The sequence below is a fragment of the Marinifilum sp. D737 genome, from assembly GCF_026672275.1.
GTDB lineage: Bacteria > Bacteroidota > Bacteroidia > Bacteroidales > Marinifilaceae > Marinifilum.
In genome coordinates this window covers 1-57,671 of the sequence record NZ_JANQCD010000026.1, presented here as the reverse complement: position 1 = coordinate 57,671, position 57,671 = coordinate 1, and the positions used below count along the sequence as shown (strand labels likewise).

Annotated in this window: 47 protein-coding genes and 1 riboswitch (1 of these 48 running past the window's edge); of the genes, 21 read left to right on the top strand and 26 right to left on the bottom strand. The window is 35.9% G+C overall.

Annotated elements, in window-relative coordinates:
* From NQ163_RS15030 to NQ163_RS15015, 4 genes are all read right to left on the bottom strand, one after another.
* Nucleotides 1-245, bottom strand: partial view of a homoserine dehydrogenase gene (locus tag NQ163_RS15030; protein WP_268191142.1) — the 5' portion only. 946 nt of this gene lie to the left of the window's left edge; 245 of the gene's 1,191 nt are visible here — the first part of the coding sequence; the start codon lies at nucleotides 243-245; the stop codon falls past the left edge of the window.
* Entirely contained in the window at nucleotides 235-1,269 is a 1,035-nt protein-coding gene (gene metX, locus NQ163_RS15025) for a homoserine O-acetyltransferase MetX (RefSeq protein WP_268191141.1), read from the bottom strand. Before metX ends, NQ163_RS15030 begins: the two co-directional genes overlap by 11 nt.
* 121 nt (nucleotides 1,270-1,390) lie before the next feature.
* Nucleotides 1,391-2,710 (bottom strand): O-acetylhomoserine aminocarboxypropyltransferase/cysteine synthase family protein, encoded by a 1,320-nt coding sequence (locus tag NQ163_RS15020; RefSeq protein WP_268191140.1) that lies wholly within the window; start codon nucleotides 2,708-2,710, stop codon nucleotides 1,391-1,393.
* A gap of 457 nt (nucleotides 2,711-3,167) precedes the next feature.
* Nucleotides 3,168-3,280: riboswitch (SAM riboswitch) on the bottom strand.
* A 217-nt stretch (nucleotides 3,281-3,497) separates the two neighbouring features.
* Nucleotides 3,498-4,754, bottom strand: coding sequence for an aspartate kinase (locus NQ163_RS15015; protein WP_268191139.1), 1,257 nt, complete (start codon nucleotides 4,752-4,754; stop codon nucleotides 3,498-3,500).
* A 289-nt stretch (nucleotides 4,755-5,043) separates the two neighbouring features.
* On the opposite strand from NQ163_RS15015, the gene fbp reads away from it, so the two are divergent.
* Together fbp and NQ163_RS15005 are read left to right on the top strand one after the other, a co-directional pair.
* The gene (fbp, locus tag NQ163_RS15010; protein ID WP_268191138.1) at nucleotides 5,044-6,066 is read left to right on the top strand and encodes a class 1 fructose-bisphosphatase; all 1,023 of its coding nucleotides are present in this window, start codon (nucleotides 5,044-5,046) and stop codon (nucleotides 6,064-6,066) included.
* A 189-nt stretch (nucleotides 6,067-6,255) separates the two neighbouring features.
* Complete coding sequence (locus tag NQ163_RS15005) at nucleotides 6,256-6,828, top strand: hypothetical protein (RefSeq protein ID WP_268191137.1); 573 nt, start codon at nucleotides 6,256-6,258, stop codon at nucleotides 6,826-6,828.
* Nucleotides 6,829-6,867: 39 nt separating this feature from the next.
* Here the strand turns inward: NQ163_RS15005 and NQ163_RS15000 are convergent, their stop codons facing one another.
* Nucleotides 6,868-8,025: a transglutaminase domain-containing protein gene (locus NQ163_RS15000; protein WP_268191135.1), complete on the bottom strand. Its 1,158-nt coding sequence runs from the start codon at nucleotides 8,023-8,025 to the stop codon at nucleotides 6,868-6,870.
* 381 nt (nucleotides 8,026-8,406) lie between these two features.
* Between NQ163_RS15000 and mfd the strand changes: the two genes are divergently transcribed.
* Nucleotides 8,407-11,757 (top strand): transcription-repair coupling factor, encoded by a 3,351-nt coding sequence (gene mfd, locus NQ163_RS14995; RefSeq protein WP_268191134.1) that lies wholly within the window; start codon nucleotides 8,407-8,409, stop codon nucleotides 11,755-11,757.
* A 64-nt stretch (nucleotides 11,758-11,821) separates the two neighbouring features.
* Here the strand turns inward: mfd and NQ163_RS14990 are convergent, their stop codons facing one another.
* The gene (locus NQ163_RS14990) at nucleotides 11,822-13,288 is read right to left on the bottom strand and encodes a PAS domain S-box protein (protein ID WP_268191133.1); all 1,467 of its coding nucleotides are present in this window, start codon (nucleotides 13,286-13,288) and stop codon (nucleotides 11,822-11,824) included.
* 205 nt (nucleotides 13,289-13,493) lie between these two features.
* On the opposite strand from NQ163_RS14990, the gene NQ163_RS14985 reads away from it, so the two are divergent.
* The 6 genes from NQ163_RS14985 (at nucleotide 13,494) to NQ163_RS14960 (ending at nucleotide 20,272) form a co-directional block, all read left to right on the top strand.
* Entirely contained in the window at nucleotides 13,494-14,237 is a 744-nt protein-coding gene (locus NQ163_RS14985; RefSeq protein WP_268191132.1) for a type III pantothenate kinase, read from the top strand.
* Between the two features lie 254 nt (nucleotides 14,238-14,491).
* Nucleotides 14,492-15,829 (top strand): tetratricopeptide repeat protein, encoded by a 1,338-nt coding sequence (locus NQ163_RS14980; RefSeq protein WP_268191131.1) that lies wholly within the window; start codon nucleotides 14,492-14,494, stop codon nucleotides 15,827-15,829.
* Nucleotides 15,822-16,406 (top strand): LPS export ABC transporter periplasmic protein LptC, encoded by a 585-nt coding sequence (lptC, locus tag NQ163_RS14975; RefSeq protein ID WP_268191130.1) that lies wholly within the window; start codon nucleotides 15,822-15,824, stop codon nucleotides 16,404-16,406. Before NQ163_RS14980 ends, lptC begins: the two co-directional genes overlap by 8 nt.
* 43 nt (nucleotides 16,407-16,449) lie before the next feature.
* Nucleotides 16,450-16,653, top strand: coding sequence for a hypothetical protein (locus NQ163_RS14970; protein WP_268191129.1), 204 nt, complete (start codon nucleotides 16,450-16,452; stop codon nucleotides 16,651-16,653).
* The gene (locus tag NQ163_RS14965) at nucleotides 16,654-17,913 is read left to right on the top strand and encodes a hemolysin family protein (RefSeq protein WP_268191128.1); all 1,260 of its coding nucleotides are present in this window, start codon (nucleotides 16,654-16,656) and stop codon (nucleotides 17,911-17,913) included. It abuts the gene before it with no gap.
* Between the two features lie 235 nt (nucleotides 17,914-18,148).
* The gene (locus NQ163_RS14960; RefSeq protein WP_268191127.1) at nucleotides 18,149-20,272 is read left to right on the top strand and encodes a peptidylprolyl isomerase; all 2,124 of its coding nucleotides are present in this window, start codon (nucleotides 18,149-18,151) and stop codon (nucleotides 20,270-20,272) included.
* 330 nt (nucleotides 20,273-20,602) lie between these two features.
* Here NQ163_RS14960 and NQ163_RS14955 read toward each other — a convergent pair whose 3' ends face one another.
* From NQ163_RS14955 to mraZ, 16 genes are all read right to left on the bottom strand, one after another.
* The gene (locus NQ163_RS14955; protein ID WP_268191126.1) at nucleotides 20,603-21,049 is read right to left on the bottom strand and encodes a GatB/YqeY domain-containing protein; all 447 of its coding nucleotides are present in this window, start codon (nucleotides 21,047-21,049) and stop codon (nucleotides 20,603-20,605) included.
* 62 nt (nucleotides 21,050-21,111) lie between these two features.
* Entirely contained in the window at nucleotides 21,112-22,335 is a 1,224-nt protein-coding gene (ftsZ, locus tag NQ163_RS14950; protein WP_268191125.1) for a cell division protein FtsZ, read from the bottom strand.
* Between the two features lie 54 nt (nucleotides 22,336-22,389).
* Nucleotides 22,390-23,709 (bottom strand): cell division protein FtsZ, encoded by a 1,320-nt coding sequence (gene ftsZ / locus NQ163_RS14945; RefSeq protein ID WP_268191124.1) that lies wholly within the window; start codon nucleotides 23,707-23,709, stop codon nucleotides 22,390-22,392.
* A gap of 33 nt (nucleotides 23,710-23,742) precedes the next feature.
* Nucleotides 23,743-25,005, bottom strand: coding sequence for a cell division protein FtsA (gene ftsA, locus NQ163_RS14940; protein WP_268191123.1), 1,263 nt, complete (start codon nucleotides 25,003-25,005; stop codon nucleotides 23,743-23,745).
* A gap of 1 nt (nucleotide 25,006) precedes the next feature.
* Nucleotides 25,007-25,738, bottom strand: coding sequence for a cell division protein FtsQ/DivIB (locus NQ163_RS14935; protein ID WP_268191122.1), 732 nt, complete (start codon nucleotides 25,736-25,738; stop codon nucleotides 25,007-25,009).
* 4 nt (nucleotides 25,739-25,742) lie between these two features.
* Nucleotides 25,743-27,107: a UDP-N-acetylmuramate--L-alanine ligase gene (murC, locus tag NQ163_RS14930; RefSeq protein WP_268191121.1), complete on the bottom strand. Its 1,365-nt coding sequence runs from the start codon at nucleotides 27,105-27,107 to the stop codon at nucleotides 25,743-25,745.
* 1 nt (nucleotide 27,108) lies between these two features.
* On the bottom strand, nucleotides 27,109-28,209 hold the full coding sequence (gene murG / locus NQ163_RS14925) for an undecaprenyldiphospho-muramoylpentapeptide beta-N-acetylglucosaminyltransferase (protein WP_268191120.1): 1,101 nt from the start codon (nucleotides 28,207-28,209) through the stop codon (nucleotides 27,109-27,111).
* Entirely contained in the window at nucleotides 28,193-29,383 is a 1,191-nt protein-coding gene (locus NQ163_RS14920; RefSeq protein WP_268191119.1) for an FtsW/RodA/SpoVE family cell cycle protein, read from the bottom strand. Before NQ163_RS14920 ends, murG begins: the two co-directional genes overlap by 17 nt.
* Before the next feature lie 15 nt (nucleotides 29,384-29,398).
* On the bottom strand, nucleotides 29,399-30,736 hold the full coding sequence (gene murD, locus NQ163_RS14915) for a UDP-N-acetylmuramoyl-L-alanine--D-glutamate ligase (protein ID WP_268191118.1): 1,338 nt from the start codon (nucleotides 30,734-30,736) through the stop codon (nucleotides 29,399-29,401).
* Between the two features lie 10 nt (nucleotides 30,737-30,746).
* A complete protein-coding gene (locus NQ163_RS14910; protein ID WP_268191153.1) occupies nucleotides 30,747-31,097 on the bottom strand; it encodes a four helix bundle protein in 351 nt (116 codons plus the stop codon).
* Between the two features lie 44 nt (nucleotides 31,098-31,141).
* A complete protein-coding gene (gene mraY / locus NQ163_RS14905; protein WP_268191117.1) occupies nucleotides 31,142-32,395 on the bottom strand; it encodes a phospho-N-acetylmuramoyl-pentapeptide-transferase in 1,254 nt (417 codons plus the stop codon).
* 2 nt (nucleotides 32,396-32,397) lie between these two features.
* The gene (locus tag NQ163_RS14900; RefSeq protein ID WP_268191115.1) at nucleotides 32,398-33,855 is read right to left on the bottom strand and encodes a UDP-N-acetylmuramoyl-L-alanyl-D-glutamate--2,6-diaminopimelate ligase; all 1,458 of its coding nucleotides are present in this window, start codon (nucleotides 33,853-33,855) and stop codon (nucleotides 32,398-32,400) included.
* Between the two features lie 10 nt (nucleotides 33,856-33,865).
* Complete coding sequence (locus NQ163_RS14895) at nucleotides 33,866-35,983, bottom strand: penicillin-binding protein (RefSeq protein ID WP_268191113.1); 2,118 nt, start codon at nucleotides 35,981-35,983, stop codon at nucleotides 33,866-33,868.
* Nucleotides 35,983-36,363: an FtsL-like putative cell division protein gene (locus tag NQ163_RS14890; RefSeq protein WP_268191112.1), complete on the bottom strand. Its 381-nt coding sequence runs from the start codon at nucleotides 36,361-36,363 to the stop codon at nucleotides 35,983-35,985. The genes NQ163_RS14895 and NQ163_RS14890 overlap by 1 nt, the downstream gene beginning before the upstream one ends.
* Before the next feature lies 1 nt (nucleotide 36,364).
* Nucleotides 36,365-37,270, bottom strand: coding sequence for a 16S rRNA (cytosine(1402)-N(4))-methyltransferase RsmH (rsmH, locus tag NQ163_RS14885; protein ID WP_120241707.1), 906 nt, complete (start codon nucleotides 37,268-37,270; stop codon nucleotides 36,365-36,367).
* A 64-nt stretch (nucleotides 37,271-37,334) separates the two neighbouring features.
* Nucleotides 37,335-37,799: a division/cell wall cluster transcriptional repressor MraZ gene (gene mraZ, locus NQ163_RS14880; protein WP_268191111.1), complete on the bottom strand. Its 465-nt coding sequence runs from the start codon at nucleotides 37,797-37,799 to the stop codon at nucleotides 37,335-37,337.
* Between the two features lie 207 nt (nucleotides 37,800-38,006).
* On the opposite strand from mraZ, the gene NQ163_RS14875 reads away from it, so the two are divergent.
* Together NQ163_RS14875 and NQ163_RS14870 are read left to right on the top strand one after the other, a co-directional pair.
* Nucleotides 38,007-38,837 (top strand): 1-acyl-sn-glycerol-3-phosphate acyltransferase, encoded by an 831-nt coding sequence (locus tag NQ163_RS14875; protein ID WP_268191110.1) that lies wholly within the window; start codon nucleotides 38,007-38,009, stop codon nucleotides 38,835-38,837.
* A gap of 126 nt (nucleotides 38,838-38,963) precedes the next feature.
* Nucleotides 38,964-39,944, top strand: a complete 981-nt coding sequence (locus tag NQ163_RS14870) for a GNAT family N-acetyltransferase (RefSeq protein ID WP_268191109.1) — start codon at nucleotides 38,964-38,966, stop codon at nucleotides 39,942-39,944.
* Between the two features lie 67 nt (nucleotides 39,945-40,011).
* Here the strand turns inward: NQ163_RS14870 and NQ163_RS14865 are convergent, their stop codons facing one another.
* Genes NQ163_RS14865 through NQ163_RS14855 form a run of 3 tightly spaced genes read right to left on the bottom strand, consistent with a single transcriptional unit; the run spans nucleotide 40,012 to nucleotide 43,320 of the window.
* On the bottom strand, nucleotides 40,012-41,913 hold the full coding sequence (locus tag NQ163_RS14865) for an amidophosphoribosyltransferase (RefSeq protein WP_268191108.1): 1,902 nt from the start codon (nucleotides 41,911-41,913) through the stop codon (nucleotides 40,012-40,014).
* 37 nt (nucleotides 41,914-41,950) lie between these two features.
* The gene (locus NQ163_RS14860) at nucleotides 41,951-42,433 is read right to left on the bottom strand and encodes a hypothetical protein (RefSeq protein WP_268191107.1); all 483 of its coding nucleotides are present in this window, start codon (nucleotides 42,431-42,433) and stop codon (nucleotides 41,951-41,953) included.
* A gap of 50 nt (nucleotides 42,434-42,483) precedes the next feature.
* The gene (locus tag NQ163_RS14855) at nucleotides 42,484-43,320 is read right to left on the bottom strand and encodes a universal stress protein (RefSeq protein ID WP_268191106.1); all 837 of its coding nucleotides are present in this window, start codon (nucleotides 43,318-43,320) and stop codon (nucleotides 42,484-42,486) included.
* 419 nt (nucleotides 43,321-43,739) lie between these two features.
* Between NQ163_RS14855 and miaB the strand changes: the two genes are divergently transcribed.
* Entirely contained in the window at nucleotides 43,740-45,062 is a 1,323-nt protein-coding gene (miaB, locus tag NQ163_RS14850) for a tRNA (N6-isopentenyl adenosine(37)-C2)-methylthiotransferase MiaB (protein WP_268191105.1), read from the top strand.
* Nucleotides 45,063-45,128: 66 nt separating this feature from the next.
* Nucleotides 45,129-45,647, top strand: coding sequence for a GNAT family N-acetyltransferase (locus tag NQ163_RS14845; RefSeq protein ID WP_268191104.1), 519 nt, complete (start codon nucleotides 45,129-45,131; stop codon nucleotides 45,645-45,647).
* Between the two features lie 5 nt (nucleotides 45,648-45,652).
* Here NQ163_RS14845 and NQ163_RS14840 read toward each other — a convergent pair whose 3' ends face one another.
* The gene (locus NQ163_RS14840) at nucleotides 45,653-45,964 is read right to left on the bottom strand and encodes an STAS domain-containing protein (RefSeq protein ID WP_110362788.1); all 312 of its coding nucleotides are present in this window, start codon (nucleotides 45,962-45,964) and stop codon (nucleotides 45,653-45,655) included.
* A 344-nt stretch (nucleotides 45,965-46,308) separates the two neighbouring features.
* On the opposite strand from NQ163_RS14840, the gene NQ163_RS14835 reads away from it, so the two are divergent.
* The 8 genes from NQ163_RS14835 to NQ163_RS14800 all read left to right on the top strand — a co-directional run bounded on the left by NQ163_RS14835 (nucleotide 46,309) and on the right by NQ163_RS14800 (nucleotide 57,235).
* On the top strand, nucleotides 46,309-49,506 hold the full coding sequence (locus NQ163_RS14835) for a S41 family peptidase (RefSeq protein ID WP_268191103.1): 3,198 nt from the start codon (nucleotides 46,309-46,311) through the stop codon (nucleotides 49,504-49,506).
* Nucleotides 49,507-49,853: 347 nt separating this feature from the next.
* Entirely contained in the window at nucleotides 49,854-51,128 is a 1,275-nt protein-coding gene (locus NQ163_RS14830; RefSeq protein ID WP_268191102.1) for a DUF2157 domain-containing protein, read from the top strand.
* Nucleotides 51,118-51,708, top strand: coding sequence for a GDYXXLXY domain-containing protein (locus NQ163_RS14825; RefSeq protein WP_268191101.1), 591 nt, complete (start codon nucleotides 51,118-51,120; stop codon nucleotides 51,706-51,708). The genes NQ163_RS14830 and NQ163_RS14825 overlap by 11 nt, the downstream gene beginning before the upstream one ends.
* A 472-nt stretch (nucleotides 51,709-52,180) precedes the next feature.
* The gene (locus NQ163_RS14820; RefSeq protein WP_268191100.1) at nucleotides 52,181-53,965 is read left to right on the top strand and encodes a DegV family protein; all 1,785 of its coding nucleotides are present in this window, start codon (nucleotides 52,181-52,183) and stop codon (nucleotides 53,963-53,965) included.
* Nucleotides 53,966-54,096: 131 nt separating this feature from the next.
* Nucleotides 54,097-54,879 (top strand): DUF1295 domain-containing protein, encoded by a 783-nt coding sequence (locus tag NQ163_RS14815; protein ID WP_268191099.1) that lies wholly within the window; start codon nucleotides 54,097-54,099, stop codon nucleotides 54,877-54,879.
* 16 nt (nucleotides 54,880-54,895) lie between these two features.
* Nucleotides 54,896-55,471 carry a peroxiredoxin gene (locus NQ163_RS14810; protein ID WP_268191098.1) on the top strand — a complete coding sequence of 192 codons (576 nt, stop codon included), beginning with the start codon at nucleotides 54,896-54,898 and terminating at the stop codon, nucleotides 55,469-55,471.
* Entirely contained in the window at nucleotides 55,468-56,070 is a 603-nt protein-coding gene (plsY, locus tag NQ163_RS14805; RefSeq protein ID WP_268191097.1) for a glycerol-3-phosphate 1-O-acyltransferase PlsY, read from the top strand. The genes NQ163_RS14810 and plsY overlap by 4 nt, the downstream gene beginning before the upstream one ends.
* Before the next feature lie 88 nt (nucleotides 56,071-56,158).
* Nucleotides 56,159-57,235, top strand: coding sequence for an ATP-grasp domain-containing protein (locus NQ163_RS14800; RefSeq protein WP_268191096.1), 1,077 nt, complete (start codon nucleotides 56,159-56,161; stop codon nucleotides 57,233-57,235).
* Nucleotides 57,236-57,671: the final 436 nt, after the last annotated feature.

Genomic DNA, 57,671 nt, shown 5'->3' with positions numbered 1-57,671 from the left:
ACAATCTGATAGGCTGCATCAGCATCATCAATCAATTCGGCAACAACATTAATTTCAGGATCGTTTAATATATCATCAGGGTTCGTGGTTAAAACTTCTGAATCTAAATCTCGCTCCTTTTCACCATCTCTTACACATACCTTTACAATAGAGGCATCCAAGCCTTTGCTATTTTTCAGAACGTGGGCCAATCCGGAACCAACAACTCCGTATCCGAATACACCTATTTTAAGTTTATTGCTCATTGATTTTGTTTTCGATTAAAAATGATTGTAATACTTTGGTTAATTGTTCTTGTTCTAAAAGGAATCCATCGTGACCATACAGCGAATGGATTTCCAAATATTGAGCTTGCGGAATATGATCCGCAATAAATTTTTGTTCGTTTATTGGGAAAATCTGATCCGAATCGACTCCTATCACAAGTGTTCTTGATTTGATTTCATTCAAAGCATTGTCTAATCCACCTCTATTTCTTCCCACATCATGGCTGTCCATGATTTTTGACAAGTGCCAATATGAGTAAGCATTAAATCGTCGAGCTAGCTTTTCCCCTTGGTATCTTTGATAAGAGCTTGCCCGATAATCATCCGTCTTATCATTTTCATTCTCTTGTTGTGAATGATCGTAAGTTGCATAGGTTCTGTAACTCAACAGTGCAATTGACCGAGCTACTCTCATACCATTCAACCCGGCCTCATCATTCGATTCCTTCCAGGTCGGATCAACTTCTATCGACATTCTTTGCGATTCGTTAAAGGCAATCCCCCAAGGTGAGTGCTTGGCATTCGATGCCAAAACCACCAAATTGTTTAACTTGCCATTCAACAAGTAAGCCCACTCCAAGGCTTGCATGCCTCCCAGTGAGCTCCCAATCATCATATGAATGCGCTTAATATTTAAATGTTTTCGTAAAATTTCGTGTGCCGCCACCAAGTCGCGTACGGTCAGTTGCGGAAAATCGTGATAGTAAGCTTGTCCGTTTTCCGGATTTTGAGAAAGAGGTCCCGTAGTTCCATAGCATGAACCAAGAAAATTGGCACATACGATAAAATAATCTTTAGGATTAAAAAAATCATTCTCTCCAAAAAGCCCTGCCCACCAATCAAAAACATCAGAATTGGCAGTAAGTGCATGACAAACCCAAATCACATTGTTTCGCGAAGGATCGTACTCCCCATAGGTGTGATAAGCAATGGTCAACTCCTTAAGGCGTTCGCCCGATTCAAGTTGTAAACCTTCTTTATGGATGTAACAATTTGGATTCACTTGTTAAAAATTTTGTTTATTGCTGATTTTGTTTTTTTGATTTCCTCATTTGTGATAATGAGGTTAAGAGTATCTCGATCGAAATTCATCTATTAAATTCCGATCGAGATTGCTATAAGAACTAATTAATTGTTTCTACATTAATGGCCTTTTCAACCGCTTGTTTGATGTCTGCCTTAATATCTTCAATGTGTTCAATACCCACTGAAATTCTTAGCAAACCTGGCTCAACGCCCGATGCCTTTTGCTCTTCCAAAGTCAATTGCTCATGAGTTGTTGAACTTGGATGAATGATCAAAGTTTTTGCATCTCCAAGGTTGGCTACATGAGAAAGTAACTCAACTCCATCTACCAATTTATCGGCAACTTCTTTTCCGCCTTTCACTTTGAAAGTAAGTACCGAACCAGCACCTTTTTTGAAATATTTCTTTGCTCTTTCGTAGTATGGACTCGATGGCAAGCCAGGGTAATTTACCTGTTCCACCCAATCTTGTTCTTGCAACCACTCGGCTAATGCTAAAGTATTTTCGACATGACGATCCAAACGAAGCGAAAGAGTTTCCAATCCTTGCAGTAGCAAAAATGAATTGAATGGGCTCTGGCTACATCCGTAATCTCTCAACCCTTCAACTCTTGCACGAATTGCAAAGGCGATGTTTCCAAAAGGTCCATCTACTCCAAACACATCAGAGAAAACCAAACCATGATATCCTTCAGATGGCTCAGAAAACTGAGGGAATTTTCCATTGCCCCAATTGTAATTTCCACCATCAACAAGCACACCGCCAACTGCAGTACCATGGCCACAAATCCATTTGGTTGCCGATTCAACAACAACATTTGCTCCATGTTCCAATGGACGGAACAAATATCCTCCAGCTCCCAGAGTATTGTCAACAATTAGTGGCAAATCGTGTTCTTTTGCAATTGCTGATACCTTCTCGAAATCAGGAATTGAGAACTTTGGGTTTGGCAATGCCTCCACGTAAATCGCTTTTGTATTTTCATCGATTAGAGGAAGAATGGTTTCAGGATGATCAATATCAACAAACTTACACTGAATGCCCAAACGCTTAAACTGTACCTTAAACTGGTTGTAAGTTCCTCCGTAAATTTGTGAAGCACTAATGAAATTATCTCCTGCTTCCAAAATATTGGTCAAAGCCAAAAATTGAGCTGCCTGTCCCGATCCTGTTGCAACTGCGGCAACACCACCTTCCAATGCGGCAATTCTCTTTTCGAAAACATCATTGGTTGGATTCATTAATCGAGTATAAATGTTTCCAAACGCTTTCAAGCCAAACAAATCGGCTGCATGTTTCGAGTCATTAAAAGTGTAAGCTGTAGTTTGGTACAAAGGAACTGCTCGTGAATTTGTTGTTGCTTCAACTTCTTGTCCTGCGTGTATCTGTAGTGTTTCGTATCTTAAATTATTTGACATGGCGATTCTATTTTATAGCTGCCAGCCTCAATATCCTGATAGCATATCGGGATTGCATAATGCTGTAGCAGCTTAGGATTTAATCCTTGATTTAAAATTTGATTAATTTGGTATTAGAAGCAAAGGCTTCTGATGGTCGCAAATTCTGTATTTATCTTATGTACAAGCAGACTGAACAGTTAGATGGATTCAGTTTTGATTGCATCAATTCCTATTTCTGAAAATCAGAAACCATTGAAAAAATAATTTAGAATTTGAATTCCCTGGTTCGGAGTTATTTTATACGCACCAGCATCTAAAAAATAGGGAAAAAATTTAGACAGAATGCGTTACAGCATACGCATCATTCGCTGCATTCGCATCATAGTGGTAATAGATGCCAAAGTTTGCAACTGAATGTTTTGCTCTGGTTGAGCCTGCTTTTGAATGTGAATTTCTGTCTTCTTCATGATCTTTTAATTTATATTCACCAAATTAAATGGTCAGGATTTGACACCTTTCAGCTTTTGGTTTTTGCCGGGGTTGTCAGAAGGTCATCGAGCCTGTTCTCTCACTTCTTCTGTATAAATTAATGATATCCTCCTGCGAGTATTACCTTAAATATCTGTAACAAATATAGGCATGATTTTTTAATCTCCAAATAAAAGAGGCGATACTCTTAAATTTTATCTCCTGAAAATGTGCTAACTATACCTTATATATGCAAAGGTGATTTTTTTGTAAAAAAAATTAAAAAAGAAAACCCCAGGTTAAAACCCAGGGCAAGTTATAATGAATTTCTATCTGTTTATACAATCACGAATTGAGCTGTATCTCTGCTTCGTTGTTCCAACAAAATTTCTCTTCCGGCAGTCATTCTTTCCACCGCCTCATCATCATGATGACGAATGGTAATTAGTTCTACATCATCGTTGTATTTCACTTCAAAATCCTGTGAAATTTCATCCAACAAATTATTCAATCTTCTTTCGGATTTATCGACACATACCGAAAAGCTAATTGCCGAATTTTGAGTTAAATTCACCTTCATTCGATGCTTTGCAAAAAGAGCGAACAAGGAACTTAAATTTTCCTCCAAAATGAAAGAAAAATCAGTTGGGCGAATGGATATCAACACCTGATCTTGTTTGCGAATAAAAACTGGCAATTGCTTTTCCATCTGCTTGGATGCAGTGCTAATTAAAGTACCCGATTCGCTATAGTTAATAAAGGATCGTACCTGTAAAGGAATCTTCTTTCGCTTGATTGGTTGAATGGTTTTTGGATGAATCACTTTTGCTCCATAAAATGCCAACTCAATGGCTTCCTGGTACGAAATTCTATCCAGCTTCTGAGCATCATCCAACCATTTTGGATCAGCATTCATAATTCCAGGAACATCTTTCCAGATTGACAATTTATCCACATCTAAAATGTAGGATAGAATTGCAGCTGTATAGTCCGATCCTTCTCGACCCAAAGTTGTAGTTTGATTGGTGGTTGTTCCACCCAAAAAACCCTGAGTAACATACACAAAAGTGCTGTTAAAGCTAAAGGTTTGATGCACCAACTTGTGCGAAAGATCCCAATCAACTTTTCCTTCTCGGTAACTATTGTCCGTTTTTAAACAGGTTCTGATGTCAACCCATTTATTTGGCGATCCACTTTTGCGTAGATATTCCGAAACAATGGTAGTTGAAATTAACTCACCAAACGAAACGATCTGATCGTAATCAAAATCGTAATCCAAAGTTGGTTCTCCTTGCAAATAAGCATGAAGTTGCTCGAACAATCGATTTACTTTTTCATAAATCGCATCTTCCTTATTTGCAAACAACTCATTAATGATGTCGAAATGATAAGACTTTATCTCACGAAACTTTGATTCTACCAAATCTGATTTTACACAAAAATCATCGGTAATTTGCTCCAAGGCATTGGTAGTTTTACCCATTGCCGAAAGAACAATTATGGTTTCGTCTTTATAAGATTGAACAATCTTTACAAAATTTTTGACACCCTCGGCACTATTTACCGATGCACCTCCAAATTTAAATATGTTCATGGAAAATTACTTAAGTTTTATTGTTTTTGGCTTCCGCCACTTTTAATAAAAATTGAAGGTACTAAATAAAGCTTGAGCAAAGCAAAAATATTTTTCAACATTTTGCTTTTTTTACATTTTTTAAGATAAGAAAACACTGTATAGCAGCTCCAAAATGATTTAACCGTAAAAAGCACTATTTTGATTTTAAAAAAACTTTTCTGTCAACGTTTGAAATAAGGGTTTGGCATTAAATAAAAAAGCATAACTTTATGCCACCAAATGAATGTAAACCAAAAGCCTTTTTAAAATGACTGAACACAATAATGTTCAAACCCTGAATCAATTTATTATTGAGCGTCAGTCTGATCATCCGGGAGCAAAAGGAGAGTTATCTCGTTTGCTTCATCACGTAGAAATTGCTGCCAAAATTGTAAACCGAGCTGTAAACAAAGCCGGTTTGGTAGATATTCTAGGCGAGCACGGCGATCAGAATGTTCAGGGGGAAGATCAGCAAAAGCTAGATGTTTTTGCCGATACACACTTTATTGATGCCTTAAGAGCAAGTGGCGAATGTGCTGCTGTAGCTTCGGAAGAGAACGAAGACATTATTATTTTCGAAGATGAGATGTGCAAAAACGGAAAGTATGTTTTCTGTATGGATCCATTGGATGGTTCTTCGAATATTGATGTAAATGTTTCCATTGGAACCATTTTCTCGATTTTTGAACGGATTACACCTCGCGGACAAGTTGCCAACATGGAGGACTTCTTACAAGAAGGAACCAAACAGGTTGCTGCGGGATATATAATCTACGGATCATCAACCATGTTGGTGTATACCACAGGTAATGGTGTAAACGGATTTACCCTCGATCCATCAATCGGAGAATTCTGTTTGTCGCATCCAAACATCAAAACACCAAAATCGGGAACCATTTATTCCATTAACGAAGGGAACTACATTAATTTCCCACAAGGAGTAAAAAAATACATTAAGTATTGCCAGGAGAAAGATGCTCGCAGCAAACGACCATTTACTTCGCGATACATTGGTTCTCTGGTAGCCGATTTTCACCGCAATTTGTTAAAAGGTGGTATTTTTATTTACCCACAAACCAATAAAAATCCCGATGGCAAGTTGCGATTGATGTATGAATGTAATCCTGTAGCATTTATTGCTGAGCAAGCAGGTGGCATGGCTACCGATGGAAATGGCAGAATTATGGAAATTACTCCTGATTCGTTACACCAACGTGTGCCTTTCTATACTGGTTCGACCAATATGGTGAAAAAAACAGAAGAATTTTTACACTTCTTCAACAATATTTGATTTCAACAACTAACCAGAAATCCAAAATGCAAAGCCACTTCTCGTTTGAAAAGTGGCTTTGGTTTTTATTTCTGTCTGTAATTCTATATAAGTAATCATTGACATCCCTCCCTCTTTGTTGTAATTTAGCTACACCAATCTCATAACTTCTTATAGCATACTTTTTTTCACTTTAAAAATCCTATAGAAATGAAAACGATATGCTTACTATTAGTGCTATTTCATTTTGCCATACCAGCTCTATCGCAAGAAGAAAAAGTAATTATCAACAATATTGAGTTGAACCAAAGTCAAATGGAAGAATTTGAAGAATATTACGGTACCAAGCCTCTTCCGGGTAATTACTGGTACGATAAAACCAGTGGTTTGTACGGTGTTGTTGGCTATGCTTCATTTGGTTTTATGCTGCCCAACCATAACTTAGGCCACTTAAAGCGTGATGCCTCGAACGGGCAAACCAATGTGATTGTTAATGGCAGGGAATTACCACAAAACGAATGGCTGGTTTGGAGCTATGTTTTGGGCTATTACATTCAGCCGGGAAATTACTGGTTCGATCATTTGGGAAATGCTGGCTATGTTGGAAATCCAATTCCTACCGTAAATTTATACTTGGCCGCACAACAAAATGGCTACAGCGGCAAGGGAAGTGGTGGCGATAATTTTTGGTCAACACGATTTAGTTCCGGCAATTACGATCAAGGCAATACAAGAGGTTATGTGAGTGTGCCGGGGCATGGGCCTGTTGGCTATGGATTTTAGAACTCAACTTTGCCACTCCTGAATTAGCAGTTTCACGACTTACATTTTTTTATAAAACAATGATTTCCTGTAGTTTTTAGGTGTACTCAATACTTTTTTCAAAAAAATATCCTGTATCTTAACATTCTCCATTGCCGCTTTAATAGACTTATCTAAATGATGCATCAATCGTAGAGTGCTGTGATCCGCATTTTCAATCTTTTTTAAACACTCAAGGGAAGATTGAAAAGAAGTTTTCATACTGTTCATCATTTCAATTAAATATTCATCTCCTTTATCAGGCTTGAATAATTTATTCCTAAAATCAATAAACTGATTATAAGTATAAATCCCTTCTTTATAAAAAAGAAGAGCATCATTGTATTTAGATACAACATTATTATATTGCCATTGCACCATGTTATTCTCTATATCCTTTACATGGACAAAAGTCATATAGTCTACAACAATATTCTGAATTATTCTTCTCCTTGTATTTTTTAAACGTTCGATATTTGATTGTTGACTATATAATTTAAGACTATCGCTAACATTGAAATAGTTCTCTGCATTTTTTTTCCCTTTTTTCGAGTGTCGAAACTCAACAGATGTAATAGGATATTCAAGCAATTGCCATAAAGGATCAAATGGCATATGTGTAGCAATTGCTTTATGTGGTCTCATTTTGTAGTAATTCATATTTACCTGACGACTAAAATTTGTTTCATTGATATTCCCAGCACCCCAGGTAGGATCATAAACACTCCAATTCGAATCCAATTTTACAACACACCAGGAGTGTGGTGCAGAACTGATTCTTCTTTTAATTTTTGTATAACCAGTTACAATATGAGATTCAATATTTAAAAGTGACAATGCATCATGAAAGAGACTAGCATAACCATCACAAATTCCTTTTCTTTTTAATAGTGTATTGGAACTGCTTGTCTGATCATTGTTATCCAATGAGTAAACATTTTCAATATCATAGCTGATATTATTTACAATCCAAACAAAAAGAACTCTAACTTTATTTTCATCCTTGTTAATTTTTCTATCAATATAACCAGCCAGGTCTTCTACCGAATAAGTTACAGAGTCAGGAATATTCAGAGCCAAAACATCCTGATAATTATCCTGTGCTGATACGTCCTTGTTTTCGACAAAAAATAGGAGATTAAAGAGAAGTAAGCCCAATAGGCAGTATTTAAGATTCATGTGTAAGTGCTTTTTCAAATTAGAAACGATCCACAAAAGCTTCAATTTATCATTTCCAATGATAAATTCATCTTTACCAAAAATAAACTTATCGTAAAATAACAAAAAAAATCACTTACTAACAATAAGTTTAATACAATACAATAAGATTATTTGTATAATTTTAATAGATCATATCCTATAACTTATAATGAATTCCGAATAATTCAATAGGAAGCAAACATGTTTGTAAGATTTCTTCTAAATTTGTCTCTCAATCAATAAAAAGGGATTCATTGGAACTGTACCGATTATCATTTGGAATATCCATTTAGTACACTGTATTTCTAGACGTTTTTCAAATGCATATCGGCATAATACCTGCATAATTTAGGGAAATAAATGGTATTAAAAGAACTTAAAAACATTTTTGCTGAGCATCCGGCACGATTCAGCATTGAGAAACATTTACATGGCAACAGCAATTTTCATTTACACTTGCGTGGATTGGTAGGCTCGGCTTTGCCCGTTATGGTTTCATCATTGGAAAGCCAGACTACACCTCAACTATTTATTCTGAATGATAAGGAGGAAGCTGCCTATTTTTATAATGATTTGTGCAGTTTGATTAACGAAAGTTCGGTTCTTTTTTTTCCATCATCATACAAGCGTTCGGTACAATACGAAAAAACGGATAGCTCCAATATCATTCTGCGCGCCGAAACTTTAAACCGATTAAATTCTAATCATCAACCAAGCTACATTGTAACTTTTCCTGAGGCAATTGTTGAGAAAGTAATCAGTCAGGATCAACTGACCGAAAATACCCTTAAAATTAAGATTGGAGAAAAACTCTCGCCTGAATTTGTAGAGGAAGTTTTGGTTGATTATGAATTCGAGCGGGCCGACTTTGTAGTTGAGCCGGGCCAGTTTTCGATTCGTGGGAGTATTATCGATATCTTTTCTTTTTCGGATGAACATCCTTACAGAATTGATTTCTTTGGTGAAGAGGTGGAATCCATTCGTGTGTTCAATGTAGAAAATCAATTGTCCATTAAAAAGCTGGATACGGTAGATATCATTCCAAACATTCAGGAAAATCTTTTAAAAAATTCCAGAATCTCATTCCTGAACTTCGCACCAGGCAATTCTGTTTTTTGGTGTAAGAATGTGCAGTTCATCAGCGATAGAATTCAGGCAATCTATGAAAATACCATTGAGAAAGTTCCTACATTGGAATTGGGAGAAGATACGGTTGCCACTAAAGATTACCTGATAAAAGGTTTGGATTTTATCGATCATCTGAATCAATATTCGTGTATTGAGTTTGGGCAAAAATTCTTTTTCCCAACTGGGAATGAAATTCAGTTCAACCAAGCACCGCAACCTGCTTTCAATAAAAATTTCGATTTATTGGGCGAGCACTTACTGAATAACAATGCCAGAGCCGAAAGCAATTACATTCTATCTGATAATGCCAAACAGATAGAGCGTATTCAAAATATTTTCGACGACAAAGGCATTGAAGTAGAATTCCAACCTGTGGATCAAACCTTGCACGAAGGTTTTTCCGACAGAGATTTGAGAATCTCCGTATTTACCGATCATCAAATCTTCGATCGTTACCACAAGTTCCGATTAAAAACAGCTACCGTGCACAAAGCAAAGGAATCGGTTACCCTAAAAGAAATCAACCGACTTCATCCGGGAGATTATATTGTGCATGCCGATCATGGTATTGGCCGATTTGGAGGTTTACAGAAGGTTGATGTGAATGGGAAAGATCAGGAAGCAATCCGTTTGGTATACAAAGACAACGACATACTGTTTGTGAGTTTGCACTCGCTACACAAAATTTCGAAATACAAAGGCAAAGACGGCTCGGCTCCAAAAATTTACAAATTGGGAACCGGAGCATGGCAAAAACTAAAAGAGAAAACCAAGAGCAAGGTTAAAGACATTGCCAAAGAATTGATCGCCCTATATGCAAAACGTAAGGCCGAAAGAGGTTTTCAGTTCAGTCCCGATTCGTATATGCAACAAGAATTGGAAGCTTCATTTATATACGAAGATACCCCAGACCAGGTAAAAGCTACAAAGGCTACCAAAGAAGGAATGGAATCGCCATTCCCAATGGACCGATTGGTTTGTGGAGATGTTGGTTTTGGGAAAACCGAAATTGCCATTCGTGCAGCTTTTAAAGCTGTAGCCGATAACAAACAGGTTGCTGTTTTGGTTCCAACAACCATTCTGGCCTTCCAGCACTACAAAACATTTAGCGAACGGTTAAAGAATTTCCCATGTCGTGTTGATTACATCAGCCGCATGCGAAAAGCCAAGGATCAAAGAGAAATATTAAAAGATCTTAAGGCTGGACAAATCGACATTTTAATCGGAACGCACCGAATTATTGGAAAAGATATTGACTTTAAGGATTTGGGATTACTGATTGTTGATGAAGAGCAAAAGTTTGGTGTAACTGTTAAGGAAAAGTTGAAGCAGATGAAAGTAAATGTAGATACCTTGACCCTTACAGCAACACCTATTCCAAGAACACTTCAATTCTCATTAATGGGTGCTCGCGATTTGTCAATTATCAATACGCCTCCGCCAAACCGATATCCAATTGTAACCGAAGTTCACAATTTTAACGAAGACATTATTCGCGAAGCCATTTCATACGAGGTGGAGCGCAACGGGCAGGTTTTCTTTATCCACAATAGGGTTCAGAACATAAAGGAAGTTCAGGATATGATTCACAGAACGGTTCCTGGAGTTTCAACTGTTGTGGCCCATGGTCAGATGGATGGACCAAAGTTGGAGAAAATCATGCTTGAATTTATTCGCGGCGATTACGATGTGTTGATTGCAACAACCATTATCGAATCGGGCTTAGATATTCCGAATGCCAATACCATTATTATTAACAATGGTCAGAATTTTGGATTGAGTGAATTGCATCAGTTGCGAGGTCGTGTTGGTCGTTCAAACAAAAAGGCATTCTGTTACCTGTTGACTCCTCCAATGGAATCGATGACCCAGGAAGCCAGACAAAGACTACAAGCCATCGAAAACTTCTCTGAACTGGGAAGCGGATTCAACATTGCCATGCAAGATTTGGACATTCGTGGAGCTGGAAACTTACTGGGAGGCGAGCAATCTGGTTTCATTACTGATATTGGTTACGAAACCTATCAACGAATTTTGAGCGAAGCAATGCTTGAGTTGAAGGAAAATGAATTCAAAGATGTTTTTGCTGACGAAAAGAAAGAGGAAGAAAAAGAGGTCATCCGTTTTATTAACGATTGCCAGATTGACACAGATCTTGAAATTTTGTTCCCTGAAGAATATGTAGAAAGCATCTCGGAAAGAGTTCGACTGTATCGTGAATTGGATAACATCCAAACTGAAGAGGAAATCGAAAAATTCGAAGACCAGCTAAAAGATCGTTTTGGCGATTTGCCTGAACCAAGTATTGAATTGCTAAACGTGGTTCGTTTAAGATGGTTGGCTCTTGACCTGGGAATTGAAAAGCTGATTTTAAAAAGCAACAAACTGGTTTTGTATTTCATTTCCGATCAGGATTCTCCATTCTATCAATCGCCACAATTCAGTAAAGTGCTTCAATTTTTACAAACCCAAACAGTTCCTTGTAAAATGAAAGAAGCAAAAAACAGACTGAGCTTAAGCTTCGAAAAAGTTTCGAATATACTTGCCGCTACCGATATATTGAAGAAAATTACTCAGGAATAATGATAAAAAAAGATCGCTAAGTTCAATACTCAGCGATCTTTAAAATTCTTTATTAGTGTATGATTTAATCTTCGTGTATCTCCCTAACCAAAACCAAAACCTTATCATTTCCCAGGTTGGTAATGCGAGCTTCATACCAATGCTCTCCTTTAGTTGTTTTCATTTCGTATTTGAATTTCTCCATAAAACCAACACTCAAAACTTTCTCTATTTTCGCTTCAGCCAACTGCAAAACTTCTCCTGAAAATACTTTCTTTAAATGGGCACCAATTATTTCATCTTTTGGAAGAGCTAAAAAAGAATCATCTTCCATTTTATAATCCTCAAAAATTCCCTCTTTATTCACAACAAAAATTAAATCAGGAATGGCATTGATTAAATCTTTATTTCTGCGCTCGCTTTCCTCTAACATTAACTGGCTTTTCTTGCGAACCGTTACATCTCTTACATAGCAAACGATTCCTTTATCGATTCCCTTCTCGTTTTTTAGCATCGAAGAGTATAGCTTTAGATAAGTTTCTTTACCATCGATATCAAATAGAAGTTCCACTTCGTAATTGCTACTTTTTTCAGTTGGAATCAACAAATCTTCAGCAAATGATTTTTCTCTTCCCGATAAGGATAAATCGCTATAAGGCTTTCCAATGATTTCATTTTCCTTTTTACCGAATATTCTTTCGCATCCTTTGTTCCATGATTTAACCATTCCATTTAAATCGAAGGTTACCACTCCATCATGAAAATGGTTGATAATATCTGCTTTTTCAGCCAACATCTCCCGGTAAGAATATTCCTGGGTAATATCACGAATAATAAATTGAAGATTGTTCTTTCCATTAAACTCAATATGAGCAGCAGTTAAGCCAACATCAAACGGGTCACCATGAATGGTTTTAAATTTTAAGTGAGTATATTCTATTCCCTGCCCCATCTGAACAGCTCGATCGAACTTTTCTTTAAACTCCTCTTGATACTCTTCACTGATATAGGAAAGAAGTTGAAGTCCCATAAGGTCTTCAATATATGCTGTTCGAAATAATTTTAATCCCAAACAATTTAGATATTCAATTCCACCTGCTTCATTAATCACCAAAATTGCCTCTGGCGAATCGGTTATAAAATTACGGAATCGCTTTTCTCTCATTTTCTGGTCTAAATCAAACTGATGCTTGTAAAAAGCCAATTCAATTGATATTCCCAACTCTTTTTTATCGATTGGTTTTACCAGATATCCATAAGAATGTGTATTAATAACTCTTTGGATGGTAGACTCTTCAGTATCGCTGGAAAGGAAAATAACCGGAATATCAAATTTAGATTTTATCAATTCGGTTGTTTGAATACCATCCAGATCTCCTCCCAAATGAACGTCCATAAGAACAATATCCGGATTTAATTTTTCACACAAACGAATGGCTTCTTTACCATCTTCAACAATTCCTAACAAATCGTAACCTAATTCCTTTAAGAACATTCGGAATATTGTCGAAATTAAGTTGTCGTCCTCAACGATTAAAATCTTTTTTTTCATTAAGCAGTAATTGAAAATTTTACCGATACTAATACCATTTAATACCTAGAGCATGGGTTATTCACCTTTAAAAAAATTAAAGAGGATTAATCTTTATTAATTCCTTTTGAAAAACCTGTTGGGCACTTAATTTATATGCCTAAAGTTTACTAATTTTAAGCGATTTTACAAGCTATTTATAATAATACACTTCAATTATTTTCCATTGAATCTTATAATTGACATAGGCAACACAAAAATTAAAGCTAGTATTTTCCTAAGAGGAGCATTAAATACTACCAAAGCTTCTGAAAAAGAGGATGTCGAATTTGCAAAGGAATTACTAGGAGAATTCACGACTATAGAAAAGGTAATCATCGCTTCGGTTCGTGAATATCCCGATAAGTTGATCAATTTTCTTAAAACGAAAATCCCACATGTTTTATTTTTTGACTCTAAACTTCCTATACCGGTAGAAAATTTATATGAATCAAAAAAGACATTGGGTTACGATAGATTAGCTGCATGTATTGGAGCATACGCTATGATTCCCAATCAGAACATTTTGATTATTGATGCAGGAACTGCCATAACCTTCGATTTCTTAAATAAGAAAGGACAATACATTGGTGGATGCATTTCTCCTGGTTTAAGTATGCGATACAAAGCATTAAATCATTTTACAAAGAAACTACCACTGCTTTCTGTAAATGAAGATTATCCACTAATTGGGAAAAACACCAACCAGGCAATAACCGGAGGAGTACAAAATGGAATTGTGTTTGAAATAGATTCATATATCAATCAATTAAAAGAGAAACATGCAGATCTAAGAGTAATATTAACTGGAGGCGACGCTCCTTTTTTGTATAAAAGTATTACCAATACTGCTACTCTCGAAATGAATGTACTGGCAATAGGGCTAAACCATATTCTCGAATTTAATATTTTGGAACGCTCTAATAATTAACAAAGTTTTTGTTGATTTCCAATTTATTTATAGTTTTGCAAGAAGCTAATTTTAGAGCTTTCAAATGGTTATTTAGAACGAATTCAAAACTTATACTGAAATTTTGGTATGAGTTTTGCAGTTTTAGTTCCAACAAAACTAAAACTTTCGTTATATTTATTCTGACTTAATAGATATGACATTTTTCAGGATATCCTAAAGCCCATTTTTATAGTTTTGCAACAATTAAACTTGATTATAAAAAATTTAATAACATGAAAACAAGATTTACAATCGCAACTGTGGTTCTTTTGCTTTCAAGTATGTTTACCCTTAAGGCACAGACTTTGGAATCAAAATATGGATTGGATAGTGCTCAGACTGTATTGAACGCCTCTCTGTATGTTGAGATGGTGAAGCAAAAAGATTATGAAGAGGCTCTTCAAGGATGGAGATACGTTTACAATAATGCTCCAGCTTTCCAAAAAACAACTTATATCAAAGGTGTAACAATTATGCGTGGTATGCTACGTAAAACCAAAAACCCAAAGTATATTGATACTTTAATGATGGTTTACGATCAGCGTATCAAATATTTCGGAAAAGACCGCAAATATCCTGAAGGATGGATTTTAGGCCGTAAAGGTGGTGATTTATTCAAGTATAAGAAAAAACATATCCCATCGGTTAAAGAAGCTTACAGCATTTTGAAGAAATCTATCGAAATGCAACAATTAAAATCAGAAGCTACTGTAATTAATTACACAATGGAAGCTTCAGGTATTTTGGTTAAAGCTGGAGAAATCGAAGCTGAAGAAGTAATCGACAACTACCTTCTTTTCATGGATATGGCTAAAAAGCAAATTGATGCTGAAACCAATGAAAAGAAAAAAGAAAACCTTGATAATGCTCGTAAAAATGTTGAGCAAATTTTCTTCAAAGCTGGTGTTGCTGACTGCGAAACATTAAGCAATATCTTTACTCCTAAATTCGAAGCAAACAAAGACGATATGGTTTTGATCAACAAAATCCTTCGTATGTTGAATCGTCAGGAATGTGAAGATGGTGCTTTATACGCAATGGTTGCTGAAAGAAAATATGAGTTAGAACCAAATGCTGATGCAGCTCACAACTTGGCTAAAATGTTTATCAAGAAAAAAGAATTTGGTAAAAGTATTGGATACCTGGAGCAAGCAATTGAATTGGAAGAAGATGCTGACATCAAGGCTGACTTACATTACAAATTAGCATACATTCAACTAAGTCAGAGTAAACTTAGTGCTTGTAGAACCAATGCTTTAAAAGCTGCTAAATTTAGATCAGGATGGGGTGAGCCATACATTCTAATTGGTAAAGCTTATGCTGCATATGCGCCAAAATACGGTTCTAAGCCAATCGAGAAAAAATATTTGTATTGGTTAGCTGTTGATAAATTTAAAAAAGCTAAAGCTGTTGATCCAGAGTGTGGAGAAGAAGCTAGAAAGCAAATCGCTACTTATTCTAAGCATTTCCCAAATAAAGAAAATGCTTTCTTCGAAGGTATTAAGGATGGAGATGTAATCACTGTAGGTGGTTGGGTTAACGAAACTACAAAGGCTAGACTAAATGAATAGTACGCCAAAAAATAAATACAATATTATCAAAAGCATTGTAATCCTTTCGGGGATTGCGATGCTTTTGTCTTGTGAGAACAGCATGAAAGAGGTGCAGAGTCTTACAACCAACGAGAATCTTCCTTTGCAACAAGGTAAAGAAGTTGAATTTATATTCACCGATTCAACTAAAATTCAATATCGAGCTTTTGCCGTAGAATTTATTGAAACGGATTCGGAAGAAAGCGGAATGCTTCAAGAATTCCCCAAAGGTGGCAAGATCATTTCGTATGATAAAGATGAAAGTATAGCCTGGGAAATTAAAGCCAACTATGCAAAACATTATCCTAAAGAGGAACTTTGGGAACTAAGAAATAATGTGGTTGCCAAAAGTGCGGATGGCAAGACAATTAGTTCTGAACTGATGTTTTGGGATCACACCAAACAGTTAATTTATTCAAATCAGTACACCAGAATTATCACAGCTGATGGTCAAGTATTGGAAGGCTCTAGCTTTTCAATTGATGAAGACATGAATGATTTAAGACTGAAACAAGGCTCAGGAAAAGTATATTTTGAGGATAAAAATGAGCAATAATCAATAAAGCTTATTATCTTGCATACAACAAAACCTGATTAAAGTGAATCAAAAATTACCATTTGTATTAGAAATCGTTTGGTTGATTGTAATGATTGGCAGTGCTAGTCTTGCGGTATACAGAACCATGCAAACCAATTTTTCCGAAAATATTTTATTGTACATTATTGCTATTCTTGCAGCACTAATGTATACATCGCGTAGATACCTTAGACGAACCCGAGAGAAAAACCAATCCCCAAAGTAAATGAATGATCTGATCATCATTTTTGCCATGCTTGCGCTTTCAGCCTTTTTTTCAGGAATGGAAATTGCTTTTATTGCTGCCAACAAATTGCGCATGGAATTGGATCGAAATAAAAACACGGTTTCGTCCAGAATTATATCCATCTTTTCCCGATTTCCAGGACACTATATCAGCACAATGTTGGTTGGTAACAATATTGCTCTTGTGGTTTATGGTCTTTATATGGCCAAAATACTTAAACCATCAATCGAACTTTGGGTTGATACAGAATCATTGGTTTTAACCGTACAAACGATTATTTCTACAATTCTTATTCTGGTTACGGCCGAGTTTATTCCAAAAACATTATTTAGGCTGAACCCTAATTTTGCATTGAACCTTTTTGCCCTGCCAGTAATGTTCTTTTATATCGTTTTTTATCCGGTTACAATAATAACCATGATGCTATCGAAGAACATTATTCACAAACTATTCAACACTAAAATTACGGAAGACGAGGAAACGCAGGCTTTTGGTAAAGTTGACCTTGACCATTTGGTACAAGAGGGGCAGGATACTCAAGCCATTGCTGAAGATGAATTGCATGATATCAAGATTTTTAGAAATGCATTGGATTTTTCCAAAGTTAAACTTCGCGAATGTATCGTTCCAAGGAATGAAATAGAAGCCATGGAATTAAATGGTGAACTTGAAGATTTAACTCAAAGATTCATTGAAACTGGCTACTCAAGAATTTTAATCTACAAAGAGTCCATAGATAACATTATTGGATATGTTCATTCATCGGTAATTTTCAAAAAGCCACAAAGTATTAAATCTGCTTTAAGTCGAATTATTTTTGTGCCGGAAACCATGGCAGCACATAAGTTGCTAAACCTATTTACCAAGGAGCAAAAAAGCATTGCTGTAGTTGTTGATGAATTCGGTGGTACCGCAGGTATGGTTACCATTGAGGATATCATGGAAGAGATATTTGGTGAAATTGAAGATGAACATGATAATATCGATTTGGAAGAAGAAGTTCTATCTGATAATGAATTTATATTCTCCGGTCGATTAGAGATTGATTACCTGAATGACAAATATAATTTGAACCTTCCTGAATCGGAAGACTTCGAAACCTTGAATGGATTCATTCTATTTAATCACGAAAGTATCCCTAAATACAACGAAACCATCAGAATCGAGAACTTTAATTTTAAGATTGTAGAAGTAAGTAATACAAGGGTCGAGAAGATTAAACTAACCATTATTACTTAGTCTTTTTGTTTCTCATCCACTGAACATTAGACTCAAAATCCTACCAAAATACAATTTCATCACCCCCCATTGATATTGGTGAGAAAAAGTCTCATCTGAGCATCATTTTTAAAACATTCATCAAGTAAATTTTACTTTACTATAAAAGACACCAAACTGATAGCTATAAAAAGCAATCATTTCCCATTTTTTTGTATATTCGTAGCCTAATTAAGAAATATTTAAATCTTTTTCGATGGCAACATTACAGAAAATAAGAAACCGTGGTGTGTTTATTGGGATCATCATTGGGGGAGCTTTGTTTGCATTTATTGCTGGTGACGCTCTAAAATCGGGTGGTTCCTTATTGACGAATTCACGAAATGAAATGGCAGAAATTGCAGGTGAATCAGTAAATATTCGAGACTTTCAGAATCGATTCAACCATAATATTGAAGTAGCAAAAATGATGTCTGGTCAATCTTCAATTCCATCAGAACAAATGGATAGATTAAGAGAACAGACTTGGCAGCAAATGGTTCAAGAAATGGTAATGAATGTTGAATATGATGAATTAGGAATTTCAGTAACTTCTGATGAATTATTCGACATGGTTCAAGGTAGAAATATCGATCCTACAATTCGTCAAATGTTCCAAGGTCAAGACGGAACTTTTAACAAAGAACAAGTAGTTGCAACTCTTCAACAGTTAATTAACGCTCCTAAGGGAACTCCACAAAAAAACTATTGGTTGAACATCGAAAATGCAATGACTACTCAAAGAACTTTAACCAAGTACAATGCTTTAATTCAAAAAGGTTTGTACATGCCTAATGCAATGGTTAAAGATCTAGCTACCAAAGGAAGCAAAAAAGTAGATATCAATTATATCGTTAAAAATTACAACTTGATTCCAGATAGTACAATTACTGTAAGCGATTCTGAAATTAAAGAGTATTACAACGAACACAAAGATTTATTCGAACAAACTGAGTCGAGAAGAATTGATTACGTTCCATTCTTGATTGAGCCTTCGACTGATGATTATAAAGCTACTGAAAATTCGATTGCTGATTTAAAAGCAGATTTTGCTGCTGAAACCAACAACGCTCAATTTGTAGAATTAAATGCTGATACAGATTTCAATCCTCTTTATTTGAAAAAAGAAGACATTACAAATGCTGATTTAGCAGAATTTGCATTCTCAGGCCAAAAAGGTGATGTTAGTAATGTATACTCAGAAGGTGATTCGTACAAATTAGCTAAAATCAACGAAGTTAAAATGCTTCCTGATTCTGTTAAAGCACGTCATATCTTAATTCGTCCGGTAAACGGTGATTATGCTACTGCACAAGCTAAGGCAGATAGCTTAAAAACATTACTTAAAAAAGGTGCTCGTTTCGATGATTTAGCAAAAGCTAATTCTGATGATCAAGGATCTGCAATTAATGGTGGTGATCTTGGATGGTTTAAACAAGGACAAATGGTTCTTCCATTTAGCGAAGCAGCTTTCGATTCAAAAAGAAACGAAATCAAAGTTGTTTTAACTCAATTTGGAGCTCACGTTTTACAAGTAACCAACAAAGGAAAATCTGTTAAGAAAGTACAGTTGGCAATTGTTGATCGTAAAGTTGAAGCAAGCAATAAAACGATTCAGACAGCTTATGCAAAAGCACGTACATTTGCTGGTAACAACCTTAGCAAAGAGTCTTTCTTAAAAGCTGTATCGGAGCAAAACTTACAAAGAAGAACTGCTAACCTAAGAAGAGATACCAAGAACATTCCAGGTCTTGAAAACTCAAGAGAATTGGTTAGATCAGCATACCAAACTGAAGACATGGAAAATGTTTTGATGAACAACGACCAGTCAGCAGTATTTGAATTTGGTGATAAATTTGTTGTTGCAGTTCTTTCTGACATCAAAGAAGAAGGTTTCGCAAACATCAATGATGTAGCTTCTACTATCAGACGTGAGGTTAGAAAAGAAAAGAAAGCTGAGCAAATGATTGCTGAGTTCAAGAAAAACAGCCAGGGAGCTCAATCGCTTCTATCTGTAGCACAAAAAGCAAATCTTGAAGTAAAGAATGCAACTGGTGTTAGCTTCTCTTCATTCCAGATTCCTGGTGCAGGTATTGAGCCTAATGTAATCAGTACTGCTTCTCTTCTTGAAAAAGGAAAAATTTCTGCTCCAATTGAAGGTAACCAAGGTGTTTACATGGTATTAGTTACCAACGAAGCAACTGATGAAGTTACTGATGATACAGTTGAAGCTTTCAAAGCAAGATTAGAACAAGGATACCAATATCGTACAAACTATCAAGCATTCCAGGCATTAAGAGAAAATGCTAATGTTGTTGATAAAAGATATAAGTTTTACTAGACAATAGTAAATGCATAAAGAAAGCGAGGTGATTCATTCATCTCGCTTTTTTTTTGCACAAAATTGTTGATGTAGCTACATGGTGTATTTTTCTTGCTGCAGACTGCAGGACGATTTCTACACACTGTATTTTCTTTGCTGCAGCTTGCAGGAAGAAAAATACACCTTTGGGTAATAGATTGTATTAAGCTGAGTTTGCCGAAAGTTCACTATAAAATTTAAATGGGATTATTCGCAATCTCACTTAAAGAGAGAATACCAAGTGGAAGAACAAAAAAAAAGAGCTGTCAACAAATGACAACTCTTTTCAATATCGTGTAATAAAAGAATTTAGGAAAGTAAAGCTTTTACCTTATCAGCAACGGCTTTTCCATCAGCTTTACCTGCCAATTGTTTTGTAGCCATTCCCATTACTTTTCCCATTTCTTTCATTGATGAAGCTCCTGTATCAGCAATAATTTTTTGAACCGCTACAGTCAATTCCTCATCGCTCATTTGAGCTGGTAAATAAACTTCAAGGAAACTCATTTCAAGCAATTCCTTTTCAGCCAAATCTTCTCTTCCACCACCCTTATAGGTATCAGCCGCATCTTTACGTTGCTTCACCAATTTCTGAATGATCTTAACTGCTGCCGCATCTTCAATTTCCGAAGCTCCTGTTTTAGTCATTTCAAGTGTAAGAGCAGTTTTTGCAGATCTTATTGCCTGTAACTTATCTTTTTCTTTTGCTTTCATTGCAGATTTCATATCTGCATTAATTTGTTCAAGTAAGCTCATATTGTATATTTTAATGCTTTCAGCTGTCAGCAAACAGCTTTTTTATTCTCTTATCTGGCAAATTATTCGTCGTCCAGTGTAAATTTAATCACATTTCCTGAATGATAACGCTTTTGATCCAGTTTCTGTTGTTTTCTTTTGTAGGCTGGAATACTTTCAAATTCATCAATTTCGGCATCCTTTAAATCGGTAAGAACCACTTTTTTCTCTTCAACCTTTGGTTCCTCTTCCAAAGCCATTTTGGTTTGTTGAGCCATACCTCTTCCACCTCTAAATGCAGTGGTTTTGGGCTTCTCCACTTCTTCAGTTATTCCTCCATTTTCGAATCCTGTTGCAATAATGGTAACGGACACTCTATTTCCTAAAGCCAAATCCTGACCTGTTCCCCAAATAATAGATGCACTGTCACCAACGGCTTCCTGAACGTAGTCAGTAATTTGACCAACCTCATCCATGGTAACTTCCTCTTCTCCCGAGCTGATATTTAAAAGAATATTTCTTGCTCCACGAACATCATTGCTATTCAACAATGGAGAAGTCAGAGCTTCACGAATGGCATTTACCGATCGATCTTCACCTTCTGCCGAAGCTGATCCCATTACCGCGACACCACTATCGGTCATTACGGTTTTCACATCTTCGAAATCCACGTTAATGTATCCGTGCAAGGTAATAATTTCGGCAATCCCCTTGGCTGCTGTAGCCAATACGTCATCTGCCTTGGCAAAAGCCGTAGAGAGCTTTAAATCTCCGTATATTTCGCTTAGTTTCTCATTATTAATCACCAATAATGAGTCTACATTCTCTTTTAATTTATTGATCCCCTCAATTGCTTGATTTAACCTTTGGCGGCCTTCAAAACGGAAAGGAATGGTAACAATTCCTACAGTTAATATTCCTTGTTCTTTTGCAGCTTTAGCAATTACAGGTGCAGCACCAGTACCGGTACCACCCCCCATTCCGGCGGTAATGAAAACCATTTTGGTATTATCGGCTAAAACTTCATTAACATCATCAATATTTTCAATAGCCGATTGTGCACCACGTTCAGGTTTATTTCCAGCTCCTCTTCCTTCGGTTAACGATTCTCCCAATTGTATTTTAACAGGTATTTCGCTATTCTCCAAAGCTTGTGCATCGGTATTGCAAATCACGAAATCTACATCCTTAATGCCTTGCTGAAACATGTAATTTACAGCATTACCACCACCGCCACCAACACCAATTACCTTTATAATTGATGATTCATTCTCGGGTAAGCTAAAATCAATTAAATCTTCTGCCATTTTTTATACTTCTAATCTCTCCTAATTTATAATCACTAAATCAAATCATTGATCTTACATAGGAGTGTCTTTGTTATCAAATATATTTGAGAAACTTTTCTTAAACCAACCATTTAAACTTTCCTGTCCTTCTTTGAAGTCATCCTCATGATCATCCTCTTGCTTATTTTCGACCTGAGGATTTGGTTTGGATTCTGGCTTGGTATTATTGCTTTTTACTTCGAAATTTTCCTCTTTTTCTTCCTCGGAGCGTTTACGCATTAATTCTTCGCGACGCTGAATTTCTTCTCTTCTTTTTGCTGCAGCTTTCTCCTCTTCTGCAGCCGGATTTTCAATGATTAGTTCCAATTTTGGAGCATCCTCATCTCTTTTCCGAGGTTCAATCATTAATTCAGGAATAGGATTTTCAGAAAATCCAGTTGCAATAATGGTAACACTTAACTCGTCACCCATCTTCTCATTATAACCGTTTCCCCAAATCACACTCACATCATCTCCAACAACATCCTGCACGTAATCGGTAATCTGACTCACCTCTTGCATGGTAACTTCCTCATCACCCGAAATGATATTCAAAAGAATATTTCGAGCACCAACAATATTATTACTATTTAAAAGAGGTGATGTTAAAGCTTCTTCAATGGCTCGAATTGATCTATCCGGACCTGAAGCAGTAGCTGATCCCATAACAGCCACACCACTATTTCTCATTACGGTTTCAACATCTGCAAAATCGACATTTACATATCCGGCAACGGTTATGATTTCAGCAATACTTTTTGCGGCTACCGACAGAACACTATCAGCTTCGGCAAAGGCATCGGAAAGCTTTAAATCTCCATACATTAACCTCAACTTTTCATTGTTGATAATCAACAATGCATCAACATGCTTTTCAAGATTTTCAATTCCTTCCATAGCCTGTTGAATTCTTTTCTTCCCTTCAAATCTAAAAGGTATTGTAACAATCCCAACCGTAAGCACATCTTGCTGTCGAGCCGCTTCTGCAATAATAGGTGCAGCACCAGTTCCGGTTCCTCCACCCATTCCAGCAGTTACGAAAACCATTTTGGTTTTTTCACTCAAAACCTTATTGATATCGTCTAAACTTTCGATTGCAGATTCTCTTCCTCGTTCAGGCTTATTTCCTGCTCCTCTTCCTTCGGTTAGCGATTTTCCCAACTGAACTTTAATGGGTACAGGACTATTTTCGAGTGCTTGTGAATCAGTATTACAAATTACAAAATCAACCCCCGTAATTCCTTCTTTTAACATGTGGTTGACAGCGTTTCCTCCTCCGCCACCCACACCAATTACTTTTATTATGGATTTTTCTTTTGGTTCAAAATTAACCGGTAATAATTCGTCAATCATGATCTCACAGTATTAGGGTTACAATATCTTTTTTTACATATCCACATCTTGGGTATCAAATAAAGATCCAAGGAATGCTGTAAATCCTTTTTTCTTTTTTGGTTTATTTCCATTTAAATTGGTCTTTTCTACAGGCTTTGTTTTGGGTTTTTCCATGCCTTTTAATAAAAGACCAATAGAGGTTGAGTACATTGGATGATCAATATTTTCTTCCAAATTGACTTTTGAGTTTCTAGGGAAACCAATTCTTACATCCAAATTCGTTCTTTGCTGTGTTAAAATATCCAGATTGGTAAGTAAACCTCCCCCTCCAGTTAACACAATTCCAGCTCCAATTTTATCTTTCAAACCTGTTGATTCAACCTGGAATTTTACAGAATCGATGATTTCCTCCATTCTACACTGGATAATTTGAGCAAGAAATTTAAAAGAAATGTCCTTCTCATCCCATCCTCCGGTTGCCGGAATAGTAACTACTTTATCATCCGAAGTCATATCAGCAACAGCTTCACCAAATTGCACTTTCAATGCCTCGGCCTGACGTGAAAATACCGAACATGCTTCTTTGATATCTTTGGTTACATGGTCACCACCAAAAGGAATAACCGAAGTATGTTTTAAAACGCCATCAAAATAAACGGTAACATCTGTGGTTCCACCGCCTATATCAACAAGCACAACTCCTGCCTCTTTCTCTTCCTTAGTTAAAACCGCCAGGGATGATGCCAAGGGTTCTAGAACCAATTCTTCTACATCCAGGCCAACTTCACGAACACATTTTTCGATATTTCTAGCTGAAGCGGTTCTACCAATGATAATATTGAAATGACCATCTAACCTACGTCCTGCCATTCCAAGAGGGTTCTTTATTCCAAGCTCTTTATCAACAACAAATTCCTGAGGAATTACATGTAAGATTTGCTCACCAATTTCAACAGGATGCTTGTAATTTTCATTGGTAATCTGCTCAATATCTTCCTTTGTAATTTCTTCAACTGAATTTTCTATATACTTAAACTTTCTCTCTTTAACTATACGAATATGCTGTCCGGCAATTCCCACATAAACTGTAGAAAATTCCTTATTGGTTTTCTCTTTCAAACGAGCCACAGCTTCATTAATAGCCTCGATAGTAAGTTCAATATCATGAATTACTCCACGCTTTACACCTTTAGAAACAGTACGCTCCATACCCAAAATATTAAGCTTTCCATCATTGGAAATCTCACCAAGTATGGCAACAATTTTTGTTGTTCCTATATCAATTGCGGCTATTATATTATTCGTCCCAACCATTCTAGTTCTTTTTTGTACAAACCACCTGATTTTCGTATTTCAGGTTGATTTTTTTGTATCTGTTCCACCCGGTTTTTGTAAATCCATCGGTGTACAAAGCATACAATTTTTCGAATTTCTTCTGATAATTTTCAATGCTTCCCAACTCAATTTTATGTGCTCCTACACGAGGTACTAAAACATACTCTTTTCCGCGTGTAACATGTATTTGAGTTATTTGCGACTTCCAAAATTCATCATTTGTAATAAATTTTACCAAATCAAAAAGCTCTTCTTTTATCAACTGCTCATTTACTGCCCCCGAAACCACCAAAACCCTTGATGTAAATTTAGGGGACAATGGCATTTTCTTTCCTTCCTCATCAATATAATATCCTCTTCCCTGTAAAATACGAACAATTGGATTTCTCTGATGTATCTCAACAATCAGATTTCCTGAAAGCGAAGAATAGATTTCTGACTTTTTCACATATGGAACCCGATTGATCTTGTCCTCTAAAACTTCCTTATTTATCGCATAAACAGAGTTTCCTTCCCAGTCTGGATACTGTTTTTTTACAATCTTCTCAACATCCTTATTACTAACAAAACCACTGTCGATGCTATCTTTCACCTTAACTTTTATATCGTTTAGGATAATAGCATCTCTCTTCTCACCTACAAACGAGAAGCTTACCAGCAAATATCCAAGTAACGATATCCAAATTAATATGACAGTAATTTTCTTAAGCATGCTTTTATTTTTCTATCAACATATTTTTGATTGGTTCAACCAATTTATCTATATCCCCGGCACCCAAGGTCAAAAGAACTTCCAAATCTTTTTGATCCAACAAATCAATCAACTCTTCTTTTGAGCAAGTGCACACAGGAACTGTAATATTTTTCATGATCATCTCAGAGCTTACCCCTTCGATTGGTAATTCACGTGCAGGATATATATCCAGCAGGATTACTTCATCCAACAGGCTTAAACTTTCCGCAAAACCATCTGCAAAATCTCTGGTCCTGGTATACAAATGCGGCTGAAAAACTCCCGTAATTTTCTTATTCGGATAAATGTCTCTAACCGATGATATACTTTCTTTCAACTCTTTTGGATGATGCGCATAATCATCTATAAAAACCAAATTGTCTTTTCTGATTTGATAATCGAATCTTCTTCTGACCCCTTCAAATGATGACAAGGCAGCTCTGATTTCTTCTTCCTTCACTCCTCCAAGAATAGCGACACTACAAGCTCCTATTGCATTTTCCACATTTATTTTCCCTGGATAAGAGAATTTTAACTTTTCAAATACTCCTTTCGGATGAACCAAATCAAACTCATAGAATCCTTCCACAAGTGTAAAGTTTTTAGCATAAAAGTCCGCAACTTCATCAAGAGAATAAGTATACTTTTCAACTTTTATATTTTCGAGATGTAACCCTTTTTTATGAACTAATATTCCATCCTGCTTTATTTGACCAGCATATTCCTGAAAACTCTTTTCAAGTTCAGATTTATCACCATAAATATCCAAATGGTCGGCATCCATTGATGTAATCAATGCAATTTTAGGATGCAACTGCAAAAATGATCGATCAAACTCGTCGGCTTCCAGAATTACCCATGGACTATCTTTACTCAATAAAAGATTAGACTGATAGTTTCTGGAGATCCCTCCCAAAAAAGCATTACAACCCATTTTTGAATTGTAAAAAATATGAGCTGTTATGGTTGAAACCGTAGTTTTCCCGTGAGTACCTGCAATTCCAATTCCATTTAAATCATCCGAAAGCAAACCCAAAACCTGAGATCGTTTCATAATGGTATAGCTATTCAATTTAAAATAGCTCAATTGCTGATGATCTTTTGGAATAGCAGGTGTAAACACCACCAATGTATTTTCCTTAATCAGAAATTCATTTGGGATGGTATCCAAATCATCTTCGAAAGTAATCTTAATACCTTCTTCCAGAAGCTCACCTGTTAGTTTGGTGGATGTCCTGTCATATCCAAACACATTCTTACCAATGGAATGGAAGTAACGTGCAATTGCACTCATTCCTATTCCTCCAATACCAACGAAATAAATATTTTTAAAATCTTCTAACTTCATATTATATCATTGCAAGAATGTGTTCTGCTATATCATCTGCTGCATCAGGTTTGGCAAGCAACTTACAATTTTTTGCCAACTGAGCACATTTTTCTTCCTTATTGATTAAGTCTAAAGCTTGTGGAATTAAATTCACTTCTGCTTCAGCATCCTTTACCATCACCGCAGCATCTTTATTTACCAATGCCATTGCATTTTTGGTTTGATGATCTTCCGAAACATTAGGCGAAGGCACCAAAATACATGCTTTCTCCACCAAGCACAATTCAGAAATGGTTCCTGCTCCTGCTCTTGAAATTACAATATCAGCAGCAGCATAAGCCAAATCCATACGGCTCAAAAAATCAGTAAACTTTAAATTAGGCAAATCCCAATTTTCAAGCTCTTTTTTTACTTTTTCTATATAAAACTTTCCTGTTTGCCAAATCACCTGAACTCCTGATTGAGAAATGGCATCAAGTGAATTTAAAACACTATTGTTTATGGTTCTTGCACCCAGGCTACCTCCAACAATCAATATGGTTTTTTTATCAGGATTCAAGTCAAAATGCTTTAAGGCTTCCTCTCTTTTCGATTCAATTTCCATCAAATCCTTCCGAACAGGGTTCCCTGTCAACACAATCTTCTCTTTTGGAAAGAATCGCTCCATTCCTTCGTAGGCAACACAAATTTTCTTAGCCTTTTTAGCTAGTAATTTATTGGTGATCCCGGCGTAGGAGTTTTGTTCCTGAATTAATGCAGGCACACCTAGTCTTGCAGCTACATGCAATAATGGTCCGCTGGCATAACCTCCAACACCAACCACAGCATCAGGTTCAAAGCCCTTCACAATTGCTTTTGCTTTCCATATACTTTTTAACAAGCGAGGGAAAAACTTTAAATTCTCCTTCGATAAACTTCTTTGCAAACCGCGAATAGGCAATCCAACTATATCATATCCAGCAGCAGGAACTTTTTCCATTTCCATTTTTCCTTCGGCACCTACAAACAAAATCTCACAATCCTGATGTTTTTGTTTTAAGGCATTGGCAATAGAAATGGCCGGATAGATATGTCCTCCGGTTCCTCCGCCGCTAACTATTATTTTAATTTTCTGCTTCATTTAATCTTTTTTCTTCTTCGTTTGCCCAATTGCTAATACTTAGTATCATCCCCAAAGCGGCACTGGTAAATATCAAGGATGTTCCTCCCATACTTACCAAAGGCAATGGCTGACCTGTTACAGGAATTAAATTCACCGAAACAGCCATATTTGTCAAAGCCTGAAAAACGATACTTAAGGTTAAACCTATGACCAAAAATGCGGGAAATGTTCTACTACATTTCCGAACTATTATTCCGGCCCGATACAGTAAGAACAGATACAAGGCAAGAATTCCAAATCCTCCAACCCATCCCATTTCCTCGAGTATAATGGCATAAATAAAATCGGAATATGGATGTGGTAAAAAATTACGTTGTGTACTATTGCCCGGCATTTTACCAAAAATACCCCCCGAAACAACTGCAATTTTTGCTTGTTCCACCTGGTAGTTTTGATTATTGTTTATGCTTCGTTCTTCATCGAAAAAGTTCTCGATTCTACTACGAACCGTTTGAACACGCCCTAAACTTGGAATTACCGGAGCCAATGCAATTAACAACACCAAAACCAGCAATACAGCAGCAATACTACCAAACAAATATTTATAAGCTACACGACCTATAAACATCAAAATATAACAGATACCTCCTAATAATACTGAGGTAGAAAAGTCATCTAAAAATATCAGAAAGCACACTATTCCAATTGGAATAATCAGATGAATAAAAGCTTCTTTACTACATCCGAGCTTTCCTTGAAACCTCGATAAAGTCCTGGAAACATGCAATATCAAAGCCAGCTTTGCCAATTCAGAGGGTTGAAAATTAAATCCAATTCCTGGAATTGTTATCCATCGGGAAGCATCATTCAAATTCGTTCCTATTAATTTGGCCAATATTAGCATCCCAACCGATATTACCAGAATGATGTTTGCAAAACTGGAATAATATCGATGTGGCATGGCATGTACAAAGTACATTATGACAAAACATCCACCCAATAAAACCAACTGCTTTATCAAGAAATAAGATGTGTTTCCTCCACGAACTTTATAAGCCAAGGTTCCCGTTGAGCTATAAACCACCAGCAACGAAACCAAAGACAATAGCAAAATGACAATCCAAATTACTTTATCGCCTCTTAGTCTAGGATTCTTAATCCAGTTCCACATTCTTGCCAGCCAGTTCTGCATAAACTATTCCTCTTTTTACAGATTTCTTACTTCTTCTTTAAATTGATCACCTCGGTCTTCATACGATTTAAACAAATCGAAACTTGCACATGCAGGGGATAACAATACTACCTCATCCTTACTAGCGATTTCATAGGATAATTTCACCGCTTTTTCCATCGAATCAGCATCTACAATGGTCTTCACTCTTCCATCAAAAGCTTTATGGATTTTTTCATTATCAACACCTAAGCACACAATTCCCTTCACTTTCTCATCAACCAAGTCAAAAAGTACTGAGTAATCATTTCCCTTGTCAACACCGCCAACAATCCATACAACAGGCTCTTCCATGCTTTCCAAAGCATACCAGGTTGAATTAATGTTTGTAGCTTTTGAATCATTGATAAACTGAATACCACGCACTTTCACAACTTTTTCCAATCGGTGATTTACACCCTGAAAATCACTTAGACTCTCACGTATTGCATCTTTTCTAATGCCTAATACACTTCCGGCAATTCCTGATGCCAATGAGTTATATACGTTGTGTATTCCAGGTAATGATAAATCCTTTTTATCCATAGATATTTTGTATTCGTTACAATCAATTGTTAACAATTCTTTCTCAAGCCATCCACCTGTTTTCAGTTCTTCTTTAACTGAAAAAGGAAATAGTTGAACTTTAGAGTTCCAATTCTCCATTTCTTTGCTGATGATTTCATCATCGCAACAATACACAAAAGCATCTCTTTCTGTAAGATTTTGTATAATGCGAAACTTCGAATCGACATAGTTCTGCATTTTATAATCGTACCGATCTAAATGATCAGGTGTAATATTCAATAAGATCGCGATATCCGCTTTAAACTGATACATTCCATCCAGCTGAAAACTGCTCAATTCAAGCACATAGTAATCAAAATTTTTCTCGGCAACTTGCCAAGCTAAACTTTCGCCGACATTACCAGCTAAACCAACATTTAAGCCTGCTTTTTTTAGCATATGATAAAGCATTAATGTTGTCGTGGTTTTGCCGTTACTACCAGTAATGCAAATCATCTTTGCATTGCTATATCTTCCTGCAAACTCAATTTCAGAGATTACAGGAATCCCTTTATCCTTCAGCTTTAAAATTAAAGGCGCCGTGTCTGGAATTCCAGGGCTTTTCACTACTTCACCAGCTAAAAGTATTTTATCTTCGCTATGTTTTCCTTCTTCAAAATCTATTTTATACTCTTGAAGAGCTTTTTTGTACTTATCACTGATTTTTCCAAGATCAGATACAAACACATCGAATCCTTTAGCCTGAGCAAGAACTGCTGCTCCAACTCCACTTTCTCCTGCACCTAATATGACAATTCTCTTATTCAATGTATAATGCTTAGTTTTTAATGTTTAATGATGCTTTAGCAGATTTAATAATACTTGTAATTAGTTTAATGATCTCCACCGCATCTTTATTTATATTTTCATATTGATCCAAACTCAAGTAATCTGTTTCTTTTAAAAGTTTCAACCAATACATTGTTTCATTAATCTCTTTCTGTCCGATAGCCATTTTATGGATAAAATCCTTCTTTGTTTCTGCAAATTCAGCTTCTCTAATCATTGCTCCAACGCTAGTTCCTGATCTTAAAAATTGCTTCGATAGTATAAATTCCTTTTTCTCTTCGATCAAATACCTAAACATTTTCACTATTCGAATTGCAAAAACAAAACTTTTATCTTTTATGGCATTCTCTTTCAGTTGACCATTAAACCTTAATCATTAAAAAATTATCTTATTTTAAGTGTTACAATCGTGATCACCGCAAGGAAAATTCCGATAATCCAGAAACGAGTTACAATTTTTGGTTCAGGATATCCCTTCATTTGGTAGTGATGATGCAATGGAGCCATTCTAAATATTCTTCGACCTTCTCCATATTTCTTCCTGGTATATTTAAACCATGACACCTGCATCATTACCGAAATATTCTCTACCAGGAAGATTCCACATAAAATAGGAATCAGCAATTCTTTATGAATAATTATTGCAAATACTGCAATGATTCCACCCAATGATAATGAGCCTGTATCCCCCATAAATACTTGCGCAGGGAATGAATTGTACCACATAAATCCAATGGTTGCACCAATAAATGCAGCAATAAACACTACCAGCTCTCCAGAATTTGGAATATACATGATATTCAAATAATCAGCATAAACAACGTGCCCCGACACATAGGCTAAAATCCCCAATGTAGCTCCAATAATTGCTGATGATCCAGTTGCTAAACCATCCAATCCATCGGTAATATTTGCACCATTGGAAACGGCAGTAACAATAAATATTGTGATAATTATAAACACCAACCAAGCCAATTTAGGAGCATGTTCTCCTGCAAAACTTACCAGATATTCATAATCAAACTCATTATTTTTAAAAAAAGGAATGGTTGTTTTGGTTGATTTAACATCGGTAGTTAATCTGGTTGTGCCAGGTTGTTCCGAAGTAAAACCCTCATCCACCAATTCTGTCTGCACTCCAATTTCGTCAATATCCGCTTTTTCGCGAACTACAACATCATCACTCAAATAAAGAGTAAGACCAACAATTAATCCAAGTCCAATCTGTCCTGCAACCTTAAATCTCCCTTTTAAACCTTCTTTGTCTTTCTTGAATACTTTGATGTAATCATCAACAAAGCCAATAAAACCAAGCCAAACAGTTGTGATCACCATTAAAATAATATAGGTATTCTCTAGTTTTGCAAAAAGTAGAACAGGAATCAAAATCGAAATGATAATGATAATTCCTCCCATTGTAGGCGTACCTTTTTTCTCAAGCTGACCAGCTAAACCCAAATCACGAACGATTTCACCAATTTGTTGTTTTTGAAGTAATAAAATGATTTTCTTCCCAAATACCGTTGATATAAACAAGGACAACATAATTGCCATTGACGCACGAAATGAAATGTAATCGAACATTCCAGCACCCGGAAAATCTAACTGATTTAAATATCTGAACAAATAATAAAACATACCTACAGTTTAAAAATTTCTTGTATTACTTCTTTATCATCAAAATGATGTTTCACTCCTTTTATTTCCTGGTAATCCTCGTGACCTTTTCCTGCCACCAGGATGATATCTCCTTTTTGTGCCAACATGCAAGCTGTACGAATGGCCTCTTTTCTATCGGTAATTGCTAAAACTTTTCTCAAGTCACTAGCATCAACACCTTCTTTCATATCCAAAATAATCTGATCCGGTTCTTCCGACCTTGGATTATCCGAAGTCAAAATCACCTTATCACTTAAATTCGCACTAATTTTTGCCATTGTTGGTCGCTTGGTTTTGTCTCTATCTCCACCACATCCAACAACAGTTATCACATGCTCGTTTCTGGTTCGTAATGCCTCTATGGTTTCTAAAACATTTTTCAAAGCATCAGGAGTATGGGCATAATCAACAATAGCCATTATTCCTTCAGGTGATATAATACTCTCAAACCTTCCGTCCACCGAAGTAAGTTCGCTAATTCCACGAAGTACTTCCTCCTTCTCCTGATTTAATAATCTGGCTGCTGCATATACGGCCAATAAATTGTGTGCATTAAAGTCACCAATAAAATTGGTCCAGGTTTCAACACCATCAATCTCCATCAACATTCCGGTAAAGTGCTTTTCCAAAATCTTACATCTGAAATCAGCAAAAGAACGCGATGAATACAAAAACTTATGTGCTTTTGTATTTTGCAGCATCAATTTTCCATTCTTGTCGTCAGCATTGGTAATGGCAAAAGATGTTTTACCTAGATCATCAAAAAAGCGTTTCTTCACTTTTAGGTACGCATCAAATGTTTTGTGATAATCCAAGTGATCATGCGTAATATTGGTAAATATTCCTCCTTTAAATTGCAATGCACCAATTCGTTTTTGATCAATTGCATGTGAACTTACTTCCATAAAGCAAAACTCACACCCTTCAGCAACCATATCTGCAAGCAATGCATTTAATTGCAATGGATCAGGAGTGGTATGAGTAGCAGCAATTTCTTTCTCATCCACATAATTTCTTACCGTTGACAATAATCCCACTTTGTACCCTAACTTTTTGAAAAGTCGATACAATAAAGTAGCAATTGTTGTTTTTCCATTTGTACCGGTAACACCTACCAGTTGAATATCATGTGTTGGTTTTCCGTAGTAATTGTGTGCCAATTCAGACAATACAGTCAATGAATCTTCAACAATGATATATGTAATTTCAGAGTTTGTAACTTCTGGCAACTCTTCACAAACAACAACTTTTACACCTTTCTCTTCTACTGATGCAATATACTTGTGCCCATCACTCACAGTACCCCTGCAAGCTACAAACAGGTCTCCTTCCTCTACCTTTCGGGAATCAAAATGAATGTTGTTGATCTCAACATCACTCATCCCCTTTAGGCTTTCTATTTTAACCGAACTAAAAAGTTCATTAATATTCACACTCATATCTTATTCTTTAAGATAAATCAATAGTTATTCTATCTCCCGAACGGAAATTGCTACCAGGACGCAAAGATTGTCTGGAAACAGAACCAACTCCACGTACTTGAACTCTCAATCCTACATTTTCCAATATATATAATGCATCTTGCACTCCCATTCCTTTTACATTCGGAACCAAAAAGCTCTTTATTCTTCTGTATTTGTATTCAATCACGGAGTCCTTACGAGATGTAACGACCCATTCTGTTTGAATTTTCGGGTTTGTGATATCAATATTCAAATCATCAAAAACCAAATCTAAATCTTCTTTGCTCCCGTTAAGCGAAATTGGCACTTTAGGTCCTTCCTCTTCTTCATTTTTTCTTTCCGGATGCATGGAATAGCTCATTGCATAAACCTTATCAGCAATTGATTTAAAAACCGGACCAGCAACCTGATTTCCATAAAACCCTTTCGTTTTATTTGGGCGATTAATTACTACTACACAAGAGTACATAGGATCATCAGCAGGGAAATAGCCCACAAATGATGCCTGATAAACCTTATGACCATAGCCTTTTTTGCCATCTGCAATTTGCGCTGTACCAGTTTTTCCAGCAATCTTATAATTTGAATTTCTCAAGTTCCTGGCTGTTCCTCTCAAAACTACACCTTCCAGCATATTCTGAACGGTTTCCAATGTTTGTCCTGAACAAATTTTTGATTTTAAAACTTCTTCATCAAACTTTGAGATCACTTCACCATGGTATCTAATCTCTTTTACAAACTTCGGTTTCATCATTTTACCATCATTGGCAATTGCATTGTAAAAAGTTAGCGTTTGTAATGGAGTTTGATGCACTGAATATCCTATGGACATCCATGGCAATGAAATTCCGGACCAGGTTGGATCATCAGGATATTTTATTTTTGGCGTACCTTCACCTCTAATTTCCAATCCAAGAGGTTCATTTAAACGAAAATCGTACAATCGATTAATAAATTCTCTTGGTTTATTTTTATAGTGCTCATCTACCAATCTCGAAATCCCAACATTCGAAGATTTTTCAAAAGCTTCCTGAACCGTTATCTTTCCATATCCTCCATGATGAGAATCTCTCATTTTTGCATTGTAAAAACGGTAAATTCCGTTACCAGTATCAACGGAATCCATTGGGCCAACATAACCATCTTCCAACAAAGCCATCATAGATGCCAGCTTAAAGGTTGAACCAGGTTCGGTTGCCTCCCCAATAGCATAGTTATACAACTCGCGATACTCTTTTTTCTTCTCATCATAGCCAATGTTGGCGATGGCTTTAATGGCTCCTGTTTTCACTTCCATTAAGATTGCTGATCCATGATGCGCATTATATTTGACCAACTGATGATACAAAGCCGACTCGGCCACATCCTGATAATTGACATCAATGGTTGTAATCAGATCATTTCCATCCTTGGGTTCCACCATATTTACAGGCAACCATCTTCCCGACATTTTTTGCATGATACTGACACCATCAACTCCTTTCAGCTCACTTTCAAATGCACCCTCCATGCCAACTCTACCAATCAACTTGTTGTTATCCTCTTTATTCAGGTAACCAATGGTTCTTGTGGCTAGGTTTCTATGAGGTTGTTGCCGTTTATTTTCTTGTTCACAAATTAAACCTCCTTTGTTTTTGCCCAATCGGAACAATGGAAAAGTTTTAATCACCTTAAGTTCATTGTAATTTACCTTACGGCGATTAATCAGGACATAACGGTTGGATTTTTTCTTGTATTTTGAATTCCATAAGAATCTACGATATTCATTCTTCGATTTGTCATTGAAAAATCTTGACAAACAAAGAGCTAAGGAATCAACTTTCGATTTAAATACTTCATCGGTTAAACCTGAAGCTCTAAAGTCCATTCTTATTTGATAATATGGCAAAGAAGTGGCTAAAATACGACCGTCTTCAGCACAAATATCTCCTCTATTGGCACGAACAATCACATCTCGTTGTGAGATTTTTTGAGCCTTTCCTCTCCAATAATCTCCTTCGAACAATTGTAAGGTCACAACGCGTCCTACAATCATTAATGCAAAAAGCATTACAACTGCATACACCAAACCAACTCGCCATATGATATCTTTTTTTATTGGCACTATTTATCGATGTAAATTTTTACAGGAGGTTCCGTTGATTCAGTCAAACCCAAACCTTCCTTTTGAACTCGTTTTAAAACTTCCGATTGCTTACTCATATACATTAAATCCGAAGCCGTTGTAATCGACTCGAATCTTAAATCTTTCAATTCCTTTTCAAGGCTAACCATATCTCTATAAACCTTTTCTGATTTATATCGATTACTGATATAGAAAATACCAAGACAAACCAAAAAAAGCACAAATGGCAATTGCTGAACAACTGCCGATTTAGTCAAAATACTACCGTCGATAAAATCCTTTACCGAAGCACTGGAAATCTCTTTCTGTTCTTTGGTAGGACTTATAAAATCGTTGTATTTTTTTCTAAATCTAAACATGCTATTTCAAATTTGGTTTTGCAATTCGAAGCTTGGCACTTCTTGCTCTGCCATTTCTTTCAATTTCTTCTTCGCCTGGCAAAATCACTTTCCTATTTACACTTGTCAGTGGTGTTTGAACATTGCCAAAGAAATCTTTCTCAGCTCCTCCTTCAAACTTACCATCACGTATGTAATTTTTCACCAGTCGATCCTCCAACGAGTGATAAGTTATCACTACCAATCTACCTTCAGGCTTCAATACATCCGCACACTGCTCCAGCATTTCCTTGAGAACATCCATTTCCTTGTTCACCTCAATTCTTAGTGCTTGAAACACCTGAGCCAAATATTTATGATCTTTAAACTTTGGCACACATGGAGCGATCACCTCTTTAAACTGCTGAATGGTTTCAAAATTGTTCTCTTTGCGATAATTTTCAATCAATTTCACCAACTTACCAGGATTCTTCACTTCTCCATACATTTTGAAAATCTTAAACAAATCTTCAACATCGTAATCATTAAGAATATCAGCTGCCGTAAAATCTGAACTCTGGTTCATCCTCATATCCAAATCACCATCGAAACGGAAAGAAAAACCACGCTCTGCAACATCAAATTCGTGAGAAGAAACTCCTAAATCAGCTAAAATTCCATCGATCTTCTCATACCCCAGGTACTTTACAAAGTTTTTGAAGTATCTGAAATTGTGACGAACGAAAATAAAATTTTCATCATCCGGAACATTGGCTTCAGCATCTTCATCCTGATCAAAACCGATCAATTTTCCAGTAGTTAAATGCTTCAATATTTCTCGTGAGTGACCACCTCCTCCAAAGGTTAAATCCACATAGATTCCCTCAGGATTGATTTTCAATCCCTCAATACATTCATCCAACAAAACTGGTATATGATATTCACTCATTTCTAATCTTTTAATCACTATTTAAATCAAGCGCGAAGAAAGCCAATGTTTTTCTCAAAATCAATTATAATTCAGGATTAATACTCCCTCCTAAAATCTCATTTGCCAGACTGCTAAAATCATCGTCTGACAGTGCTGGTTTTTCGTAGGCTTCAGTATCCCAAATTTCGATCTTATCATCCTGCCCGGCTAAAGTGATATCCTTTCTAAAACCTGCAAACTCAAAAAACTTTTTGGGAATTAAGATTCTTCCATTACTATCAATTTGCACCTCTGCAGTACCTCTGTAAAATTCACGCATAAAAGCAGCATGTTTTTTATTGAAGGTATTTACTCTGGCTCTAACCATCTCAATTTGCCTTTCCCATTCTTTCATCGGATACAAATCAAGACACTTGTCATGCAAGTTTTTTCTAAGCACACAACGATTCTCAGAATCTCCATTTAGAAGCTTCCGAAACGCTGAAGGCAGCAACACACGACCTTTTGCGTCTAATCTGCATTTATAATCGCCTATGAATGTTTGCATTAAAAAAACCGATTTACAATTGTAAAATTAGAGAAAAAAACTCCCACTTTCAACCACATAGTCCCACTTTTATTGTATTGTTGATAACTTTTCTTTGCTGTAACAATTATTTATTATGCAGACAGGTCTATTATGTCCTTAAAATTGGACTAACAATGCAATAAATTTGCGATATTTGCAGGTCTAAATAATCTATGCTAAACTTTTATGGAAAGTAATTCAGATAATTATTTGAAAATTGATATCGAAAAAGTATTTGCAAGCAAAAGCGAAAAGCTGGCAAAACTTCTTCCTGGTTTTATTGTGCGATATTTAAAACGTATCATTCATCAAGATGAAATCAACGATTTTCTATCGAGAAATTATCAAAAACAAGGCATTGAATTTGCCGATAGTGTTTTGGAAGAACTCGATATCAATTTCAAAGTTGAAGGGCTTGAAAATATCGATAAAAACGGAAGATATTTATTTGCCTCCAATCATCCACTTGGAGGTCCCGATGGAATTATTCTAATTAGCATATTTGGAAAAGAATTTAGCAACATCAGGTTCTTGGTAAATGATATCTTAATGAATATCAAAAACCTAAGCGATGTATTTATTCCAATAAACAAACATGGAGGACAAGCAAAAGCTGCTGCAATTTTATTAGAGAGTGCATATCAATCCGATTCTACTATCCTAACATTTCCTGCAGGTTTAGTTTCACGAAAACAAAAGGGAAAAATTGAGGATTTAGAATGGAAGAAAAGCTTTATTGCAAAAGCAATAAAGCACAAAAGAGATATTGTTCCCATACACATGGATGGCAGAAACTCTAACTTTTTCTACAATTTAGCCAATTTGAGAAAATTCTTTGGATTAAAATCTAATTTGGAAATGTTATATTTGCCAAACGAACTATTTAAGCAAAGAGGCAAAACATTTACAGTCAGAATTGGAAAGCCTGTTTCTTATAAAACTTTTGATAAGAGCTTATCGTATGATAAGTGGGCCGACAAAATGAAAAGAGAATCTTACAAACTTGCAGATCACTAAAAACGAAAATTACTTTTATCAAAAATTAAATAACATTAATATTATTTGTTTCGATTAGTGATTAATTTCATTGCCCATTAAAACCAAAAATAAAACCATCCTACTTAGGATTAACACCACTTTAGAATGAAAGAAATTATACCCCCTGTACCAAGAGAAGAGCTTGAAAAGGAGCTAACAGAAGAGAGATTTGTGCGCAAGACCAACAAGGGGTCTAATGAAATCTATTGCTTTACTCATCACGACTCGCCTAACTTAATGAAAGAGGTTGGTCGATTAAGAGAAATTACTTTTAGAAAAGCTGGTGGCGGTACCGGTAAAGAGCTTGATATCGATAAATTCGACATTGATGAAAAACCGTATCACCAATTAGTTGTTTGGGATCCTAAAGCCAAAGAAATTTTAGGTGGTTATCGTTATATTTTGTGTAGCGAAGCTCCTGTTGATGAAAATGGAGATATCTATTTGGCAACATCGAGACTTTTTAACTTCTCAGATGATTTTAAAAAGAATTATATGCCACACATGATTGAGCTTGGCCGTTCTTTTGTTCAGCCGGATTATCAATCAATTAAAAAAGGAAGAAAAAGCTTGTATGCTTTAGATAATTTATGGGATGGACTTGGTGCTTTAATTGTTGATTATCCTGAAATTAAATATTTCTTTGGCAAGGTTACCATGTATCCTGATTACAATAGAGATGCAAGAAATCACATTCTGTATTTCATGAACAAAATGTTTAATGATGTAGAAAAATTGGCCTGGCCAACTACTCCGCTTCAAACAAACATGGATGAAGAGCAATTGGCGAAAGATTTTTGCGGTGAAACTTTCGATGAGAATTATAAAATCTTATCACAAAATGTAAGAAAAAATGGAGAAAATATTCCTCCTCTTATCAATGCTTACATGGGTTTATCGCCAACGATGAAATGTTTTGGCACTGCAGTGAACACGCACTTTGGTGATGTTGAAGAAACAGGAATCATGATTACCATTGCAGATGTTTACGATCAGAAGATAGACAGACACACATCGTCATATTTATCGTTTCTAAAGATCAAATTACCTAAGAAACCAAATCTGAATATCTTCAAGAAAAAATAAAACTAAATTTTATAAAATAAAAAAGCCGATCGATTGGATCGGCTTTTCTTTTCTATTTTTTTTCTTATTAATAAGATCTCTTATCATTTCCTTCCACGTAGTTAATGAATGAAGTATTCACAACTTTGTTTCCACCAGGAGTTGGATAGTTTCCGGTAAAATACCAGTCACCATTATTCTCAGGGCAAGCTTCATGCAGATTTTCTATTGATTGATACACAATCTGTACTTCAGCTTCAATACCTTCCGGAGTAAGCAGTTCTGCAATTTTCGCTGAAATTTCCTCTGCAGTAAAAGGCTTGTAAATTTCCTTTACGTAATTCACAATCTCTTCTTTTGGAAGATTTTCCTGGGCTTTACACTTTTTGTAAGTCTCTTCAATAATACTCTCCATTCCTCGCTCCTTAAGCATGGCAATTGTTGCATTAAAGGCAATAAATTCACCCATTCTTGTCATATCTATACCATAACAGTCAGGGTAACGAATTTGCGGAGCCGAAGAAACAATAACAATCTTTTTAGGATGTAAGCGATCTAAAATTCTTAAAATACTTTTCTTAAGCGTAGTACCACGAACAATAGAGTCATCAATCACAACAAGATTATCTTCCTGATTCTTCACAACTCCATAGGTCACATCATAAACATGACCGACCAAATCATCTCTTCCTTCGTCGTTGGTAATAAAAGTTCTAAGCTTAACATCCTTAATTGCAATTTTCTCAACACGAGGCTCTACAGAAATAATTTCCTGTAATTTCTCTTCAGTCCAACTGCCATTTAAGTCGTGAATCTGCTCTTTTTTCTCTTCCATTAACTTCTGACGAACCCCTTCCATCATACCATAAAAGGCAGTTTCAGCAGTGTTTGGAATAAAAGAAAATACTGTATTCTTAATATCGTGATCTACCGAATCAAGAATTGCGGGAGTCAACAATTGGCCTAATTTCTTTCTTTCTAAATAGATATCCTTATCGCTACCTCTTGAGAAATAAATTCTTTCGAATGAACAAGATCTTCTTTTCTGAGGAACACGAACCGGAACCTCTTCTATCTTACCATCTTTCTTAATGATAACCGCATTACCAGGAGTAATTTCCTTAATGGTATTGGCACGAACATTAAATGTTGTTTGAATTACTGGTCTTTCCGAGGCAACAACAACAACTTCATCATCCTGATAATAAAATGCTGGACGAATTCCCCATGGATCGCGCATTACAAATGAATCGCCATGACCAAACATACCTCCAACTGCATAACCTCCATCCCAGGACCTACTTGCACTTGAAAGAATTTTTTGAATATCAATACTGTCTTCAATCAAAGGAGAAATCTCTCTATTTGAATATCCATCATTTTTATACTGACGGAATAACAATTGATTTTCTTCATCCAGGTAGTGACCAACTTTTTCTAAAATAGTAACTGTATCGGTATAATCTTTAGGATGCTGTCCCAAATCAACCAAAAGGTTAAAAAGTTCATCAACATTGGTAAGGTTAAAATTCCCTGCCAATACTAAATTTCTCGACTTCCAGTTGTTTTCACGCATTACAGGATGAACAAAATCAATACTGTTACGCCCGAAAGTTCCGTATCTCAAATGCCCCAAATACAATTCACCTGCAAATGGTAAGTTTTCCTTTGCCCACACAGGATCTTTAAAGCTTTCTGGATTATTCTTTTCTCCTTCACGCAATCTTCCATAAATGTTTTCGAAAACTTCTTTAATGGGTTGGTTTCCACACGATCTCTCTCTGGAAATGTACTTTTCTCCAGGACTTTGATCTAACTTCAAACCAACAACACCTGCACCTTCTTGTCCTCTATTGTGTTGTTTTTCCATCAACAAATAAAGCTTTTGAATACCATATTGCCAGGATCCATATTTTTCCTTGTAGTATTCAAGAGGTTTAAGCAGTCGGATCATTGCTATCCCGCACTCATGCTTTAATTGGTCACTCATTCTTTTATTCTTAAATGGTTATTTAGTATGTATTTTGCTATTCTATATTGTCATTAACAATTAGCTCTTTCTCTTCTTTTAATGGTTCCATTTCGGAAAACATTATCTCCGTTTTCACCGGATAACAATTTGGGTAAAATTCAGAACATGCTTTATACAATTCTATTGATTCCAGTTTTGTTCTAAAATTGCCAACACGAACTCTAAAATCAGGAGCTGTATACACTACATAGGCTCTTTCTTCTGGAAATAATTCCAAAAACTCATCTTTTATTTGGAAAGCCTTTTCTCTATCGGTGCTCCCTCCAAAAAATATCTGAATTCTATATCCTGTGAAACTTTGTTTCTGAGAATTAATGATACTATCGGTTTCAAGCAATTGATCAATTCGTTCATCTTGAAGAATATTTACTGTCCCAATTGAATCGTTCTTCGTTTCAACACTTTCATAATTCTGAGCTTTCGCAGAACCTCCAATCAACATGAAAACAAAAATTGCTATAAACCAACAATACTTCATATATGTATATTTAAAAATTATAAATAGCTTCTACATCTATAACCAATTGTCTATTTCCAATTCGGAACAGAAAGAATTGGCACTTCCGATTTATTAACCATTTGTTCTGCATAAGATCCAAAAAACATGCTAAAAGTCGTTTCGGCCTGTTCAGTCATAATGGCAATTAAATCTGCATTAATTTCTCTTGCATACTCAAGAGCGGTTGTGGTATTATTATCTCCTTTACGGATCTCTTTTACCACTTCTATATTTTTCTCATTCAAATATTCTTCAGCCTGTCTCATATAGTGTTCAATCTTTCCAACAATTGCAGCGTCGGATGATTCATGAACACCTAAAACATGAACTTTTGCACTACAAGCTTCAGCCAATTCAGCTACGTAAGGAATTTTCTTTCTGGTTTCATTACTAGCATCAAATGGCATTAAAATCGTACCCACCCCACTCTTCAATAATTCTTCACGAACCGTAATCACAGGACAACTTGCATTGCTTACCACCTTAAAAGCATTGCTTCCAATAAAAAACTCTTCAAATCCCGATGCACCATAAGCTCCCATCACAATCAAGTAAGAATCGCCATACTTTGCTTGATTTACGATCTCTCTATACACACTACCGGTTCTTATTTTAAAATCAAAAACTCCATTCTCTACTTGGTAAGCAGGCGAATGAAGTTCTATCAGTTTTTCAAAATATTCTTGAACGGTATGCACTATTTGATCCTCAAATTCATTAAAGTGAAATGGAATCTCAAATTTCTTTGATTTTTTCACATGAATCATTCTCAAATCCGTACCGAGGTGGTTTGCCAAATTAAGCGCAAACTTTAAAGCCTTGAGCGAATCACCGGAAAAATCTACTGGAACCAAAATACGTTTCATCTTTCTTAGTTTTTCATTATTCTGTGATACAAATACAGTTCCCAACTTCAATTTACATAAGCAAAATTGGCAACGACGAGAGAATTCATTTCTAAACCCGCTCAATATCAAGGCCTTTTAAAAAGCTGAATTTGCGGGATAAAAATACACAAAATTATTTAGCTACAAACACAATTTTCAATCCAAGACATTCTTAAAAAAAGAACAAAATGAATTAGAGAAAAATAAAAGCCAACACCATTAAATTTACAAATTTATCGGGGAACAAGAGACATCTATTTTTCTAACTCAAACTCAATTAATTCCTAAGCAATAGAGTTTTTATAACAATTCTAAATGATCGCATTTCCTCTTGTTAATCAATTGAGATAATGTACCTTTGCACGAAATTTTAAACTGAGGATATCAGAATGAGCGAAATGAGCAAGAAATTGTTTTTGGAGACTTACGGATGCCAAATGAATGTGGCAGACAGTGAAGTGGTTGCTGCTATTATGCAACACGATGGATTTGAGATTACCAAAACAAGAGAAGAAGCAGATGTAATTCTAGTTAATACATGTTCGGTACGTGAAAATGCTGAGCAGAGGGTTAGAGGAAGAGTTCAGGGATTTTCGGAACTTAAGAAAAAGAACCCTAAACTATTGGTAGGAGTTATTGGCTGCATGGCAGAACGTTTAGGTGATAAACTTTTTGAACAAGAGAAAAATGTAAATATTGTGGTTGGTCCAGATGCTTATATGGATTTACCTATGTTGGTAAAAAAAGCAGAAAGTGGAGAAAAAGCCATAAATATAGAATTGTCGCTAACAGAAACTTACAAAGACATTTGTCCTTCAAGAATTGATGAAACTGCTATTTCAGGATTCGTTTCAATTATGCGTGGTTGTAATAATTTCTGTACTTATTGTATTGTTCCCTACACAAGAGGTAGAGAAAGAAGCCGTAACCCGGAAAGCATTATAAAAGAGGTTAGAGATTTGGCTGAAAAAGGTTACAAAGAAGTTACCTTACTTGGACAAAATGTAAACTCTTTCAAATTTAAAAACTCGGTTTCAGAAATCAGTTTCCCAGAATTATTGGAAATGGTTGCCAAAGCAGAACCTAACATGAGAATTCGTTTTGCAACTTCGCATCCAAAAGATATGAGTGATGATACCCTAAGAGTAATCGCGAAATATTCAAATATCTGTAAACACATTCACTTGCCGGTACAATCTGGCAGTGATTCGGTTCTTAAAGACATGCGCAGAAAATATACTCGCGAATGGTACACGAACAGAATTGAAGCCATTCGTGAAATTGTACCGGATTGTGGTATTTCTACTGATATTTTCTGTGGTTTCCACAATGAAAGTGAAGAAGATTTTAAACAAACTTTAGACCTAATGAAATGGGCAAAATACGATTTGGCTTTCATGTTTAAATACTCTGAAAGACCAGGAACATTTGCCTATAAAAATCTGGAAGACAACATCCCTGAAGATGTTAAAAGTGAGCGTTTAACTCAAATGATTGAACTTCAGAATAAATTATCATTGGAAAGTAACCAAAAAGATATTGGACAAGTTTTTGAAGTTTTAGTTGAAGGTGTTTCTAAAAAATCTGAAGAAGAACTTTATGGAAGAAGCTCTCAAAATAAAGTTATTGTATTCCCAAGAAAGGATTATAAAGTTGGTGATTTTGTCCAGGTAAAAGTTACCGATTGTACTCAAGCAACATTAAGAGGAGAATCAGTATAATTTCATTGAGCCATGCAAAATGTATGGCTCATGTTTTATTCTTAAATTTATTTCAATACTTCTACCATGAAAATCTCTATCCGCCCGGAAAATAAAAATGACTACTCTACAATATCAATGGTAAATGATATGGCTTTTGGTCAGGAAGCAGAAGGTATATTGATAGAGAAATTAAGAAAGAATAAAAAATTTATAAAAGACTTGTCCTTGGTGGCATGTATGGGCAACGAAATTATTGGCCACATTCTTTTCTTTCCAATTACAATTAAGGGAAATGAAAAAGAATTCAACACTTTGGCATTAGCGCCAATGTCGGTTATTCCAGAATTGCAAGGTTTGGGAATTGGAAGCCAATTGGTTGAAAAGGGTATTGCCAAAGCAAAAAAACTAGGTCACGAATCCATAATCGTATTAGGTCACGAAAATTACTATCCTAAATTTGGTTTTAAACCAGCTAATACATTTAATATCAGCGCGCCATTCGATGTTCCCGAAAATGTATTTATGGCTTTGGAAATGGTCAAAGGTGCTTTGTCAACAGTTGAAGGAACCGTTGAATATCCAAAAGAATTTGATGAAGTTTAGTAGCTTCAGTTCTTGCCAATAGCGAATGATTCTTTCATTCCAACAAGATCTACCAATTCAATAACATCATCGGAAAGGTTCGCTAAAGAAAACAATTTCTCGTTGGCTTTGGCTAGCTCTGCAATGGCTTTTAATGCCGAAAATCCTTGCGAATCAATAAAGCTTACCCCATTTAAATCCAGCACAACTTGTTTTCCAGATTTTTCAATAAAATCAATAATTTCTTTCTTCACCATTTCAGAAATCATACTATTAATTCTGCGTGTTCCTTCTAAAGATGCAATTACAGATTGTTCTTGTATTCGAAAATTTAACATTCCAATTGATTTTTAGCTATATAATATCAAACAAAGAAAACGGAAATTCTTTAAAATCCAATTTTATCATTCTTAACGTGAGTACGATTCCAATACCATAGTACGATACCGAACATGATTTTGTTCACATTCGAACAACTTTTTTTTTCAAAACAAGATTTCAATCAATAATCCACTTAATAATCACTTCATTATGTTTTTTGGTATAGTATCTGATAAGAATGCTTTGTCAAAAATACATCAAGTCACAATTTAGAGTTTTTAAACTAGACCAATTCGTTATGATTAAAAAACTGTTTTTTCTTACAACCTTTTTAATTGCGCTAGCAAAAAGTTTACTCGGAATGGATACACCTTTATGGCTTAGGTATCCGGCAATCTCTCCAAATGGTGAAACCATTGTTTTCGAATACGGTGGCGATCTATTTACTGTTTCGGCTGAAGGTGGTGTTGCATACCCACTAACAACTAACACAGCTTACGACTACAAACCAGTATGGTCACCTGATGGTTCTACCATTGCTTTTGCATCGAACAGATTTGGGAATTTCGACATTTACAAAGTTGGTGCTAATGGAGGTACTCCTGAAAGGCTAACGTTTTATTCTGGTAGCGAATCTCCATCTTCTTTTACTCCTGATGGCAAGCACATTTTATTCTCAGCATTAATTAGCGATGATACTAAAAATGTAATGTTCCCATCTGGTGCTTTATCTGAACTTTACAGCGTACCTAGCAATGGTGGAAAAATATCACAAATTCTTACCACTCCGGCATTGGATGCCAAGTACAGCAATAATATGGAATATATTCTATATCGCGACAGTAAAGGATATGAAGATCACTGGAGAAAACATCATACATCTGCGGTAACAAGAGACATTTGGTTGTACAATACCAAAACTCAAAAACACAGCATGTTCTCTGAATTTAATGGTGAGGATTTGTATCCGGTTTTTAGTGCTGATAACAATGAGATTTACTACTTATCAGAAAAGTCAGGTAGTTTTAATGTTTGGAAAGCTCCTGTTGATAATAAATCTGAATTGACTCAAGTATCTAATTTCGATAAGCACCCTGTTAGATTCCTAAGCATTTCAAACAACAACAAACTTTGTTATTCTTACAATGGTGAGATTTACACTCAGGAAAAAGGCAAAGATCCTGTCAAGCTGAAAGTAAGTTTAACTACAGATAATAAAGAGAATGCCGTTAGTTTCGAAAGGTTAAGTGGCGGAGCCAGAGAAATGAGCGTATCTCCAAATGGCAAAGAAGTTGCTTTTATTGTTAGAGGTGAAGTGTTTGTAACCTCTGTAGAATATGGAACTACCAAAAGAATTACCAATACTCCTGAACAGGAAAGATCGGTTAGCTTTAGTCCTGATGGCAAAGCATTATTATACGCATCGGAACGAGATGGAAGTTGGAACCTATATCAAACCAAATTGGTTCGTGAGGGAGAAACTCAATTCTCAAATGCAACTACACTAAAAGAAGAAGTAATTTTAGAATCTCCTGCTGCAACTTTCCAACCTAAATTCTCTCCAGATGGAAAAGAGGTGGCTTTCCTTGAAGAAAGAGTAATTCTTAAAGTGATAAATCTGAAAACAAAGAAAGTTCGCGAAATTTTAGGCAAAAAATACAACTACTCATACTCTGATGGCGATCAGCATTACGATTGGTCGAACGATGGAAAATGGTTCTTGGTTGACTTTTATCCTCATACCATTTTTATGTCGGATGTAGCAATTGTAGATGCTCAAGGCAATGGCAAGATGATCAATATTACCGAAAGTGGTTATAGCGATTCAAATGCGAAATGGTCGCTTAAAGGCAATGCAATGATATGGTTCACCGACCGCAGGGGTTATCGTTCTCATGGTAGCTGGGGTTCTCAATCAGATGTTTACATACAGTTCTTCAATCAGAAAGCATTAGATGATTTCAAACTTTCGAAAGAAGAGAAGGAACTGGTGAAAGAGGAAGAAAAAGCGAAAAAGGAAAGTAAAAAAGAAGAAGAGTCTGATAAAAAAGACAAGAAGGATAAAAAAGACAAAAAAGATAAGAAGGATGATGAAAAGACTCCTCTTGACATTGAATTCTCAGGAATGGAGGATCGTCAGATTTGTCTAACCATAAATCCATCGAACCTATCGGATGCAATTTTAACTCCTGATGGAAAAAAATTATTCTACCTAAGTAAATTCGAAGATGGATATGACCTTTGGGTTAACGATTTAGAAGAAAAATCGACTAAAAAGGTACTAGATTTGAAAGGTGGCGGTGGAGCTATGCAGTTCGATAAAGATGCGAAGAATTTATTCCTAATGTCAGGCAGAAGTATTATTAAAGTAGATGTAGCTTCGAATAAGCGCAAAAACATCAGTTACGCTGCCGAGATGTATCTTGATAAATCAAAGGAAAGAGAATACATGTTCAACCATGTTTGGACAACCATGAAGAAAAAATTCTACGATCCCGAGATGCATCAGCTTGACTGGGAATTTTACAAGTCGGAATACGAAAAGTTTTTACCGCACATTAATAACAATTTCGATTTTGCAGAAATGCTAAGTGAATTGTTGGGAGAATTAAATGCCTCTCATACAGGTTCTGGATACCGTCACAGCTCAAAAAATGCAGATAGAACTGCAAAACTTGGTGCATTCTACGATTGGAATTATGAAGGTGATGGATTACGCATTGCTGAAATCCTGGAAAAAGGACCTTTAAACCTAGCTGATTCTAAAATTAAGGCAGGTGTAATCATCGAAAAAATTGATGGTGTTGCAATCACAAAGAATAAGAGTCATTATCCAATGCTTAACCACAAAGCTGGTAAAAAGGTATTATTGAGCTTATATAGTCCTTATACAAAAGAGCGCTGGGAAGAAGTTGTAAAACCTGTTTCAAGTGTTAGGACATTGCTTTACGAACGTTGGGTAAAAAGTCGTCAAGAAGAGGTTAAACGCTTATCTGATGGTAAAATTGGATATGTTCATGTTCAAGGTATGAACTCTCCAAGCTATCGCAAAATCTACTCTGAAATGTTGGGCAAATACGGTACTTGCGATGCAATTATTGTTGATACCAGATTTAACGGTGGAGGTTGGTTACACGATGATCTTGTTACCTTATTGAGTGGTCAAATCTATTCAACTTTATCACCTCGAGGGCAAGACTTTGGTACAGAGCCAATGTTCAAATGGAAGAAACCATCAGCTGTTTTAACCGGTGAAGGAAATTACTCTGATGCATGTGCATTCCCATATGCCTATCAAACTTTAAAAATTGGCAAGTTAATTGGTATGCCTGTACCAGGTACAATGACTGCCGTTTGGTGGGAAACTTTACAAGACAGAAGCTTGTATTTTGGAATGCCTATGGTTGGTGTAAAAGATATGAAAGGAAAATACATCGAGAACCAACAAATTGAACCTGACATTAAAGTTCGCAACGATTACGAAATGGTAATTCAAGGACGTGATCAACAACTTGAAAAAGCTGTGGAGCATCTACTTGAAGAAATTAACAAAAATTAGTCTGTGTAGTCAAGATACCCCGAAAAGCACGGCTCACATAGGGTTTGTGCTTTCGGGAAATCTTAATTGTCTGCAAAAAATAAGAGGCAAAGCTCAATACTTCTCATTTCACCTCAAATGATTTGAGCTTTGTCCTCGCTTTAAATGGACAACAACAAATACACCCCCTTCCAAAGGAAACTCACCTTGGAAGAGTCTGTTCCTCCCTCCTCTTCTATACATTGAACAGACAAAATAAAACCGAAAATTGCACAGCATAGGGGCACCGCAATTTTCGGTTTTTTATTAATTGTTTTCACTAAAAGTATAATATGATTAGATTTGTTTTAAATCCAATCCTATTAATTATGAGTATTCTCAGAGAAATACCTAAGCTTGTTGAAGCAAATGTCATTTCGCAAAGTACAGCTGATGACATTATTCTCTATTACACTTCAAAGAAGCAAGCATCCCCAAACAAACTTCTGGTAATTTTTGGAACTTTAGGTGCAATTTTAATCGGATTGGGCATCATTTTAATTGTTGCTCACAATTGGGATAATTTTGCAAGACCACTAAAAACAAGTTTGGCATTGTTCCCTCTCATCATTGGACAAGCAGCCTGCGGGTTTACTATCCTAAAGAAGAAAAATTCACAAGCCTGGAGAGAAGCAAGTGTAAGTTTTTTATTCTTTGCACTGGGATCCTGCATTTCTCTCATTAGCCAGATCTATAATATTCCCGGAGAACTTGGATCATTTCTTTTTATTTGGATGATTCTATTTCTTCCAATTCCTTTTGTTATGAGTTCTTCAATAGGATCCCTATTATTTTTAACAGGAAGTTCATTTTATGCAATAAATGTAGGATATTGGGAGCATACTGAAACCATCCCTTATTGGTACATTCTATTTATAGGTACTACTATATTTTTCTACCTAAATCAGAAAAAGCAAAATCCTGAAAGCAACAGCATTTCTTTTCACAATTGGATGATTCCCCTTTCGCTTACCATTTGCCTGGGCACTTTCGCTGATAGTCATGAAGAAATCATGTTCTTAGCCTACATGAGTTTGTTTGGCATTTTCACTTTAGTGGGTAGCAAAGATTTTTACACCAGGAAATCCGCCATAAGCAATGGATTTAAAATAATTGGTTGGATTGGCAGTATTGTAATCCTTCTTATTTTAAGTTTCGATGATATGTGGGTAGATATCAGGAGAGAAATTTACGATAATGCCAGTTTGCAATATGCTCCGGAAGTTTATTCTACTTTCATAACTTCAATAATTGCAATATTTCTTGCTTACCAAAACTGGGCGAAAAATAAGCTTAAAACAAATGAGATATTATTTTTTGTATTGATACTGATTTTCTTGCTAAGTTCTCATACTTCTTTCGCATTTATCTTGGTCAATATTCTTGTTTTTGCACTAGGTTTAATAACTATTATTTCGGGAACCATACAAAGAAATTTAAAGTCAATGAACTCTGGTTTGCTCATTATTACAGCTTTGATCATCTGCCGATTTTTCGATACCGATTTAAGTTTTGTAGTGAGAGGCATTCTTTTCCTTTCAATTGGATTTGGATTCTTTATTGCCAATTATCAATTATTAAAGATGAAAAAACATGATGCATAAGAAAATCATATTCCCAATATTCATTGTAATTGCACTAATTCAATTAAGTATTCCTGTTAAAAGCATTTACGATCAGGAGCAAATCCTTTCTCATGGAAAAGAATTTAAATTTCAAACGGCTCCTGTCGATCCAAATGATCCTTTTAGGGGAAAGTACATTGCTCTCCGATTTAAAGAAAATGCAATTAGAGTGAGCAGTTACGAGGATTGGGCAAAAGGACAGGACGTGTTTGTCGTCATTACAGAAAATAAAGAAGGATTTGCAAGTCCCCTGCGCGCTTTGTTAAAAGAACCTACGAATGAGAAACATTATCTGACTGCCAAAATTCAAAATGTAAAAACAAATAAAGACCAATTCAATCATATCATTGATAAAGAAATTACAATTCAGTATCCTTTTAACAGGTACTATATGGAGGAAACAAAAGCCAAAGCAGCTGAAGATCTTTATCGAAAATCAACAACAGACAGCAAAACTTCAACTTATGCATTGGTAAACCTAAAAAACGGGAAAGCAACTCTTAAAGATGTAATGATAAACGATACTTCTATAAAAGATGCGGTAAATGACTTCAAATAAGCATCCTATTTTTTTAAAATCGCATAAGCATTAAATTTTGCATTAGCTCTAAAGGAATCTGTCTGTTAGTGACAGCTTCCTTTCTTTTTGTCTACTCACTTGCATTTGCGATTTCGATCGAATATGAGTTTGCCCTTGTGACAAACATCACATAACAAAGCTCATTCACTTGAACAGGTAAAGGAATCGTAATGTTTACAGTATAATCTTCGTCGAAGATTCATAATTTTTTCGTCGAGAAATATTACACTCTTCGTCGAAGATTGTAATATCTCTCGACGAAAAATGACACCTGATCCATACCTATGGTGTTGTAAGAAATAATAAACCGACTTGTGCAAACTAATGTATCAAAAGGTAATTAGCTTGTTAATTCGATATTAAACTTTTCGGTCGATACAATTGTTTATAGCCAAGTATTTTTCAAAATGCAATAATATAAGTACCTTAAAGTCAATCTTAAGAATCATATATGAATCCCATGCAAAATATCGATGGTCGTTACCTCTACTTCGCTTTTCTTGCGGGCGCCAATAAGTTGATAAAAAACTTAAATGAGCTGAATCGTATTAATGTTTATCCTGTTGCCGATAAGGATACAGGCAGCAATATGGCATCTACCATGCGATCGGTAATGGATCGGATTTCGCCCAATGTATCCTACAAATTCATGGTCGATCAGATTGCAGAAGCAGCACAGGTAGGCGCAAGAGGGAATTCAGGAATCATCATGGCCCAGTTCCTGTACGGATTAAGCAGTGAAACATCAGAGAAAAAGAGCATCAGCTTCTTAGAATTTGTCGAAAGTGTTCAATCTTCTATTCCATACATCTATGAATCGATAGGTACACCAGTTGAAGGAACCATGCTCACGGTAATTAAAGACTGGTCGGAATTTCTCTATTCGAAACGAAAGCAACTGGAAGAGTTCAAACAAGTTCTGAATGAATCCATGCAAGTACTGGAAACATCGCTTAAAAGAACTACCGATCAGCTGGCAGTTTTAAAAAAGCACAACATTGTAGATGCAGGAGCAAAAGGTTTTGTGGTATTTATTGAGGGTGTTATGGATTTTGTGAATCATGGCATTATCGATAGAATAAAGTCGCCTAATTTCATTCCTTCTGCCAATGCTGTCATTGATCATTTGGAAGATATCAATTATCGATATTGCACTGAAGCCATTCTTAAAGAACCGTCTATTTCCTTAAAAGAAATCAAAGAGATTTTAAATAAAAATGGCGATTCTGTAGTGATAAATGGAGGAAAAACCTCTTGCAGAGTTCATGTACATACCAACAATCCATCGGAACTTTTTCATCAATTGGAAAACTTTGCCATCATCAATTCTCCAAAGGTTGACGATATGCTAAGGCAGAGTGAAATCAGCAAAAATCAAAAATGGAAAATTGGGATTGTAAGCGATTCAACCTGCGATCTGCCTCAGGAAATCATCGATTCTTACCAGGTGAATGTAATGCCTTTGCATCTCTCTTTTGGCGACAGTCAATATCTCGATGGGGTAACCCTTAAAGCCAGAGAGTTTTATGAGCTTTTAGATAAATCGGAACACTTTCCTACAACCTCTCAAATTAATGAATATACTTTTGTAAACACCTATTCCCAGATGGCTCAAAACTATGATGCCATCATCTCCATTCATTTGTCTGAGAAATTCAGTGGTACCTTCCGCAGTGCTCAAAAAGCAGCCGAAAGGGTACAAAAAGAACTCAACATTCCCATACATGTTATCAATTCTCGTAATGTATCTGGTGGATTAGGTCTGGCAGTTTTGCGTATCGCGAAAGCGATTGAGCAAGGAGAAAACATGGAAACAATTCTTTCCCAGCTAGATTCGTGGTTGAATAAAACCAAGATATTTGTGAGTGTAAAAAACTTAACTGCCATGATTAAAGGAGGTCGTGTTCCTCCTGCAGTGGGAAAACTTGCAATGTTTCTAAGAATTAATCCAATTGTATCACTCAACGAATTGGGAGAATCTAAATTATTTGGACAAGCCATTGGTCAGAAAGCCAATATCAATAAAGTCATTAAGCATGTTCTGAATCTGAAGAAAGATCAAAAAATCTGGAACTATATCATTCTGCACGCCAACAGTCATGAGGTGGCCAAAAAATACGGCGACCGTTTGAATGATCTCTTGGGCAAAGCTCCGATTGAAGTGATCAACATTTCGCCAGTTATTGGGATGAATGCAGGAGAAGGAACTGTTGCTGTTGCCCTTCAATTCGAATAGATCTCCCCTTGCCCTGATCATCTCATTCGGAGTGAGGATATCAAAACCTTATTGTATTGAAAATTCAGAAAATGGAATAGAACATTTTTTATTACCAAATTGTTTTACACATGAACAATTAGCTTAAAATTATGGTTTTATATCTCAATGCAAGCATCCTAATTATCGTATTGGTAACATTACTATGGATGTATAGTGTATACATTAAAAATGCCAGTATCGTAGATATTTTCTGGGGATTTGGTTTTGTTGTAATCGGAACTTACCTGTTTTTTACAGCCGATAAATTGTTTCTGCGCCAAATCATTTTATTTGTTTTGGTTTCCATTTGGGGATTGCGCCTCACCATCCATTTATTCATTCGGAACGTAGGCAAACCCGAAGATTTCAGATATCAAAAATTCAGGAAAGATTACGGGGAACACCGCTATTGGTGGTTTAGTTATTTCCAGGTTTTCCTTTTACAGGGAGTATTAATGTTAATGATTGCCTCTCCTTTGTTTGGTGTTTATATTGCAGAAGAAAATACTCCTTTAAATGTGTTTGATTTTGTGGCTATGGCAGTCTGGATTATCGGAATCAGTTTCGAAGCAGGTGGTGATTACCAATTGACCAAATTTAGAAAACAAAGAAAAAACAAGAATGAAGTGCTCTCATCAGGTTTCTGGAAATATACCAGGCATCCCAATTATTTTGGTGATGCAGCTGTGTGGTGGAGTTATGCGCTATTTGCCATTGCAGCCCAACAATACTGGTTTGTTTTAGGTTCCTTGTTAATGACTTACCTCATCATTAAAATATCGGGTGTTGCCATGTTGGAAAGAACACTTACAAGCGATAAACCTGCATACAAGGATTATGTAGAGAGAACCAGTGCCTTTTTCCCATGGTTTCCTAAAAAGCAAGTGCAATAAATCAAATGGCCTTATCATGTTACAAAAAGCAATACAAAATCATTCCAACCAATTTCTTTGGGATCTGCACATAAAGACATTAATTTTAATACTCACAATTATTTTTCCTTTTTCGGCAATGGCAGACAAATCAAAAGAATTACAGGTAGGTGATCAAATTCCGGTTTTTCAACTTCAAAACCAGGATGGAGAACTCATCAATATCAAGAATTTTATTGGAAAGCAAAATCTGGTAATCTATTTCTACCCAAAAGATGATACGCCAGGCTGTACAAAGCAGGCATGTAGTTTTCGTGATCAGTACGAAGATTTTAATGATTTAAACGCAGAAGTTTTTGGCATCAGTGGTCAATCGGTTAGCAGTCATAAGGAGTTTGCAGAAAAACACAAGCTGAACTTCAACCTTCTGTGCGATGTAAACAATACGGTTCGCAAACAATTTGGGGTACCCACCAACTTTTTTGGCCTTTTACCGGGAAGAGTTACCTATGTTGTTGACCGATCGGGGAAAATTGTTCATATCTTTAATTCACAGTTTCGAGCTACGGAGCACATTGATCAGGCCAAAAACATTTTAAAACAACTTGAATGACATTCTTTTGGGACTACTTACTAATTCTGACAGCTTATATGCTTGGATCTTTCCCTGCAGGATATGTCTATACCAAAATCTCAACCGGAAAAGACATTCGTAATTTCGGGAGTGGCAACATTGGTTCTACCAATGTAAAAAGAATCGCAGGCAGCAAAATTTCGATATACACACAAATTACCGATATGGTCAAGGGATTATTGCCTGTCTTCTTTGTCCTTCTCATCCAAGAATATCAATTCCTCACAATTTCCCCTTCGCTAATTTACTTTGTAGCACTGGCTGCAATACTTGGTCACAATTTTAGTTTTCTTCTAAAGTTTAAGGGCGGAAAGGGTGTTAATACGACTCTGGGGGCTTCAGTTCTAATCGCACCCATATCTGTTTTCATCTCGGTAGCAGTTTATTTTATTGTGAAAAAAGGCTTTAAGTTTGTTTCCCTAGGCTCATTGGCAATTGCGGTTTGCCTTCCTCTTTCGGCCTACTTTCTGGGACACGATCAAAATATAATCCTTTATTTATTGACTTGTTCCCTATTCATATTTATAAGACATACTGCAAATATCAAACGACTTTTTAAAGGAACCGAGTTGAGTTGAGATCACTCCTCAATTTAGGATCTACACATCTTTTATTTTACATTGAACGTTGCAGTTTTCTGTGATATTTACTACCTTAACTCATAGGATGACCACCAACGTACTACTAATAGATGATTATGGAGGCCCATATTTATTGGACACCATTCGCTGCCTGAGTTATGAACAGGCTGTTAATATCTTTGTGGTTTCTCCCGAAAAGAAAACTTATTTCAATACCATTCCCTATTCGAGATATGTAACCAAATATCAATATCTAAAGTCTTCGGATCCAAAAGAGATCATTCAAGAAATAAGTGCTTTGGAAAAGAAATGGGATATTAATATGATTCTACCTGTTAAGTTCTCTAACTATCAATTTATAACAAAGTACAGAAGGCTATTTAATGGTTCGGTTTTTCCACCAATGCCTACCCAAAGTACATTTGCTACCGTTACCAATAAGTTTTTTCTTGCAGAGTTTTTAGTAAACAATTCTTTTCCAAGTCCTAAAACTAAAGAAATATCAGGCGACAATATTCAGCAGTTTAATTTTCCATTACTTCTTAAACCTAGAACTGATTTCGAGGAGAACAGAATTATGGAATGTAAGTCGAGAGAAGAATACGAAGAAAAAATCAGCAATATTGATTTTAAAGCAGATGACTATGTGATTCAGGAAAAGTTGAACGGAGAAGATATTGATATCAGTTTACTTGCTGAAAATGGTGAAATTCTAGCCTATACCATCCAAAAGGGTTTGGTACGCGAAGCCTACTCTTTTGCTACAGGGATAGAATTCCTGGAAGATCAAAAACTATTGGATGCAACCAAGGCCATAGTCAAGCAACTTAATTGGAGTGGGATTGCTCATTTGGATTTTATTTACCGAAAGGAAACAGATTCCTATTTGCTTATTGATTTCAATCCAAGAATGTGGAGTACATTGATAGGTTCATTGTATGCCGGAGTTAATTTTCCAGGTTTAATGATTTCCCGGGCACATCATAAAGAAATTAGTTTTGAAGGATACCAAAAAACCAAATTTTACCTGGCCAAAGCAGCTCTGCAAAGCAAAAGTTTCTCTGTACTTAAAACCTCATCCTGGCAATACATTGTAAAAGATCCATTGCCAGAAATTGCAAAAGGAATTGCAAGAATATTTTACCAGTCAAGGGGTGACTGATTTGCAAGATGCTTAATAGTCACCCTTTGACTTTTAGGGATTTTGTCATGGGATGACTAATCTAAAAGATCTAAATACCAGTCAAGGGGTGACTGATTTGCAAGATGCTTATTAGTCACCCTTTGACTTTTAGGGATTTTGTCATGGGATGACTAATCTAAAAGATCTAAATACCAGTCAAGGGGTGACTAATTTACAAGATGCTTAATAGTCACCCTTTGACTTTTTGATTTTGTCACGGGATGGCTAACCTAGAAGATGTACCAGTCAAGGGGTGATTAATTTACAAGATGCTTATTAGTCACCCTTTGACTTTTTGATTTTGTCACGGGATGGCTAACCTAGAAGATGTACCAGTCAAGGGGTGACTAATTTACAAGATGCTTATTAGTCACCCTTTGAATTTTTGATTTTGTCACGGGATGACTAAACTAGA

What these genes read in the sequence shown, in the direction of transcription:
- NQ163_RS15020 (WP_268191140.1), bottom strand. Translation starts at nt 2,710, where the DNA reads ATGTCAAATAATTTAAGATACGAAACACTACAGATACACGCAGGACAA.
- NQ163_RS15015 (WP_268191139.1), bottom strand. Translation starts at nt 4,754, where the DNA reads ATGAACATATTTAAATTTGGAGGTGCATCGGTAAATAGTGCCGAGGGT.
- fbp (WP_268191138.1), top strand. Translation starts at nt 5,044, where the DNA reads ATGACTGAACACAATAATGTTCAAACCCTGAATCAATTTATTATTGAG.
- NQ163_RS15005 (WP_268191137.1), top strand. Translation starts at nt 6,256, where the DNA reads ATGAAAACGATATGCTTACTATTAGTGCTATTTCATTTTGCCATACCA.
- NQ163_RS15000 (WP_268191135.1), bottom strand. Translation starts at nt 8,025, where the DNA reads ATGAATCTTAAATACTGCCTATTGGGCTTACTTCTCTTTAATCTCCTA.
- mfd (WP_268191134.1), top strand. Translation starts at nt 8,407, where the DNA reads ATGGTATTAAAAGAACTTAAAAACATTTTTGCTGAGCATCCGGCACGA.
- NQ163_RS14990 (WP_268191133.1), bottom strand. Translation starts at nt 13,288, where the DNA reads ATGAAAAAAAAGATTTTAATCGTTGAGGACGACAACTTAATTTCGACA.
- NQ163_RS14980 (WP_268191131.1), top strand. Translation starts at nt 14,492, where the DNA reads ATGAAAACAAGATTTACAATCGCAACTGTGGTTCTTTTGCTTTCAAGT.
- lptC (WP_268191130.1), top strand. Translation starts at nt 15,822, where the DNA reads ATGAATAGTACGCCAAAAAATAAATACAATATTATCAAAAGCATTGTA.
- NQ163_RS14965 (WP_268191128.1), top strand. Translation starts at nt 16,654, where the DNA reads ATGAATGATCTGATCATCATTTTTGCCATGCTTGCGCTTTCAGCCTTT.
- NQ163_RS14960 (WP_268191127.1), top strand. Translation starts at nt 18,149, where the DNA reads ATGGCAACATTACAGAAAATAAGAAACCGTGGTGTGTTTATTGGGATC.
- NQ163_RS14955 (WP_268191126.1), bottom strand. Translation starts at nt 21,049, where the DNA reads ATGAGCTTACTTGAACAAATTAATGCAGATATGAAATCTGCAATGAAA.
- ftsZ (WP_268191125.1), bottom strand. Translation starts at nt 22,335, where the DNA reads ATGGCAGAAGATTTAATTGATTTTAGCTTACCCGAGAATGAATCATCA.
- ftsZ (WP_268191124.1), bottom strand. Translation starts at nt 23,709, where the DNA reads ATGATTGACGAATTATTACCGGTTAATTTTGAACCAAAAGAAAAATCC.
- ftsA (WP_268191123.1), bottom strand. Translation starts at nt 25,005, where the DNA reads ATGGTTGGGACGAATAATATAATAGCCGCAATTGATATAGGAACAACA.
- NQ163_RS14935 (WP_268191122.1), bottom strand. Translation starts at nt 25,738, where the DNA reads ATGCTTAAGAAAATTACTGTCATATTAATTTGGATATCGTTACTTGGA.
- murC (WP_268191121.1), bottom strand. Translation starts at nt 27,107, where the DNA reads ATGAAGTTAGAAGATTTTAAAAATATTTATTTCGTTGGTATTGGAGGA.
- murG (WP_268191120.1), bottom strand. Translation starts at nt 28,209, where the DNA reads ATGAAGCAGAAAATTAAAATAATAGTTAGCGGCGGAGGAACCGGAGGA.
- NQ163_RS14920 (WP_268191119.1), bottom strand. Translation starts at nt 29,383, where the DNA reads ATGCAGAACTGGCTGGCAAGAATGTGGAACTGGATTAAGAATCCTAGA.
- mraY (WP_268191117.1), bottom strand. Translation starts at nt 32,395, where the DNA reads ATGTTTTATTATTTGTTCAGATATTTAAATCAGTTAGATTTTCCGGGT.
- NQ163_RS14900 (WP_268191115.1), bottom strand. Translation starts at nt 33,855, where the DNA reads ATGAGTGTGAATATTAATGAACTTTTTAGTTCGGTTAAAATAGAAAGC.
- NQ163_RS14890 (WP_268191112.1), bottom strand. Translation starts at nt 36,363, where the DNA reads ATGTTTAGATTTAGAAAAAAATACAACGATTTTATAAGTCCTACCAAA.
- rsmH (WP_120241707.1), bottom strand. Translation starts at nt 37,270, where the DNA reads ATGAGTGAATATCATATACCAGTTTTGTTGGATGAATGTATTGAGGGA.
- mraZ (WP_268191111.1), bottom strand. Translation starts at nt 37,799, where the DNA reads ATGCAAACATTCATAGGCGATTATAAATGCAGATTAGACGCAAAAGGT.
- NQ163_RS14875 (WP_268191110.1), top strand. Translation starts at nt 38,007, where the DNA reads ATGGAAAGTAATTCAGATAATTATTTGAAAATTGATATCGAAAAAGTA.
- NQ163_RS14870 (WP_268191109.1), top strand. Translation starts at nt 38,964, where the DNA reads ATGAAAGAAATTATACCCCCTGTACCAAGAGAAGAGCTTGAAAAGGAG.
- NQ163_RS14865 (WP_268191108.1), bottom strand. Translation starts at nt 41,913, where the DNA reads ATGAGTGACCAATTAAAGCATGAGTGCGGGATAGCAATGATCCGACTG.
- NQ163_RS14860 (WP_268191107.1), bottom strand. Translation starts at nt 42,433, where the DNA reads ATGAAGTATTGTTGGTTTATAGCAATTTTTGTTTTCATGTTGATTGGA.
- NQ163_RS14855 (WP_268191106.1), bottom strand. Translation starts at nt 43,320, where the DNA reads ATGAAACGTATTTTGGTTCCAGTAGATTTTTCCGGTGATTCGCTCAAG.
- miaB (WP_268191105.1), top strand. Translation starts at nt 43,740, where the DNA reads ATGAGCAAGAAATTGTTTTTGGAGACTTACGGATGCCAAATGAATGTG.
- NQ163_RS14845 (WP_268191104.1), top strand. Translation starts at nt 45,129, where the DNA reads ATGAAAATCTCTATCCGCCCGGAAAATAAAAATGACTACTCTACAATA.
- NQ163_RS14840 (WP_110362788.1), bottom strand. Translation starts at nt 45,964, where the DNA reads ATGTTAAATTTTCGAATACAAGAACAATCTGTAATTGCATCTTTAGAA.
- NQ163_RS14835 (WP_268191103.1), top strand. Translation starts at nt 46,309, where the DNA reads ATGGATACACCTTTATGGCTTAGGTATCCGGCAATCTCTCCAAATGGT.
- NQ163_RS14830 (WP_268191102.1), top strand. Translation starts at nt 49,854, where the DNA reads ATGAGTATTCTCAGAGAAATACCTAAGCTTGTTGAAGCAAATGTCATT.
- NQ163_RS14825 (WP_268191101.1), top strand. Translation starts at nt 51,118, where the DNA reads ATGATGCATAAGAAAATCATATTCCCAATATTCATTGTAATTGCACTA.
- NQ163_RS14820 (WP_268191100.1), top strand. Translation starts at nt 52,181, where the DNA reads ATGAATCCCATGCAAAATATCGATGGTCGTTACCTCTACTTCGCTTTT.
- NQ163_RS14815 (WP_268191099.1), top strand. Translation starts at nt 54,097, where the DNA reads ATGGTTTTATATCTCAATGCAAGCATCCTAATTATCGTATTGGTAACA.
- NQ163_RS14810 (WP_268191098.1), top strand. Translation starts at nt 54,896, where the DNA reads ATGTTACAAAAAGCAATACAAAATCATTCCAACCAATTTCTTTGGGAT.
- plsY (WP_268191097.1), top strand. Translation starts at nt 55,468, where the DNA reads ATGACATTCTTTTGGGACTACTTACTAATTCTGACAGCTTATATGCTT.
- NQ163_RS14800 (WP_268191096.1), top strand. Translation starts at nt 56,159, where the DNA reads ATGACCACCAACGTACTACTAATAGATGATTATGGAGGCCCATATTTA.